Annotated in this window: 59 protein-coding genes and 1 pseudogene (2 of these 60 cut by a window edge); 53 read left to right on the top strand and 7 right to left on the bottom strand. The window is 40.7% G+C overall.

The features are described from left to right. A protein-coding gene (locus tag PT285_RS06875) for a hypothetical protein (protein ID WP_277149016.1) crosses the window boundary here: on the bottom strand, positions 1 to 1,062 show its 5' portion. It extends 408 nt beyond the left edge of the window; only the first 1,062 of its 1,470 coding nucleotides appear in the window; the start codon lies at positions 1,060 to 1,062; the stop codon falls past the left edge of the window. A 641-nt stretch (positions 1,063 to 1,703) separates the two neighbouring features. Here PT285_RS06875 and PT285_RS06870 point away from each other — a divergent pair. Next, complete coding sequence (locus PT285_RS06870) at positions 1,704 to 2,663, top strand: BspA family leucine-rich repeat surface protein (protein ID WP_277149014.1); 960 nt, start codon at positions 1,704 to 1,706, stop codon at positions 2,661 to 2,663. 212 nt (positions 2,664 to 2,875) lie between these two features. On the opposite strand, the gene PT285_RS06865 is transcribed toward PT285_RS06870, so the two are convergent. Further along, entirely contained in the window at positions 2,876 to 5,287 is a 2,412-nt protein-coding gene (locus PT285_RS06865) for a Xaa-Pro dipeptidyl-peptidase (protein WP_277149012.1), read from the bottom strand. Positions 5,288 to 5,542: 255 nt separating this feature from the next. On the opposite strand from PT285_RS06865, the gene PT285_RS06860 reads away from it, so the two are divergent. Then, positions 5,543 to 5,857: a hypothetical protein gene (locus tag PT285_RS06860; protein WP_277149010.1), complete on the top strand. Its 315-nt coding sequence runs from the start codon at positions 5,543 to 5,545 to the stop codon at positions 5,855 to 5,857. A 247-nt stretch (positions 5,858 to 6,104) separates the two neighbouring features. Here the strand turns inward: PT285_RS06860 and PT285_RS06855 are convergent, their stop codons facing one another. After that, positions 6,105 to 6,461, bottom strand: a complete 357-nt coding sequence (locus PT285_RS06855; RefSeq protein WP_277149008.1) for an arsenate reductase family protein — start codon at positions 6,459 to 6,461, stop codon at positions 6,105 to 6,107. A 159-nt stretch (positions 6,462 to 6,620) separates the two neighbouring features. Here PT285_RS06855 and manA point away from each other — a divergent pair, with 159 nt between their 5' ends. Genes manA through PT285_RS06835 form a run of 4 tightly spaced genes read left to right on the top strand, consistent with a single transcriptional unit; the run spans position 6,621 to position 10,199 of the window. Next, a complete protein-coding gene (gene manA / locus PT285_RS06850) occupies positions 6,621 to 7,583 on the top strand; it encodes a mannose-6-phosphate isomerase, class I (protein ID WP_277149006.1) in 963 nt (320 codons plus the stop codon). Between the two features lie 38 nt (positions 7,584 to 7,621). Continuing rightward, positions 7,622 to 8,014, top strand: a complete 393-nt coding sequence (locus PT285_RS06845) for an SdpI family protein (RefSeq protein WP_277149004.1) — start codon at positions 7,622 to 7,624, stop codon at positions 8,012 to 8,014. Further along, complete coding sequence (locus PT285_RS06840; protein WP_277149002.1) at positions 8,014 to 8,745, top strand: response regulator transcription factor; 732 nt, start codon at positions 8,014 to 8,016, stop codon at positions 8,743 to 8,745. The genes PT285_RS06845 and PT285_RS06840 overlap by 1 nt, the downstream gene beginning before the upstream one ends. After that, positions 8,742 to 10,199, top strand: coding sequence for a HAMP domain-containing sensor histidine kinase (locus PT285_RS06835; protein WP_277149000.1), 1,458 nt, complete (start codon positions 8,742 to 8,744; stop codon positions 10,197 to 10,199). The genes PT285_RS06840 and PT285_RS06835 overlap by 4 nt, the downstream gene beginning before the upstream one ends. Before the next feature lie 58 nt (positions 10,200 to 10,257). Here PT285_RS06835 and PT285_RS06830 read toward each other — a convergent pair whose 3' ends face one another. Continuing rightward, positions 10,258 to 11,151, bottom strand: coding sequence for a LysR family transcriptional regulator (locus PT285_RS06830; protein ID WP_277148998.1), 894 nt, complete (start codon positions 11,149 to 11,151; stop codon positions 10,258 to 10,260). A 165-nt stretch (positions 11,152 to 11,316) separates the two neighbouring features. Here PT285_RS06830 and PT285_RS06825 point away from each other — a divergent pair, with 165 nt between their 5' ends. From PT285_RS06825 to PT285_RS06740, 18 genes and pseudogenes are all read left to right on the top strand, one after another. Continuing rightward, positions 11,317 to 12,819, top strand: a complete 1,503-nt coding sequence (locus tag PT285_RS06825) for an FAD-dependent oxidoreductase (protein WP_277148996.1) — start codon at positions 11,317 to 11,319, stop codon at positions 12,817 to 12,819. Positions 12,820 to 13,033: 214 nt separating this feature from the next. After that, the gene (gene relB, locus PT285_RS06820; protein WP_277148994.1) at positions 13,034 to 13,258 is read left to right on the top strand and encodes a type II toxin-antitoxin system RelB family antitoxin; all 225 of its coding nucleotides are present in this window, start codon (positions 13,034 to 13,036) and stop codon (positions 13,256 to 13,258) included. Beyond that, positions 13,251 to 13,523, top strand: a complete 273-nt coding sequence (locus PT285_RS06815) for a type II toxin-antitoxin system RelE/ParE family toxin (protein ID WP_277150647.1) — start codon at positions 13,251 to 13,253, stop codon at positions 13,521 to 13,523. Before relB ends, PT285_RS06815 begins: the two co-directional genes overlap by 8 nt. A 92-nt stretch (positions 13,524 to 13,615) precedes the next feature. Further along, positions 13,616 to 13,939 carry an SLAP domain-containing protein gene (locus PT285_RS06810; protein WP_277148992.1) on the top strand — a complete coding sequence of 108 codons (324 nt, stop codon included), beginning with the start codon at positions 13,616 to 13,618 and terminating at the stop codon, positions 13,937 to 13,939. A 93-nt stretch (positions 13,940 to 14,032) separates the two neighbouring features. Beyond that, the gene (locus tag PT285_RS06805) at positions 14,033 to 14,413 is read left to right on the top strand and encodes a hypothetical protein (RefSeq protein ID WP_277148990.1); all 381 of its coding nucleotides are present in this window, start codon (positions 14,033 to 14,035) and stop codon (positions 14,411 to 14,413) included. A 273-nt stretch (positions 14,414 to 14,686) separates the two neighbouring features. Beyond that, positions 14,687 to 15,373 carry a ribonuclease III gene (gene rnc / locus PT285_RS06800; RefSeq protein WP_277148988.1) on the top strand — a complete coding sequence of 229 codons (687 nt, stop codon included), beginning with the start codon at positions 14,687 to 14,689 and terminating at the stop codon, positions 15,371 to 15,373. 11 nt (positions 15,374 to 15,384) lie between these two features. Beyond that, the gene (gene smc / locus PT285_RS06795) at positions 15,385 to 18,948 is read left to right on the top strand and encodes a chromosome segregation protein SMC (RefSeq protein WP_277148986.1); all 3,564 of its coding nucleotides are present in this window, start codon (positions 15,385 to 15,387) and stop codon (positions 18,946 to 18,948) included. A gap of 2 nt (positions 18,949 to 18,950) precedes the next feature. After that, positions 18,951 to 20,105 carry a signal recognition particle-docking protein FtsY gene (gene ftsY / locus PT285_RS06790; protein WP_277148984.1) on the top strand — a complete coding sequence of 385 codons (1,155 nt, stop codon included), beginning with the start codon at positions 18,951 to 18,953 and terminating at the stop codon, positions 20,103 to 20,105. A gap of 29 nt (positions 20,106 to 20,134) precedes the next feature. Then, a pseudogene (locus PT285_RS06785) lies at positions 20,135 to 20,221 on the top strand (C69 family dipeptidase); the annotation flags it as partial. A gap of 169 nt (positions 20,222 to 20,390) precedes the next feature. Continuing rightward, entirely contained in the window at positions 20,391 to 20,732 is a 342-nt protein-coding gene (gene ylxM, locus PT285_RS06780) for a YlxM family DNA-binding protein (protein WP_277148982.1), read from the top strand. Between the two features lie 5 nt (positions 20,733 to 20,737). Continuing rightward, the gene (gene ffh / locus PT285_RS06775; RefSeq protein WP_277148980.1) at positions 20,738 to 22,165 is read left to right on the top strand and encodes a signal recognition particle protein; all 1,428 of its coding nucleotides are present in this window, start codon (positions 20,738 to 20,740) and stop codon (positions 22,163 to 22,165) included. 81 nt (positions 22,166 to 22,246) lie between these two features. Continuing rightward, positions 22,247 to 22,519: a 30S ribosomal protein S16 gene (rpsP, locus tag PT285_RS06770; RefSeq protein WP_277148978.1), complete on the top strand. Its 273-nt coding sequence runs from the start codon at positions 22,247 to 22,249 to the stop codon at positions 22,517 to 22,519. A 75-nt stretch (positions 22,520 to 22,594) separates the two neighbouring features. Continuing rightward, on the top strand, positions 22,595 to 23,110 hold the full coding sequence (gene rimM, locus PT285_RS06765) for a ribosome maturation factor RimM (RefSeq protein ID WP_277148976.1): 516 nt from the start codon (positions 22,595 to 22,597) through the stop codon (positions 23,108 to 23,110). Beyond that, a complete protein-coding gene (trmD, locus tag PT285_RS06760; protein ID WP_277148974.1) occupies positions 23,100 to 23,819 on the top strand; it encodes a tRNA (guanosine(37)-N1)-methyltransferase TrmD in 720 nt (239 codons plus the stop codon). Before rimM ends, trmD begins: the two co-directional genes overlap by 11 nt. 116 nt (positions 23,820 to 23,935) lie before the next feature. Then, positions 23,936 to 24,283 (top strand): 50S ribosomal protein L19, encoded by a 348-nt coding sequence (gene rplS / locus PT285_RS06755; protein ID WP_277148972.1) that lies wholly within the window; start codon positions 23,936 to 23,938, stop codon positions 24,281 to 24,283. A 179-nt stretch (positions 24,284 to 24,462) separates the two neighbouring features. Then, positions 24,463 to 25,221 carry a nucleoside phosphorylase gene (locus PT285_RS06750; RefSeq protein ID WP_277148970.1) on the top strand — a complete coding sequence of 253 codons (759 nt, stop codon included), beginning with the start codon at positions 24,463 to 24,465 and terminating at the stop codon, positions 25,219 to 25,221. 38 nt (positions 25,222 to 25,259) lie between these two features. Beyond that, positions 25,260 to 26,024: a nucleoside phosphorylase gene (locus tag PT285_RS06745; RefSeq protein WP_277148968.1), complete on the top strand. Its 765-nt coding sequence runs from the start codon at positions 25,260 to 25,262 to the stop codon at positions 26,022 to 26,024. Positions 26,025 to 26,202: 178 nt separating this feature from the next. Beyond that, positions 26,203 to 26,853 carry a uracil-DNA glycosylase gene (locus tag PT285_RS06740; protein ID WP_277148966.1) on the top strand — a complete coding sequence of 217 codons (651 nt, stop codon included), beginning with the start codon at positions 26,203 to 26,205 and terminating at the stop codon, positions 26,851 to 26,853. A gap of 21 nt (positions 26,854 to 26,874) precedes the next feature. On the opposite strand, the gene lexA is transcribed toward PT285_RS06740, so the two are convergent. Next, on the bottom strand, positions 26,875 to 27,498 hold the full coding sequence (lexA, locus tag PT285_RS06735) for a transcriptional repressor LexA (protein WP_277148964.1): 624 nt from the start codon (positions 27,496 to 27,498) through the stop codon (positions 26,875 to 26,877). 147 nt (positions 27,499 to 27,645) lie between these two features. On the opposite strand from lexA, the gene PT285_RS06730 reads away from it, so the two are divergent. The 6 genes from PT285_RS06730 (at position 27,646) to PT285_RS06705 (ending at position 33,915) form a co-directional block, all read left to right on the top strand. Then, positions 27,646 to 27,894, top strand: a complete 249-nt coding sequence (locus PT285_RS06730; protein WP_277148962.1) for a DUF896 domain-containing protein — start codon at positions 27,646 to 27,648, stop codon at positions 27,892 to 27,894. Positions 27,895 to 27,963: 69 nt separating this feature from the next. Next, positions 27,964 to 28,179 carry a YneF family protein gene (locus tag PT285_RS06725; RefSeq protein ID WP_277148960.1) on the top strand — a complete coding sequence of 72 codons (216 nt, stop codon included), beginning with the start codon at positions 27,964 to 27,966 and terminating at the stop codon, positions 28,177 to 28,179. A gap of 78 nt (positions 28,180 to 28,257) precedes the next feature. After that, positions 28,258 to 30,024, top strand: a complete 1,767-nt coding sequence (locus PT285_RS06720; protein WP_277150645.1) for an ABC transporter ATP-binding protein — start codon at positions 28,258 to 28,260, stop codon at positions 30,022 to 30,024. Then, positions 30,017 to 31,807 (top strand): ABC transporter ATP-binding protein, encoded by a 1,791-nt coding sequence (locus tag PT285_RS06715; protein WP_277148958.1) that lies wholly within the window; start codon positions 30,017 to 30,019, stop codon positions 31,805 to 31,807. The genes PT285_RS06720 and PT285_RS06715 overlap by 8 nt, the downstream gene beginning before the upstream one ends. Positions 31,808 to 31,937: 130 nt before the next feature. Further along, complete coding sequence (locus tag PT285_RS06710; protein WP_277148956.1) at positions 31,938 to 33,341, top strand: FAD-binding oxidoreductase; 1,404 nt, start codon at positions 31,938 to 31,940, stop codon at positions 33,339 to 33,341. Positions 33,342 to 33,417: 76 nt separating this feature from the next. After that, the gene (locus PT285_RS06705; protein WP_277148954.1) at positions 33,418 to 33,915 is read left to right on the top strand and encodes an NUDIX hydrolase; all 498 of its coding nucleotides are present in this window, start codon (positions 33,418 to 33,420) and stop codon (positions 33,913 to 33,915) included. A gap of 29 nt (positions 33,916 to 33,944) precedes the next feature. Here the strand turns inward: PT285_RS06705 and PT285_RS06700 are convergent, their stop codons facing one another. After that, on the bottom strand, positions 33,945 to 35,123 hold the full coding sequence (locus PT285_RS06700; RefSeq protein ID WP_277148952.1) for a cyclopropane-fatty-acyl-phospholipid synthase family protein: 1,179 nt from the start codon (positions 35,121 to 35,123) through the stop codon (positions 33,945 to 33,947). Between the two features lie 108 nt (positions 35,124 to 35,231). Further along, positions 35,232 to 35,846 (bottom strand): 1-acyl-sn-glycerol-3-phosphate acyltransferase, encoded by a 615-nt coding sequence (locus PT285_RS06695; RefSeq protein ID WP_277148950.1) that lies wholly within the window; start codon positions 35,844 to 35,846, stop codon positions 35,232 to 35,234. A 58-nt stretch (positions 35,847 to 35,904) separates the two neighbouring features. Between PT285_RS06695 and PT285_RS06690 the strand changes: the two genes are divergently transcribed. The 23 genes from PT285_RS06690 to infB form a co-directional block, all read left to right on the top strand. Next, positions 35,905 to 36,936 (top strand): GIY-YIG nuclease family protein, encoded by a 1,032-nt coding sequence (locus PT285_RS06690; protein WP_277148948.1) that lies wholly within the window; start codon positions 35,905 to 35,907, stop codon positions 36,934 to 36,936. Between the two features lie 155 nt (positions 36,937 to 37,091). Next, entirely contained in the window at positions 37,092 to 37,883 is a 792-nt protein-coding gene (rpsB, locus tag PT285_RS06685; protein ID WP_277148946.1) for a 30S ribosomal protein S2, read from the top strand. A gap of 33 nt (positions 37,884 to 37,916) precedes the next feature. Beyond that, positions 37,917 to 38,792 (top strand): translation elongation factor Ts, encoded by an 876-nt coding sequence (tsf, locus tag PT285_RS06680; protein WP_277148944.1) that lies wholly within the window; start codon positions 37,917 to 37,919, stop codon positions 38,790 to 38,792. Positions 38,793 to 38,913: 121 nt separating this feature from the next. Continuing rightward, positions 38,914 to 39,639: a UMP kinase gene (pyrH, locus tag PT285_RS06675; protein ID WP_277148942.1), complete on the top strand. Its 726-nt coding sequence runs from the start codon at positions 38,914 to 38,916 to the stop codon at positions 39,637 to 39,639. Next, positions 39,639 to 40,196, top strand: coding sequence for a ribosome recycling factor (gene frr, locus PT285_RS06670; protein WP_277148940.1), 558 nt, complete (start codon positions 39,639 to 39,641; stop codon positions 40,194 to 40,196). Before pyrH ends, frr begins: the two co-directional genes overlap by 1 nt. Before the next feature lie 3 nt (positions 40,197 to 40,199). After that, positions 40,200 to 40,928, top strand: coding sequence for an isoprenyl transferase (locus PT285_RS06665; protein WP_277148939.1), 729 nt, complete (start codon positions 40,200 to 40,202; stop codon positions 40,926 to 40,928). A gap of 8 nt (positions 40,929 to 40,936) precedes the next feature. Next, positions 40,937 to 41,734, top strand: coding sequence for a phosphatidate cytidylyltransferase (locus PT285_RS06660; RefSeq protein WP_277148937.1), 798 nt, complete (start codon positions 40,937 to 40,939; stop codon positions 41,732 to 41,734). A 10-nt stretch (positions 41,735 to 41,744) separates the two neighbouring features. Then, positions 41,745 to 43,001 (top strand): RIP metalloprotease RseP, encoded by a 1,257-nt coding sequence (rseP, locus tag PT285_RS06655; protein ID WP_277148935.1) that lies wholly within the window; start codon positions 41,745 to 41,747, stop codon positions 42,999 to 43,001. 26 nt (positions 43,002 to 43,027) lie between these two features. Continuing rightward, the gene (locus PT285_RS06650; protein WP_277148933.1) at positions 43,028 to 44,728 is read left to right on the top strand and encodes a proline--tRNA ligase; all 1,701 of its coding nucleotides are present in this window, start codon (positions 43,028 to 43,030) and stop codon (positions 44,726 to 44,728) included. 5 nt (positions 44,729 to 44,733) lie between these two features. Further along, a complete protein-coding gene (locus PT285_RS06645; RefSeq protein WP_277148931.1) occupies positions 44,734 to 49,047 on the top strand; it encodes a PolC-type DNA polymerase III in 4,314 nt (1,437 codons plus the stop codon). 66 nt (positions 49,048 to 49,113) lie between these two features. Beyond that, positions 49,114 to 49,440, top strand: coding sequence for a hypothetical protein (locus PT285_RS06640; protein WP_277148929.1), 327 nt, complete (start codon positions 49,114 to 49,116; stop codon positions 49,438 to 49,440). A gap of 112 nt (positions 49,441 to 49,552) precedes the next feature. Next, complete coding sequence (locus PT285_RS06635) at positions 49,553 to 50,377, top strand: hypothetical protein (protein WP_277148927.1); 825 nt, start codon at positions 49,553 to 49,555, stop codon at positions 50,375 to 50,377. Between the two features lie 15 nt (positions 50,378 to 50,392). Beyond that, positions 50,393 to 51,160 (top strand): hypothetical protein, encoded by a 768-nt coding sequence (locus PT285_RS06630; protein WP_277148925.1) that lies wholly within the window; start codon positions 50,393 to 50,395, stop codon positions 51,158 to 51,160. Then, the gene (locus PT285_RS06625) at positions 51,153 to 51,515 is read left to right on the top strand and encodes a hypothetical protein (protein ID WP_277148923.1); all 363 of its coding nucleotides are present in this window, start codon (positions 51,153 to 51,155) and stop codon (positions 51,513 to 51,515) included. Before PT285_RS06630 ends, PT285_RS06625 begins: the two co-directional genes overlap by 8 nt. 75 nt (positions 51,516 to 51,590) lie before the next feature. Next, complete coding sequence (locus PT285_RS06620) at positions 51,591 to 51,845, top strand: hypothetical protein (protein WP_277148921.1); 255 nt, start codon at positions 51,591 to 51,593, stop codon at positions 51,843 to 51,845. Positions 51,846 to 51,889: 44 nt separating this feature from the next. Continuing rightward, the gene (locus tag PT285_RS06615) at positions 51,890 to 52,087 is read left to right on the top strand and encodes a hypothetical protein (RefSeq protein WP_277148919.1); all 198 of its coding nucleotides are present in this window, start codon (positions 51,890 to 51,892) and stop codon (positions 52,085 to 52,087) included. 129 nt (positions 52,088 to 52,216) lie between these two features. Next, on the top strand, positions 52,217 to 52,375 hold the full coding sequence (locus tag PT285_RS06610; protein ID WP_277148917.1) for a hypothetical protein: 159 nt from the start codon (positions 52,217 to 52,219) through the stop codon (positions 52,373 to 52,375). A gap of 11 nt (positions 52,376 to 52,386) precedes the next feature. After that, positions 52,387 to 52,890 carry a hypothetical protein gene (locus PT285_RS06605; protein WP_277148915.1) on the top strand — a complete coding sequence of 168 codons (504 nt, stop codon included), beginning with the start codon at positions 52,387 to 52,389 and terminating at the stop codon, positions 52,888 to 52,890. A gap of 143 nt (positions 52,891 to 53,033) precedes the next feature. Next, the gene (gene rimP / locus PT285_RS06600) at positions 53,034 to 53,510 is read left to right on the top strand and encodes a ribosome maturation factor RimP (RefSeq protein WP_277148913.1); all 477 of its coding nucleotides are present in this window, start codon (positions 53,034 to 53,036) and stop codon (positions 53,508 to 53,510) included. Positions 53,511 to 53,530: 20 nt separating this feature from the next. Further along, a complete protein-coding gene (gene nusA, locus PT285_RS06595; protein ID WP_277148911.1) occupies positions 53,531 to 54,760 on the top strand; it encodes a transcription termination factor NusA in 1,230 nt (409 codons plus the stop codon). Positions 54,761 to 54,774: 14 nt separating this feature from the next. After that, positions 54,775 to 55,071, top strand: coding sequence for an RNase P modulator RnpM (rnpM, locus tag PT285_RS06590; RefSeq protein WP_277148909.1), 297 nt, complete (start codon positions 54,775 to 54,777; stop codon positions 55,069 to 55,071). 2 nt (positions 55,072 to 55,073) lie between these two features. Then, a complete protein-coding gene (locus PT285_RS06585; protein ID WP_277148907.1) occupies positions 55,074 to 55,385 on the top strand; it encodes a ribosomal L7Ae/L30e/S12e/Gadd45 family protein in 312 nt (103 codons plus the stop codon). A 4-nt stretch (positions 55,386 to 55,389) separates the two neighbouring features. Further along, positions 55,390 to 57,671, top strand: partial view of a translation initiation factor IF-2 gene (gene infB, locus PT285_RS06580; protein WP_277148905.1) — the 5' portion only. The gene runs 400 nt beyond the window's last position; only the first 2,282 of its 2,682 coding nucleotides appear in the window; it begins with the start codon at positions 55,390 to 55,392; the stop codon falls past the right edge of the window.

The raw sequence follows: 57,671 nt of genomic DNA, 5'->3' as shown, positions 1-57,671 counted from the left end.
AATAACTTTCTTTTCCCGTTTTTGACGGGTGGGCCAATTGGTGATTCGATCAAACTTGATAAAATGTTTTGTGTTTCTACCGGTTGAATGATAATTTAAACCAACAACGAATTTCCAGTTATTATCAGGATTACTTATTCCATATTGATTTAAACCTGTTTGTTTAATTGAACTATTAAATGCAAACATACATAAACCATAAACAATAAGAAACCCACATAGCTTACTAATACTTTTTAGCTTAATTTTGGGTAATGCGATGAAGCGATAGATTAGCCAAAAGACTATTATTCCTAAGATAAACACTATCCCTAACGGTCGGAGATAATTAGCTATAGCTAAAGTGATACCACTAATTATCCAATTGAAAGGATGATCATCAATAATAAGAATAAGTGTCAACAAGAAAAAAATTAATCCTAAATATTGATTAGTTACTCGGTTATTCAATGCAAACCATTCGATATTGCTACCAAGCAAAAAAAGACTCCAACGACTAAGTACTACTTTATGGAATAGTTTTTGGGTTAAAGAGTAAGTCAAAAATAAAATAATTAATTGAAAACCGACATTTAATAATTGAATGATGCGGATATGACGGCCAAATAATTTAACTACCACTGTTACATAGGTTAAAAAACCTGTTTGATAGGCCCATTTGGCAAAATAATCAGTTCTGTGATGATAGATAGCTTTTCCTTTTACCATCTTTTTTGCAAAATGCCAAAAAGCCCAATAATCACTTTTCTGTTTAATTGGTGTGATGTATATCCAAGCAATAAAAATCACAGCAAAAAATGTAAGCAAGCTAATGATGATAATCCGATTCATGTGTTGGTTATCTGGAAGTTTCGCGAGAAGCCAAAAAATTCCAAAACTGATCACGATTCCTAATATAGCGCAAATAAAAATCAAACTAAGCATAACTAAACTAATATGGCTACTTTGTTTTCGATATATTTTAAGTCCAGATACTAGTATTCCACCAAGTATTAGTGTGGTAAATAGTAATAAGATAACTTGTAATATTTTGTTTGACCATTCGGGAATTTTGATATTCATGACTTTCTTTTCTTTAATCTGTCAGTTTTTAAAACCGGCACCTACTTAATAAAAACAAAAACTTTGCTAAAAACATAATTAGCGATAATTACAATTTAGCGATAATTACAATAAGGTTATCAATTAGCTTTACCCAAAAAGGATTAGCATGCAATATCCCAATACTAATTTATAAAGATACTAAGTCGATTACTAAACTAATAAGCCTGAAAAAACAAGAAAGATAAGGCTTCATGACCGGTATCTTTTCTTGTTTTGGTGTGGGGCTTGAAGATATATTATTTACTGGCTATATAAGCAAATGTTACTGATAAAATCAAAACAATAAAGTTTGCAAATTGATAATTAGTAAAGTTAGACCAGGTATAGAGTAAATTAAACATAATTAGATGTTGAGCATCCGAATATCAGGTATGAATCTACGGACCAGTATTTTTAATTAAATCATGTATTCTAATATTCAATCAATCCATGTGATTTAGATAACACTATGTAACATAATTATATTACTCCTTGATTAAAGAATAAAAAAGAATAAAATTAAAAATAGTACAGATAATTTTACAGGACTAACAATACTTATACTTCTATAAAAATGCTAATATTAGATACTTAGAGGCCTTAAGTACACGGAGGAAAATATGAATTTTAAATATTTTAAAAAAACACTATGCTTGATAGCAGCAATTGGCTTATCCGGTTTTTTGACCGTAAAGTATCCGGCAGCGGCTAGCGCCAGCAAAATAACTTTAAAGAGTACTGTTAAAACTAAAAATCTTGGTAAGAGTGGTCAGTGTAATTTGACTTTTGATAAAGCTAGCAAAACGTTACATGTTAAAGCCAGCACAACAGGAAATCATTTAGGTAAAAAAGCTTTTGCAAAGGCTAAGAAAAGAATTGGCAGCCATAGTTATATTAAGATAATCAGTATTGATTCGCCGATTGTTCTTCCTGAAAATTCAAAAAAACTTTTTAGTTATGAGAGAATGGAAAGCGATTTAAAGGAAATCAGGGGTTTAGATAAATTAGATACAAGTCACGTTACTAATATGTATGGAATGTTTGCAGATGATGAACGGTTAGGCAATAATAGTTTAGATCTGAGCACATGGGATACAAGTCACGTTACTAACATGGCAAAGATGTTTATGAATATTCCAGTAGAAAAAATTAACGTTAGTAGTTTTGATACCAGCCATGTGACAAATATGTATGCAATGTTTAGCGGTTGTTTAAATGTTCAAAATTTTGATCTTCATAATTTTAATACCAGCCAAGTCAAGAATATGAGCTTTATGTTTGAAGATAACGAAGCGCTAAACAGCTTGGACTTGAAAAGTTTTGATACCGGTCAAGTAACTAACATGAGCTTTATGTTTTGTGGTGATGAATTATTAGAAAACTTGGATCTGAGCAGTTTTAATACCAGCCAAGTAAAAAACATGTCGAATATGTTTGATGATGATATAAAATTGACTAATTTTAAATTGGGTCATAATTTTACTACGGATTGTGCTAAAAGGCACCAATCAAAGAAACAATTTTCTGGAATAAAAGACATGTTTAATGGGGTTCCTGGATATAAACATAAAAAATATTAAATTGTAATAGGTTGTTGCTAGTAGGGTAACTTTCTTTAGTAAAAATGTTAAAGTATGAAACTGGCTGTTAAGGAATTTTCTTGAAATAAAAAGATAGCTGCTGGCTAAGCAACTATCTTTTTTGTGAGATTTTATTAAAACAATTCGCTATGGGTACTGGTCACAGTTTCACTTATTTAATATTTTTCCCAAATTAAACACCAACTGGTGCTTTATTTTTCACTGAATTTAATTTCTGTTCCTGCTAAATCAATTGTGTAGTCTTCCTCTTCAAGCGGCCGCTTAGTCATACCTTGATCGGTTGAGTAAATGATTAAAGCCAATTTGCTGCCAACAGGCAATTTATAATAGGTAGGTTGCAATTTGAAGGTTAAATCATAAAATTTTCCGGCTTCAATGCTTGTTGGCTTACGCATGTCAGCGTAATTTTGCAGGTTCATGTGTGCCTTAGTAATCAACTTGGCCTTTGTTGGCTTGTCCGGGACGAATTCCTGCAAGGTGTCGGTGCCAAAACGGTAACCTAGTTCTTGACCATTTGGCATTAAAAACTTCGGTGTTGGGGTCAGGCGTTTGCGCTCGCCCAGTTCAACTAACGCAACCGAAATTTGTCCTTTTGCTAGGCTGCCGCTAACTCTGACTTTGATTTCCGGCCGGCCGATGATTGTGACGGGATGAATAAATTCGTCAGTAACAAAGCGCAGACTTCGTTTTGCCCATTTTTCTTCACCACTAATAAATTGATACTGCCAGTCATTTTCGGAGATTTTTTCTTTCTTGAAATCCTTACCGCCGACATCCGTGAATGTCAGTTTATTTTTACCGTTGCCGTCTTTTCTTAATTCGTGTTCATCAGTCGGGTAATAAGTTACCTTTTGTCCTAGCTCATCGCTCCAGTCTGACTCCTCATGCCAGATATCGGCTTCAAGATTATCCTGGACCATCACGGTTGGCCATTGCTGGTATGCATTGTTTTCAACCCCAAGGAGTTCATGGACGAACCAGAGATTCATCAGGTCGGTAAAATCAATTGAAACAAAATTGTTCATATTGTAGTGTGGGCCTTGGTGAAGGAAAAGATGGGGCTTAGTTGGCAGCGGCAAATTTTTCACAATCTGCCAAATTTTATAAACATTTTTGGGCTTAACATTCCAGTCGTTTAAACCGTGGACACTAATCCAAGAGCATTTGATCTTGTCGGTATGGTGGCGGTAATTGCGTGCTTCCCAAAAACCGGAGTATTGACCAGTCTTGCGATCTTCTTTTGCAGCCAAAACTTTTTGCATTGCATCGTATTTCGGCTTAATTTTAAGATAGTCACCAGAATTCCAAAGATTCGACTCACAGGTTTCCGCTAATTTATCCATGTCTTCACCTTGACACTCTCCGGGCGCAATCACCAACCCGTGTTCACGGTAATAGTCATACCAGGAAGAAATTGCCGCTTCCGAAACCACGGTTTTCAAACCGGCAACACCGGTTGTAGCAACGGCAATCTGCAGGGTACCAAGATAGGAGCGGCCGGTCATACCGATATTCCCGTTACACCATGATGCTTTTACTTCATGTGTTCTTGAGCGGTCGGTGTAGGCAATCCGGTCGCCGTGCAGCCATTCAATAATTTCTTTAGCGGATTCTGTTTCTTCCGGTGATCCGGTAATCCGCAGACCGTCAGAGCCGCGGGTGCCGATACCACCAGCAAAAACACTGGCAAAACCACGTGCAAGCAAATACTCATTAAGTGAATAGGATGACTTGTGCACCGCTTCTTCTGGCAAAAATTCTGCCCAATCTTCGTTTCCTGGCTTTTTGGCCTTGATCCGTTTGGCTGGCTCATATTGCGGATTAGTCCATTCGGTAGCATCCGTCAGGTTTTCGTCGACATTATAATTCTGTTTAACATTATCAATAATGCCGCCAAGGTAAGGGCTGGCGGTATATAATGCTGGTACTTTTAATTCTGGCTGTAAACTTTCAACTGGGCGAAAAATTGTCGCTTGTAGCAAATCGGCTTGGCCGTCACCATCGGTATCGAGATCACTTTCGACGTAGACCACTTCGCGTAAGACATTTTTGGTATCGAAGGTTGGTAAACTTTTACCATTAAGGAAGTGAAAATGGCCATAAGTTTTTTCACTTTGTCGTTGATAAAAGTAGCCTTCGCCAGCCATGACGTCAATTAAGAGCTGACCATTTTTAGCGCGAGTATTGAGCAGCCGGTAAAAAGCATGAATTAGCTGGTCTTTATCAGCAATTTCGTTTACCGTAGGCAAAGCTTGTTTCTTCATAAAGCTAAGTGGATCAGTCAAATCATAGTCGTAGTTAACATGGTAACCAAGCAGCTGCAATGCAACATTGTAAAATTGCGCAGGACTAATTTTTTCGGGTCTGTTTGCCAAAAAGTCTGCTAAAGTTTCTGTTTCCGAAACGGCAAACTCTTGTAATTTGACCTTACGGGCAAAGTCGGCTGTTGGGTTAACTTCGGCAATACAGTTGGCGGTTAATTCAGCAAATAATTCACTGAATGACTGCTCTTGATAATTTTCGGGTAAAAAGTCAATATTTAATAATTCTTTGATCTGTGTTGGCAAATCAGTTTCGACATAAGCATATTGGTTGTATTTCATGGGAACTCCTTTGTTTTTAATGTATTAATTATATTTTACTAGAGTAAGGTAGAAAACAAAATAATCAATATGTATTATTTTTGTGATTATGGGCGTTTTAGCTGATATTTATTAAATGCTTTACTCATCTTAATTTTTATCTGCAATAATTTTTTTGTATAAGCAGTTGCAGGTTGTACTATGATTTCGGAACAGTTATAATAAATGAATTATAAAAGATGAAGCAGTAAACTGTAAAAAATGGGGCTATCAATAATGGAAAAAGAGCATGAAACGACAATAAGAGAGTCTTTGTTAACGCCTAAGCTTTATAAAATAGTTGGTGTAATCTCCTTAGTCGAACTGGTTATAGCCTTCATTTTGCCATTTTTCAAACATATTTATTGGTGTTTCGGTTTACTAGCTTTTCAATTGCTTACCTTGGCAGATTTATTTACGACATTTTTTCAAAAACACCGCATTAACTTTTTAATTAGTTTGTTTTTAGGAAATGTATTAGCAATTATCGTCTGCATAGCATTATTTGTTTATATTCTTTTTGCTTCGGGAAATGTTGTTTTTGCAAAATAATATTCTTAAAATTGCCATGTTTCTTAAAGAACTTTATATCAAATAAAAAGTGACCGATAAAGTTTAATTTCTTTACCAGTCATTTTTAGTTAGTATTTTTAATCTTTAAAACTGAAGCTATCAATATTAGATTTTATAGTAAAGCCGCTGTTAAAAAACAGAATTTACAAAAATATCGCTAAAAAAATTTTTTCAACAACATCATAATTAGAGTAAGCATTTTTCTAAATTATTTTCGTTTAAAAATCTATAGCCAAGTTTTCTTGTAGATATCTTCGTTAAAGCCGCAAGTAAGTTTATCGCCGTCAACCATCAACGGTCGCTTAATCAGTTTGCCGTTTTTGGACATCATGTCGGCGGCTTCATCAATGGTCATGCTGTCAACCTTATCTTTAAGGTGTTCCTGCCGGTAAGGGATGCCGTGAGTATTAAAGAAATACTTTAGGCCGCGGTCTTTATGTGCCGTCATCCATTTAACTAAATCCTCTTTTTTGGGCGGGTCTTCGACCAAGTCCTGAAATTCATATTGAACATTGTGCTCATGCAGCCATTTTTCGGCACTTCTTGAAGTCGAGCAACGTTTATAACCGTAAAATTTGATCATCTTAATTACCTTTCTTTGGTTATTTTTACTTCATTATAAAGAAGTTCCTGCACCATGACTAATAATTGGTTCAGAATAACTGTTAAAGGCAAATAAAGTTATAGTATTTATTTCATTTTTGGGTAAGAAAGTTTAAACTTTATTTGAGGTGAATAATATATGGAACCAATTTTTTTAACGCCAGCTTTTAGACCCAAAATTTGGGGCGGCCGCAAACTGAAAACCATTTTTAACTACGATATTCCTGATGGCAAGGTCGGTGAAGCGTGGATTATTTCTGCTTATAAAAATGATGCTGCAACTGTCAGCCACGGTGAACTTAAAGGAAAAACGCTGCGCGAAGTTTACCAGGAGCACCCAGAACTTTTTGGCATGCCGAAAGAAAAAGAATTTCCGTTGCTGGTTAAATTCTTGGATGCCAACGACAGCCTGTCGGTTCAGGTGCACCCCGATGATGACTACGCACGAAAATATGAAAATGACAACGGAAAAACCGAAAGCTGGTATGTCCTGCAGGCCGATCCTGGTGCCTATCTAATTTATGGGCACACCGCTAAGACCAGGGAAGAACTGGCTGATATGATCCATCAGGGAAAGTGGGATGAGCTGCTGCGCAAAGTTCCTGTGAAAACCGGCGACTTTTTCTACGTTCCCGCGGGAACAATTCATGCTCTGACCAAGGGAATTTTGGTAATTGAAACGCAGCAGTCAAGTGATGTAACATATCGTCTGTATGATTATGACCGCGTTGACAGCAAAACCGGCAAAAAGCGTGAGCTGCACACAGAGAAGTCAATTGCTGTGACGACAGTTCCGCACGTTGATCCGCAGTTAAACATTACTACTGAGGCTGAGCAGGATGCGCAGATTAAAACTCTAGTTGCGCCGCCGGTTTCACCGCATTTTTACCTGTGGCAGATTGATCTTGACGGTAAATGGCAGACAGGACTTAAAGAGCATCCATACCTGTTAGTTTCAGTTATTGCGGGTTCGGGTCAACTGGTCACTGAAGCAGGCAGTTATGATCTAGAATTAGGAACTAATTTTATTATTCCAAATGAGATGAAGAATTTTACATTCACTGGTAAAATGAAAATTATTATGTCGGCTCCAGGTAATTAGTTTTACCCGGCAACAGATAAGAGGGAGAAGGCCCGAAGATGATTTTTTTGTTTTGCGGCAGTGTTATTGCATTTGTAGGTATCATGTGGCTAATCTTACCTGCGAAAAATCCTAACCGTCTTTACGGCTACTTGTCGTATTTGGCGCAAGTAAATCAGGCTAGTTTTGAATTTGCCCAAAAGCGGGCCAGTTTATATTTTATTCTGTCCGGCGGTGTGCAAATGATCTTGGGGGCCATGATTCATTTGCTAGAGTGGGATCGGTATTTCTTGCTGTGGCTGCTGACCTTTTACTTTTTTATTTTGTTTCCCATTATTTGGACGGAAAAAAGTTTAAAGAAATTTTTGCTGGCACGCCACCAGCTACCCAGCGATTATGTTGACCCTGATAAGGTGAAGCATGAGAAAACAAAGGGTTTCAAGGATTTATAATGAAATTGAAAATATTAATTGTTGAAGATGATAATTCAGTTGCCGAAATGATGCAAATGTTTTTTCAAAAAGAGGGCTGGGTATCGGAAATTGCAACCGATGGCATTCAGGCGGTTGATATGTTTAAGGCCAAGCCTTCCGCATATGATCTGATTACGCTGGATTTAAATCTTCCTAAGAAAGACGGCATTCAGGTTGCCAAGGAAATTAGAAAGATATCACCGGCCGTGCCCATCATCATGCTAACGGCCCGGGATAGTGAAGCCGATCAGGTTTTGGGTCTGGGTGTCGGTGCCGATGACTATGTCTCTAAGCCGTTTAGTCCGCTGGCTTTAATTGCGCGGATCAAGGCCTTACACCGCCGGATCATGATCGAAGAGGGACAGCATGAAACAGAAGATGCGCCTATTAATAAAGATTTTGATATCAAAACCGCGCATTTAAAAATTTCGAAGGCCCGGCGCGAGGTGCTGTTTGACGGCAAGACGGTCGCCGATTTAACGCCGAAGGAATTTGATTTGCTCTTTACGATGGCGCAAAAGCCCAAGCAGGTTTTTTCCCGTGATAAGTTGCTCGAGTTGGTCTGGGGTTACGAATTTTATGGCGAAGAACGAACCGTTGATGCTCATATAAAAAAATTGCGGCAGAAGCTTGAGCGGGTCGGGGCAAATGTGATCCAAACCGTTTGGGGCGTCGGCTATAAATTTGACGATACACAGGCTGAGAAATGAAATTGCTATACCAGCATTTGCTGAGTTTTTTGTTTTTAATAATTATTTCTGTTTCGATTATCGGCTATTCCGAAATTAATTACATTACGGAACAGGTATACGCACAAAATTATAAAAAAATGGAAGACTATGCCTCATCGGTGGGAAAAATTGCCCTTACTGAAGACAGAACTGGCGCGCTTGTGTTTAATTCGGCCTTTTTAGATCAGCTGCAGTTTGTTTTACATAGTGATGATTTGCATATTCGGATGTTTGACAGTCAAAATGAGCAAATTTATCCTAAAGCAGGTCCGGACCTCCGCCTATCCAAGCGGGTTTTTGACCTTGTGACCGGCGGCCGTGAAATCAGGATCAAAAATAATAATCAGGACGGCTCGTCCTTTGGACGCACGAAGGATGCTTATACAGGGGTACTAATTCCATGGACAAATGGTAAAAAAGTTCTCGGTGTCATTTGGGTCGGTTCTCGTGTAAAAAACGTTGAACAGTCGATTAACATGGCTAAGCGCAATTTGGTGAACGCACTGGTTATTACTTTAATTATCGGACTGTTATTGAGTTTTTTACTTTCTTATTATTCAACTAATAAAATCAAACGTTTGTCCCGTGCCACAAAAAAAGTCGCGGCAGGAGATTTTGATGTTAAAATTCAGTCCAATCAGGGCAAAGATGAAATTGACCAGTTGGCGGATAATTTTAACCAGATGGTCGTTGCCCTGAAAAAATCTGATACGGAAATTAAAACGCAGGAAAAAAGGCGCGACCAATTTATGGCCGATGCAGCCCATGAGATGCGGACGCCGCTAACGACAATTAACGGGATTTTGGAGGGACTGCAGTATGATGCTATTCCAGAGGAAGCTAAGCCCAAATCAATTGCGCTGATGCGGCGCGAAACCAAGCGTCTGATTCGGCTGGTCAATGAAAATCTTGATTATGAAAAGATCCGCAATAACCAGATCATGCTGGTGAAAACCGTCTTCAATGCTAATAACCTGCTAAAAGATATTAAACTGCAGCTGGAGCCTAATGCCAAAAAGGCCAATGATGAGTTGTGCTTTGACTTACCGGATGACTTGCCTATTTATGCAGATCGCGACCGTTTTACTCAAATTCTGGTTAACTTAATCCAAAACGCAATTCAGTTTACCCAAAATGGGGAAATCATTATCAAAGGCAAACGGGGCAAGCACTGCACAATCGTTTCCGTTACGGATAATGGGATCGGGATGAGTCAGGATCAGGTTAAGTATATTTTTGAACGCTTTTTCAAGGCGGATCCTTCTCGGGCACGGGGGACCGGTGAATCAGGTCTCGGATTAGCGATCGTTTCGTCGCTAGTTAAGCAGCATGGAGGCACAATCACGGTTGCTTCCACTCCAGGGAAAGGTTCAACTTTCACGGTAACGATTTTTGACCAAGGCCATGAGCAGTTTGTTGGCGGACAAGGCTAGCCTGTGAATAATTAAAAATGAAGTACTTCTTATATAAGGGTGCTTCATTTTTAATTATTTAGTGTAAAACATGCCCATTTACAGTTAACCATTTGGCAAAATTTTGGGCATTGGGTGAGAGAGCGGATTTTAATGATACAGCTCCGTAAGATAAGGAAACATCGTAATTTAGCGGTATAACTTTAAAGAAGGGATAATCTTCAAATTCAGTGAAGTCGGGCATCACAGCTATTCCTAACCCGGATTCAATCATGGTGTTGACCACGCCGAAATTTGATGCCGTAATTATTTCTGAATGCTTACACTCTGTTCTTAATAAGTTTTGCAGTTTTAATTGTTCAGGCGGGCACCAGCTGTTGGTAAACAAGATTATTCGCTGATGGTCTAAGTCTGCAAGATTTATCACCGTTTTTTGTACCAAACTATTAACAGAAGGCACGGCGACACTGAAGTGTCCCGTTAGCAGCGGAAAATAGCTGAACTCCGCGTAATTAACCACATCGTCTTGAGTGGTGAAAATAATATCGCAGGCTTGTTCCAGCAAGTTTTTCTTTAAACCATTGTGATCGTAATATTCTAAATAGATATTAGTATCTTTGTGCAGTGCGTGATAATTTCTTACTAGAGTCGGCAGCAGGTTGGATTCAAATGAGGTGCCTGTCATTCCAATGGTTAATGAACTTTTTTCTTTTTCATAATTTAGCCGACTTTCATAGATTGCCTTGTCCAGCAGCTTAATCCCTTGAACTGCTTGCTTGTAAAAGATTGTCCCGCTGGCGGTTAAGCTGACAGATTGTTTTGTCCGTTTGAATAGTTTGAGCCCTAATTCATTTTCTAGGGATCTGATTGCTTGTGAGACAGCCGGCTGTGAAATGCTCATCGAGCGTGCGGTTTTGGAAAAATTTAGTGTTTCTGCCAGGTTGATAAAAATTTTAATATGATCGAGATTCATTGCGTTCCTTTATAACGAGACCTTATTGTTGATTACATTTTGCTATTTAACCTCTATTATATCATGTGATATATTTATCAATGTAAGCGGTGAGAAATAAATAGCGCTATTTGAAGGCTGCTTCAATAATAAATATAAAATTAAAATTTATGAGAAGGTATTAGCATGGATAATGGAAAAATTAGCGAAGCGATTAATACAGAGGTTGTAGTTGTTGGTGCAGGTAATGCTGGGATGATGGCTGCTGCGGCCGCAGCAGAGTCTGGCGCCAAAGTCATGATAATTGAAAAAGAAGATTCAATTAACTTGATGCGGGTTGGTTTGGCCAGTGTTGGCAGCAATGCACAAAAAAGAGCCGGGGTGACTGTTAATAAATTTGATTTGGTTGAATACTTAGCCGCATTTGCCCAACACAATGTTGATGAAGGGCTAATCTATCATTGGGCTAATCATAGTGCTGAAGCCGTTAATTGGGTTGAAGATAACATTCTTAAGCCGCACGGTGCCCACCTTAAGGCAGAGCCTGATTCAATGGTAACCAGCAGTGCTTACGAGGGCTTTTCAACTGAAAATGACCCAACTTTTGACGACAAAACCTTCACATCATACGGCAATTGGTTTGTACAAAAAGTTGAGAAAATGGGCGTTAAGTTAGTCTTTAATACTGAACTGGTCGATCTGGTTAGCTCAAATAATAGAGTGACAGGTGTGATTGCTCAGGATAATAAAAAGGGTCAAAGAATTCAAATTAACGCCTCTAAAGGGGTAATTATTTGTTCCGGAGGGTATGCCGCTAATACCGATTTACTGCAAAAATGGAACCCGATGTCATTAAAGAAAAATGTCTATAATGATAGTCCCCGTAACACTGGTAGAGGAATAGCAGCCGCCTTAGAAATTGGTGCAATCAAAGATGAAGAACCGGCAGAATGTATCTTTGACCGAGGCCTTGTACCAGTTGGCAAGAAAACTGAGGAAATGTATGTGCAAACAGCAACCTATCAAGATTGGTTGTGGCTTGGCAGTCATCCGCTGTTAAAAGTCAACCTGCGCGGCAAGCGCTTTTCAAATGAATCAGTTCCTTACCAATACATTGTTAATGCCGCAAGTAAAGAGCCAGGCTATCTGTATGCAATGATTTGGGACGATAATTATGGTGAATATGCTAAGCAGTTCCATACTTTGGGCTGCGCCAGAGTTGGTTTTCCAGGATACATGGCTAGTGCCGAAAAATTGATGGAAGATACACAGCAATATGTTGACAAGGGCTTGGTTGTTAAGGCCGATACCATTGAAGAATTGGCTAAAAAGTTGCACTTGCCGGTAGAAAATCTGGTTAAGACGGTCAATAGGTACAATGACTTAGTTGTTGCCCATATTGACAAGGACTTTGGTAAGGAGCAATACCGCTTGACTGCTGTCGACAAGAAACCATTTTATGGCTGTATTTTAGGCGGCCGGGTTCTTGATACGCTTGATGGCTTAAGAATCAACAAGAAGATGGAAGTTCTAAATGAAGATTATGAACCAATTGAACATTTATACGCTGCTGGTAATGCTAGTGGTGGCTTCTTCTTTAACAGTTATCCAGATAGAGTTCCTGGTCTTGCTGCAAGTCATGCGCAAACCTTTGGCCGCTTAGCTGGTCAACAGGCTGCTGAAAATTAACCATTTGACAAAATAAATATAAAAGAATAAGTGCAGTGCACAAAAAGTACAATTTCTTAGTTATGCTTTCAATCCCATAATTAGGTCAGATTATTAAGCTTTAACTTAGGACTAGCTTCTGATATTTAATCGGAGGCTAGTCCTTTTAATTTTGAATACTTTTGTAGGTAAACGCGCTATAATTATTATATAGTGATTGGAGGAAAAATAGATTATGACTGTTACAACTATTAGATTTTCAGATGATGTGTATCAAAAAGTTAAAGAAATGGCCGATTTTGAAGGAGAGAGTGTTTCTACATATATGAGAAAGGCAATTACTGAAAAGGTAGAAGATCAACAAGATTATCAAGAAGCTATTAAAATGTTGAAAAAATCGACAGGAACGGTGTCAGCTGAAGAAGTTAGAAAAATGGTTTTTGGCAAAGCAAATGACTAAATTCAAGTGGGAATTTGATAAAGCAGGATTAAAAAAGTTTCGCAAGCTTGATCAGCAAGTTCAAAAAAGAATTGTTACTTGGCTTGATAGACATATTACTGATTCTGATAATCCTCGGTTATGGGGGAAAGCACTAGAAGGTAATTTACAAACACTTTGGCGCTATCGAGTGGGTAAATATCGAATTATTGCAGATATTCATGATGATAAGTTTGTAGTTTTGGTTATTAATGCTGATAAACGTAATGATGTCTATAAAAAGTAATATGTTTGGGGAATAAGAGATGAAAAAGAGAGTATTAATTAGTTTAGCTAGTGCAGCTTTATTAAGTATTAGAGTAGCTGAAGTTACCAGTAATGGGTAAGCATCACGAACCTGTACAAGTTATTAAAAAGGCTAAAATCTTTAAGATTAAGCTTAAAAAGAACTCCAAAGTTTTTACTAAGTATGGTAAAAGCAAAGGTAAAAAGCTCTTAAAGAAAGGTCATACGTATACTGTTTATGGTAAAAAGTATTATCGTCTTAGCAAGAGTCGCTATATCAAGGCTGTAAATGCTAAAAAGATAAATCTAGTTGATCCAACACCAGTTAATACTAATACTTCTTCAAATATTTCGAATGTAACAGCACCGCAATTTGTGACTTTAACTAAAAATACACCAGTTTATGATGCACTTTGACAAAAAATTCAAGACTATCGTGTTAGTAAAGGGCATGCGTCTTATAAATCTAATTCTGAATTAAATAATTTTGTGAATGGAGTTACGTTGACCATGGATGGACTATATCCTTATCAATGGGCGGTTAATTTTCAAAATTCTGCTAATTTAGAAAATTATTTATCAGAATTAACTGATAAAGGTATGAACGGAATGCGTGGAGTTGATAATCCAAGATTTTATGGTATAGATTATGATGAACCTAGCTTCAATTTGAAAGATAGAAATCCTCAACATGTAGCAAGTTCGATGTTTAATGCCTTAATTAAAGATCCTGATGTTGCTAAAAGGTTCGAAGGTCATAAAGATGATAAAGCATTCGGTGCCTTATCACTCAATTATGAGTTCGATGGAAGTTATTCTTGTGTTGGAATTATGTTCATTGAAGTATCAAGTACTAGTGATAATTGGGCAAACTTTTATAACGCAAATTAATTTAAAAAACATAATCTAAAGCCTCTAAGTTAGGAAAATTAATTTCGGGGTTTTATTGTATTCAAATTAATTAACCAAGATAAAATTGATATTTATAATTGATGTGGACCCAGTTGAAGGTTGTGCTTTTTTCTTGTGTAGGTAGCTGGCCAATTTATCGTTTGCGTGGGTATTGAGCACAAACTGTGTGGGAAACTGGTATACTTCTTTCTATGTAATTTATTTTAAATTAGAAAAACTGTTATAATCATTTAAGTATAAGGGGGAAGGTAAATGGTCAGCAGCAAATTTATTAAACAGCTTGACAGCAGGTACGGAATAAAATTTAACAATGAAAAGCTTTTGGAGGAGGCGTTTACACATTCGTCATATGCCAATGAACATCCGCGTGCCGGTATTCGTGATTATGAAAAATTAGAATTCTTGGGTGATGCTGTCCTCGAATTGGCAATCTCTGATTACCTTTACCGTCATTTTACACAATTAAACGAGGGTGAGTTGACCCGGATGCGATCAAATATTGTTGACACCGACGGCTTTTCCAAGTTTGCGGTTGAATGCGGTTTTCAGGCAGAAATCAATTTGGGCAATGGTGAGGAGAAATCTGGTGCAAGAGAGCGGAAAACCTTGCTTGAAGATGTCTTTGAAGCTTTTAACGGCGCGCTTTTTTTGGATCAAGGAATGGATAAGGTTGAACATTTTCTCGGGATAACTGTTTATCCGCTGATTGATCAAGGAAAATTCGATTCGTCGCGTGATTATAAAACTGATTTGCAGGAATTATTACAACAAAATGGCCCCGTTGATATTAAATATGCCGTTATCAGCGAATCACAGCTTCCCTCCAATTTTGTAGTTGAACTGCGGATTAATAATCAGCTTGTGTCTCAGGGCACAGGGCATAATAAAAAGGCGGCGGAACAGGATGCCGCCAAGGCCGCACTTGCTAATTTTGAATAGGAGGGATTCATGTGCCGCTAACTAAGTTAGAACTTGATGGCTTTAAATCATTTGCCGAAAAGACAACTATTCATTTTAATTCCGGGATTACAGGAATTGTGGGTCCCAATGGCAGCGGTAAAAGCAACATTACTGAAGCGATTCGCTGGGTGATGGGTGAATCCAGTGCCAAGTCTCTGCGTGGGTCCAATATGAAGGATGTTATCTTTGCGGGAAGTGAATTTAGAAAACCGGCAACGCATGCTGAAGTGACGCTGACATTTGCCAATAAAAACCATGAGTTAAATTTTGCTAGTGATGAAGTAACCGTTGGCAGAAGAATTTTGCAGTCAGGTGATAGTGAATATTTTATTAATAAGCAGAATGTCCGACTCAAAGATGTTCAGGCGCTTTTTTTGGATTCTGGAATTTCGCAGAATAGCTTAGCAATTATTTCTCAGGGCCGAGTTGACCAAATTTTAAACTCTAAACCAGAAGCACGTCGGGTTATTTTTGAAGAAGCGGCCGGGGTACTGCATTTCAAGAAGCAAAAAGAAGCGGCACAGGTTCAATTGGCTAAGACCAACGATAATTTAATTCGAATTAACGATTTGGTCAAAGAGTTGGAAAAAAGAATTGAACCGCTGCATGAACAGAGTTCGCTGGCGCAGGAATACCAATTTCAGAAGGCAGGACTTGACAAAAAGTTAAAGACTCTATTAGCGTTTGAAATTCAGGACTTAAATAAGCAGAAAAGTACCGTTCAAAAAAAAGCCGATCAGAATCAAATTTTGCTGTCTAAACTCGATCGTGAGGTGACTGAATCGCAAAGTGCGGTGAGCGCTAAGAAAAGCGAGTATCAGAACCTGACTGCTAAGCGTGAACAGCTTCAGCGCGATCTGCTTGAATTAACCGATAAGCAGGCGAAGTTAAATACCAAATTGCAGGTCACCGAGCAGTCGAAGCAGTATGACGAGGCAACCAAGAAGGAATATCAGGATGAGCTGCAGGTGTTGCAGGATCAGATCAAGGATGCGGAAAAAGCGATTGCGGTGATTAATACGGAAACGCAGGAATTACAGCAAAAGCAAAAAGCATTGAAAAAGACGCGGACAGAGCTAACCGCCCAACTTAAAGATGATCCGGAAACTTTGAATAAAAAATTGGAAGATCTGCGTAACGATTACATTGAAATCTTGCAGAAACAGACCTCCAATAATAACCAGCTTGTTTATTTAAATTCGGAATTAAAGCGGACAAATGATGACAGCAGTTACCGTGATAATGATGTCGTCAAGCAGTTAGAAACTGCATCCGCGGCTCTTGAAGACCTTCGCAAGAAGGGTCAAAGTCTCACTGCCAAGCGGACACAGCAAACTGAAGAAATGACAGCCTTGCAGCAAAAACAAAGCAATTTTCAGGCGGAAATAAATGAATTACGGCAGAAGGAGGGGATAACCCAAAATGCCCTGCAGCAAACATTAGCCCGGTATGAGGCTTTGGAAAATATTCAAAAAAGACATGAAGGGTATTATTATGGAGTTCGTAATGTCTTAAATAATTTGTCTCAGTATCCAGGAATTGTTGGGGCAATTGGTGAATTGATCTCCTTTCCGGCCGAATTAGAGGCGGCGATGACAACCGCGCTTGGCGGCGGGGTACAAGATTTGGTTGCTAAAACACGTACAAGTGCCCGGGATGCAATTAACCAGTTGAAGCGGAGCCATGCTGGTCGTGCCACATTTTTACCATTAGATGGACTGCGCAGTTACAATATCCCCAGTTCGACAGTGACGACTTTAAAAACTTTTACCGGTTTTATCGGGGTTGCCAGCAAGCTGGTAACTAGTACCGCAAAAATTGATATTACACCTGCAATTGAGTATTTACTGGGCAGCAGTATTATAGTTGATAACATCGATAATGCCTTGCAGATTTCGCGTAAGCTTGGCCGCTATCGGGTAATTACTCTAGACGGGGATGTAATCTCTCCCGGAGGTTCAATGACAGGTGGCGTGCGCAACCAAAAGAATAATTCGCCGCTGCAGACGGTTGCGGAAATAAATGAGCTCAAGCAAAAAGGAGCTGAATTAAAGAAGCAAGTTGCGGCTGAAAAGGAGAAATTGGATAAGCTGCTTAAGCAAAATGAAGTTAATGAGGCAGATCTAAGCAGCCTGAATAAGGAACTACAGGAAACCCAGCAGCAGCTGGGAGAGGCGGTTCTTTCTTTTCAGAATCAAGAAAAAGAAGTTAAGCGTTTGGAATCTGCCAGCAAGCTGTTTGAGTCACAAAAGCAAGAACGTGATAAACAGTTAGTTCAGCTGAAAAAAGAGATCACGAAAGCGACAGAAGAAAAAACAGCTTTTGTGCAGAAAATTGCAGAGCAAAAGGAAAAGATTGCGCAGGTTCAGGAACGAATCAATAATTTTACGTCGTTGAACGAAAAAGTGCAGAAGCAGGCAGCAGAGCTTGATCCGCAAATTGCTGTTTTTGCCAATAAACTAGAAAACAGTTCCCGGCAGAAGCAGGAGCAAGAGCAAAAACTCCAGGCTGGTCAAAAACAGGTGACGGAGCTTGAAAATAAATTAACCGCAATTGATGAAAATAGTGCGCTGTCGGAAAACCAAAAAACCGCAATGCAAGATGAAATTAAGCAGATGGCGGATAAAAAGAATTCTTTGCAGGAGCAGCTGACACAGCTTAGCAGCAAATTAGGTCGGTTCAACGCCCAAATCAACCAGCTGGATCAGGTTGCCAGCCGCAATTATGACCTGCGCAAGGATGCGGCAGACGAGCAAGAAAATTTATCGGTTGAGCTGGCAAAATTTACCGGTTCGATTGATCACCGCTTAAAGCGTCTGGGTTCCGATTACTCTCTTACTTATGAAGCTGCTCTGGCTCAGGCCGAAGGAGAAAATAATGCGGAAAAACGGGCTGAACTGCAAAAAAGTGTCAAACTGCACCGGATGTCGCTTGAAGATATTGGTCCGGTGAATTTGGATGCAATTAATGAATATGAAAATGTTAAAAAACGCTACGACTTTTTAAATGGCCAGCAGGATGATCTGCTTAAGGCGCGGGATAACCTTGAAAAATCAATGTCGGCCCTAGATAATGAAGTCAGTAACCGGTTTTCTAAAACCTTTAATTCGGTTGCGGCAAGTTTCACTGCGCTTTTTCCACTTGTTTTTGGCGGCGGGAATGCTAGGCTGGTGTTGACAGAGCCCGACCACATGCTGACAACGGGCGTTGAAATCGTTGCCCAACCGCCTGGCAAGAAGCTGCAGCGTTTGAGTCTATTATCTGGTGGTGAACGGGCGCTGACAGCAATTACCCTCTTGTTTGCCATGCTTAAGGTAAAACCGGTTCCGTTCTGCGTGCTGGATGAGGTTGAGGCGGCACTGGATGATGCCAATGTCAGCCGCTTTGCACAATTTTTAGAAAAGTACGATTTAAAGACGCAATTTATTGTGATTACCCATAGGCGAGGGACCATGGAGGAAGCAGATCAGCTCTACGGGGTTGTGATGCAGGAATCCGGCGTATCGCAGGTTCTATCGGTATCATTAAAAGAAATAAAAGATGAGGTGAAGTAAAGATGGGATTATTTGATAAAATAAAAAAATCACTCTTTGGTGACCAGGAAACAGAAAATAAGCCGGACGAAAAAAAGCAAGAAGAGACGGCTAAGGAAGAGAAAGCTCAAGAAACTGTAAAAGAAGACGAAACACAGGCGGCAGATACTGAAAAGCAGGAGGAACAGCCGTTATCTTTGAATGATGAAACTAATACCGATGCCATCGAGCCCAAAGAGGAAAAAACTACCGCTGATATTTATGAAAAAGGGCTTGAAAAAACAAATCAGGGTTTTGGGGCCAGGCTGAATCAATTTTTTGCCAAATTTAGAACAGTTGATGAAGATTTTTTTGATGATTTGGAAGAATTGCTGATTGAGTCCGATGTTGGGTTTGAAACTGCTGAAGAATTGACTGATGAATTGCGTGATGAAGCCAAGCTGAAGAATGCCAAGTCACGGGACGACCTGAAAAAAATCATCGTTGAAAAGATGGTCGAATTGTATGACAAGAATGGCAACGAAGAAGACGAGCACCTTATCTATCATGAAGAGAAGAAACCTAATGTTTATCTTTTTGTCGGTGTCAATGGTGCTGGTAAAACCACAACGATTGGCAAGTTGGCTCAGCGTTTTAAGAAGCAGGGCAAGTCGGTATTGTTAGCCGCCGCAGATACTTTCAGGGCCGGCGCGGTTGAACAGCTTGAAGAGTGGGGTAAACGCGTTGGGGTGCCTGTTGTTACGGGAAAGGACCGGGCCGATCCTGCCTCTGTTGTTTACGATGCCACCCAAAAGGCACTGGATGAACAAGTAGACTATCTCTTGGTTGATACTGCTGGCCGGCTGCAAAATAAGAAGAACTTGATGAACGAACTAGAAAAGATTGACCGCACAATTCAAAAATTAGCCCCGGATGAACCCACCGAGACCTTGCTCGTGCTGGATGGATCAACCGGTCAAAATGCCCTCATGCAGGCAAAGGATTTTGATAAAACGACCAAGTTAACCGGCTTGGTTTTAACAAAATTAGACGGTTCTTCTAAAGGCGGGGTTGTTTTGGCAATTCGCAATGAAATGAAGTTACCTGTTAAACTGGTGGGCTTGGGTGAAAAAGCCGAAGACCTAGCAGATTTTGATGCCGCTGATTATGCAGTTGGCCTTTTCCATGATTTGGCCTAATACTAATAAAAGAATGCAAAGGAGAAACTATGCAAAAAGATCGTGCCTGTACTACTGTTTTGGTAGGGAAAAAGGCGTCAATTGATGGCTCAACAATGATTGCCAGAGATGATGATCGAAGCAATTAACATGTCCAAGATGACCTTTAACATGGATACTAATCTTTAATAGAAAACAGCTAACCCTTTTAATAAAGAAAAGTTGGCTGTTTTTACTTTGCTTCGGGAGCGAATGCAATCGCCAGTAGTAAATTTTTTTGCTATACTTGTTCTGGGTGACAAGCTAATGGATGAACTCATTAAGAATGAACAACTTGGCGACCTGTATGCCTATTATGGGTCGCTGCTAACCAAGGGCCAGAGGTCTTATTTTGAAGATTATTATTATAATGACCTTTCATTAGGGGAAATTGCTCTTAATCATGGCGTTTCACGGCAGGCAGTTTATGATAACTTGCGGCGTTCCAGCAAGCTCTTGAAAAAATATGAAGCTAGACTCCACATGCAGAGGGATTATAACGAACTGGAAATGAGCCTAGAGCATGTTGCCGGTAAGCTTAAGCAGGGGGCTACAGAGCCTGCTTTGGTAAAGATAAATGAATTATTAGAGAAGTTGAAGGGAGAATAAGCCCAATGGCTTTTGAAAATTTAAGCGAACGAATTCAAAAGGCACTTAGAAATTTAACCGGTAAGGGGAAGATTTCTGAAGAAGATATTAATAATGCGAGCCGGGAAATCCGCTTGGCGCTGCTTGAAGCCGATGTTAACTTTAAGGTCGTCAAGGATTTTATCAAAACGATTAAGCAGGAAGCACTTGGAAAAGAAGTTCAGGAAAGCCTGAATCCTGGTCAGCAGGTTATTAAAATCGTCAATGATGAATTAACCAAGATGATGGGGGAAACGGCTGCTAGTTTAATTAAGTCAAAGCATATCCCAACAATCATTATGATGGTTGGGCTTCAGGGTACCGGTAAAACTACAACGGTTGGCAAACTTGCATATCATTTACAGGAAACCGAAAAGGCGCGACCACTGTTAATTGCCGGAGATATTTACCGGCCGGCAGCTGTTGACCAGTTGAAGCAAATTGGTGATCAGCTCAAGGTGCCTGTTTTTAGTGAAACCGGTGAAAAAGACGTAGCCAAGATTGTCAAGGACGGTTTGACGCAGGCAAAGCAGAATAAGAATGACTATGTCATCATCGATACGGCAGGACGGTTAGAAATCGATGAACCGTTGATGCAGGAATTGGAACGGGTAAAAGTGGTTGCTAACCCCGACAATATTTTGCTGGTTGTCGATGCAATGACCGGGCAGGCTGCAACGGATGTTGCCAAGGGCTTTGACGAGCGACTCGATATTACCGGAGTTATTTTGACCAAACTGGATGGTGATACGCGTGGTGGTGCGGCTCTATCAATCAGAGCTGTAACCGGTAAGCCAATTATTTATACTGGCCAAGGTGAAAAGCTAACTGATCTGGAAGACTTTCATCCAGATCGGATGGCTTCGAGAATCTTGGGTATGGGCGATATGCTCACTTTGATTGAAAAGGCTCAGTCTGACTATGATGCCGAAAAGGCTGCCAAGGTTGCTGAAAAGATGAAGGAAAATACCTTTGATTTCAATGACTTTGTGGACCAGCTGGAGCAAGTTGAGAAAATGGGGCCGCTTGACCAGGTAATGAAAATGATCCCGGGCATGGCCAACAACCCGCAGCTTAAGAATATTAATATTGATAAAAAAGAAATTTTACACATTAAGGCAATTGTGTCTTCAATGACCGAAAAGGAGCGTGAAGATCCAGAGCTGCTTAATCCGAGCCGCAGAAGGCGGATTGCTGCCGGTGCCGGCCGCCCGGTCGTTGAAGTCAACCGCATGATTAAGCAGTTTAAGCAGGCGCGTGACATGATGAATAAGGTCACTAAGGGCAACATGAAGGGACTGAGCAATCTCCCGGGAATGGATTCACCGATGGCCAAGATGGCAATGCGTCGCATGGGCAAAAAATTTAAGAAGAATAAGAAGAAACGAATGAAGATCAAGCATTATCGTGGTTAATTAACTGTTAAGTAAAAACACTTTACAGCTCTATCGAAGAGTGCTATAGTTAATACCGTTAAATATTAGGAGGAATTATTTATGTCAGTAAAAATTCGTATGCGTCGTATGGGTGCCAAGAGAAGACCTTTTTATCGGATCGTTGTTGCTGATTCAAGAATGCCACGTGATGGCCGTTTTATTGAAGAAGTTGGTTACTACAATCCAGTTGCTGAGCCAAAAGAGTTAAAGCTTGACGAAGACAAGATTTATGAATGGCTTAAGAAGGGTGCACAACCTTCAGACACTGTAAGATCACTTCTTTCAGGTGCCGGCTTAATGAAGAAGTTGCATGACGAAAAGTACAGCAAGTAATTTGCGTGTAACTTTAAGAGTTTGAAGTAAGTAGCTTCAAACTTTTTTATTACACAGATTTTTCAAGGAGAAAAAATGCAATTTTATGACGTTGCGCAAATTTTGACAACCCACGGTTTAACTGGTGAGGTTAAAGTAAAGATCATTACCGATTTTCCTGATGAGCGCTTTGCTTCAGGAACTAAGTTGGCATTAAAAGATGATCATGAATGCGAATTATCCGTTACCAGTAGCCGTCCGTTTAAACAATTTTGGCTGGTGCAATTTGAAGAAGTGACAAGCATTGAAGAAGCTGAAAAGCTTCGGGGCAAAACTTTGGTGGTTGCCGAAATTGACCAGCAAGAATTGCCGGCTGGGACATATTATTATCGCGATATTTTAGATTCTACTGTGTTGGATTTTGCAACCAATGAGGAGCTAGGAAAAGTTACCGATATTCAGTCGCTGGGACCGAATGATGTCTGGCAGATAACTGAAAAGTCTGGGCATGAATATTTAATTCCGTATATTACTGACGTTGTTAAGAAGATTGATGTTGCCAATAAACGAATTTATGTAACGCTGATGGAGGGCCTGCGCGATGAAAATTAATGTGTTAACCCTTTTTCCCGAGATGTTCACGCCTCTGCAGACCTCAATGCTAGGACGCGGGCTTGAAGATAACAAATGGCAGCTCAATCTTGTGAATTTTCGGGATTTTACCAGTGATGTTCACCACCATGTTGATGATACACCGTATGGCGGCGGTGCCGGAATGGTGCTGCAGATTCTGCCGATTAAAAAAGCACTAGACTCGCTTCCAAGCAAGGGCCGGGTAATTATTACGGCTCCGCAGGGTCATAAATTTAACCAAAATCTTGCCCAAAAGTGGTCAACAGAAGAAGAACTAACCTTTATCTGCGGCCATTATGAGGGTTTTGACCAGCGGGTTTACGATTTGGCCGACGAAGTTGTCTCAATCGGTGATTATGTTCTGACTGGCGGCGAGCTGCCGACGATGAGCATGATCGATGCGACGGTGCGTTTGCTTCCGGGAATCTTGGGCAATGCTGCTTCGCCGGTTGAAGAAAGCTTTTCGCATGGATTGCTTGAATATCCACAATATACGAGACCGGAAGATTTTAATGGAGAAAAGGTGCCCCCGGTGCTGATTTCCGGCAACCACCAAAAAATTGCTGACTGGCGGCACAAGGAAGCTTTGCGTGCAACCTATTTACAGCGACCAGATATGCTGGAAAATTATGAATTGAACGCTGAGGAACAAAAAATGCTTGCTGAAATTAAGGAAGAAGAGAACTAAACTTGCTCTACTAGATGTTATTTGCTAAAATAATAAATTGTAGTATTTGACTACAAAAGTAATAGAGGTGTTCCGCTGACAAGGTTTGTGTAAGAACATCGAAAAGGGAGAAAAAAATGGATCCATTAATTCAAGAATTAACTAAAGAACAGTTGCGTGACGATATTCCTGACTTTCGTGCAGGTGACACTGTTCGTGTTCACGTTCGCGTTGTTGAAGGTACCCACGAACGTATTCAGATGTTCGAGGGAATTGTAATTAAGCGTAAGGGTGCTGGTATTGGTGCAGCTTACACAGTTCGTAAGATTGCTTCTGGTGTCGGTGTTGAACGTACTTTTCCAGTTAACGATCCTCGGGTTGCTAAGGTTGAAGTATTGCGTCACGGTCGTGTACGTCGTGCTAAGCTTTACTACTTGCGTGATCGTCATGGCAAGTCAGCAAGAATTGCTGAGAAGCGCCGTTAATTACTTAATTAAGAGTTGTTGCTCAAGAGCAGCGGCTCTTTTTTTGCACAAAAATTAATTTAAGCATAAAAAACATGTGATAGTTTCTGTATCATTGCTGCTTACTTCTGGAAATTTTCTCTAAATCGTCTAGTTTAATATGATAAAATATTAAGCAATAATGTTTTGGGGGAATGATCATGGATAAGCCATTTTTGTTAGATTTTGATGCAAGCCCGAATGCCGTGCTTGAGCCGGACCATGAAGAATTACACTATCATTTTCCAGATAAACTGCTGTTTGCCTTTATTACGCCCGAAGCAATAGCTGCCTTTTTGAAAAAGTATCCCTACTGTGAAATTGGGGTCTTTGAATGCTTTGAAGGTAAAACCAAGGTTTATGAAGTTCAATTGGGACAAGAAAAGATTGCTTTTTGTCAAGCAAAAATCGGGGCAGCCGCAGCAACACAGTTGTTAGACTGGCTGATTTCCTATGGTGTCAAGCAGATTCTGGCAATTGGCTCGGCAGGTGCGATAACCGCAATTCCCGAAAATTACTTTCTGGTTCCCACCAAAGCTATCAGGGATGAAGGAACATCGTTTCATTACGCTTTACCAGCTGATTTTATTGATTTAAGGTCGAATTTTTTAACGAAAGTTGAACATTTGATGGCTGAAACGGGTTTTAAAGTCAAGGAAATCATGACCTGGACAACGGACGGCTTTTTTCGGGAAACTGCTAATAAAGTTAAAAAGTTTCGGAAACTGGGTGCCTCTTGCGTTGAAATGGAGTGCGCGGCGATGGCAGCTTGTACACAATTTCGGCAAGTAGAGTTTGCGCAAATTTTGTTTACAGCTGATTCGTTAAGCGACATCGAACAGCATGAAGATCGCGGCTGGGGGATGGGTGCGCACGAACAGGCACTGGAGTTAGCTGCAGCAATTTTAGATAAAATCTGATTGTTAAAGTTGATAAAATAAGGATTGAGGAAATTTTAATGGAGAAACCGTTTTTATTGGATTTTGACGCAAATCAGCATGCTGTCCTTGACCCGGGACATAAAAGTGCCAAATTGCATTACCATTTTCCTAAAAAACTATTGTTTGCCTTTATTACGACTGATGCGATTCAAAATTTTTTAAGGCAGTATCCGCATCAAGTTGTCGGTATATTCAAATGCTTTATGGGTGAAACAGAAATTTATGAAGTTGAGCTTGCACATGAGAAAATCACTTTTTGTCAAGCTTTAATGGGTGCGTCCTCCGCAGTACAGTTACTTGATTGGACTATTTCTTATGGTGTTCAACAAATTTTGGCAGTCGGTTCGGCAGGTGTATTAAGCAAAATCCCCGAAAATTATTTTTTGGTACCGACAAAGGCAATCAGGGATGAAGGTACATCATTTCATTATGCAGCGCCAGCCAATATTATTGATTTACAGTCGGATTATTTAACAAGTGTTGAAAAATTGATGGTTGAGAACAAATTAAAAGTCAAAGAAGTAATGACGTGGTCAACAGATGGTTTTTTCCGCGAAACTGCTAAAAAAGTTGCCCAGTTCAAAAAGCTGGGTGCCTCCTGTGTTGAAATGGAATGTGCGGCGCTTGCGGCGTGTGCTCAGTTTCGTCATGCCGACTTTGCGCAGATTTTGTTTACAGCAGATTCGTTAAGTACGACCTCTGGCCACGAAGATCGTGGCTGGGGTCGGGATGCACATGGACAGGCACTTGCGCTTGCAGCAGCTATAATGGATCAAATATAGATTACTTTGTGAAAAAACTAGTTGTGTAACCAACGTGAAACTTAACAAAATTCACAAGCCTGAATATAAAACACTGATGTTACAGCGATTAATTATAAATTTGTGATTAAATTTTGTGAAATCATCTTTCTGGTTACGTGTGGAAAAATATTACAGAAACGAATAAGTGTAAATTAAAATGAAATATCCGCGAGAATTAATCGCAAAAGTAAAGCAGCGTTCAGCAGGTTTTAAACTGGAGGGACTAAACGAAGGTGAAGGACCCAAGCATCCCCAACTGATGATCATTGGCGAAGCACCAGGAAGGGATGAGATTGTCTCCCACATTCCCTTTCACGGTGCTTCCGGCAAAGAACTGATGAAGTCACTGGCTTCAATTGGCTTAAGTCGTGAAGATATCTATATTACAAGTGTTGTCAGGAGCAGGCCATATTCCGTTAAAAATGTCTTTAGTAAAAAAGAAAATAAAGAAGTGGTGAAATATCCTAACCGTAAACCGACCAAAAAAGAAATTCTGGCACACGCACCGTTTGTTGATTATGAAATTAATTATGTTAAACCGAAAGTGATTGTGACTCTTGGCGGGACTTCTATAGAAAGGTTGCTTGGACCGGGCCATATTATTTCTAAAGAACACGGTAAAGTTTTCGAAAATACGCCAATTCTTCAACTGAATAAAGAAGAAAACGGCTATGTTTGGTCAAAAGAAAAATATACTGTCATCCTTGAATATCATCCGGCAGCAATTTTTTATAATCGCAAGATAACTGATGATGTTAAGCAGGATTGGTTGGCAATTAAGCCATATTTGAAGCAAAATAAAAACTAGAGCAGCGCTCTAGTCTTTTTCTTAATTGATATTGTTGCGGTATAAACCGACGACCTTGCCTAGAATGTGGACACTGGTCAAAATAATTGGTGCCATCGTATCATTTTCCGGCTGCAACCGGAAGTGGCCTTTTTCCTTATAGAACCGTTTAACCGTTGCTTCGTTTTCATCTGTCATTGCAACCACAATTTCTCCGTTACTTGCAGCAGATTGCTTCCTGACAATCACGTTATCACCGTTTAAAATGCCGGCGTTGACCATGCTTTCTCCATGAATTTTCAGCATAAACAAATCTCCCGCATCGTTAGCTAAATCTGGTGGAAGCGGGAAATAATCTTCGATATCTTCAACTGCAAGAATCGGTTCTCCTGCGGTGACTACACCGACGATGGGGATTTCCTTTGGTTTTATTCCCAAAGCATTCTTGCCTTCCTCCGTGATTTCGAGAGCTCGTGGTTTAGTTGCGTCTTTTAGAATTAACCCCTTACGTTCAAGCCGTGCCAAATGCCCGTGGACAGTTGACGTTGATGAAAGGTTAACGGCCGCACAAATCTCCCGGACTGTGGGCGGGAACCCGCGGTCTGCAACCGTTTCGTAAATGTATTGTAAGATTTCTAGTTGTTTTGAGTCATGATTAGTCGCCATTATTTTGCTCCGTTGCTGTTCACTGTAAATTAATTAACTTTAGTTTAACAAAAATATTGCTCTTTGGCAAACAAATGTTCTAATTGCCCAGACTTTTTTTATTTTTGCAAATAAGGTAGACTATGGTAAAAACGAAAGGAAATTGCGATGGATAGTGCTGAAGAAAAAAAGATGATTGCGCGGATTAATGAACTTTACCATAAGAAAGAAAAAGAGGGCTTAACTGAAGATGAAGCCGCTGAGCGCAAAGAATTACAGAAAAAGTTTATTCAAAATTTCCGGGCTGGCTTTAAGCAAGACGTCGAAGATATGGTAATCATCGGAAAAGATGGTAAGGAAATCACCTCCGAAAAGGCTAAAAAGGCGCAGAGAAGAAAAGGTTTACGAAAAGATTGATTTAGGCCTTTAAAATAAAATTAATTTTAGGTAATATATACTTATTGATTTATGGAGGAGTTTGTTTTTATGAATTTGGGTTTAGCAATTACATTAATTATTGTCGCATTGTTAGTGGGACTAGTTGGTGGATTTTATGGCGCAAGAGCTTATATGAAGAAGTATTTTAAGGATAATCCCCCAATCAATGAAGATATGATTGTTGCAATGATGTCACAAATGGGTCAGAAGCCTTCGGCTAAGAAGGTTAATCAGGTCATGAACATGATGAAACATCAGAAATAATTTTTTCTTTAATTGATTAGTGTAAAAGACAAAAGATTATTCTTTGTCTTTTTTATTTTTGAAAAGTAGAGGTGAATGATGGGCATTTTTGGTAAATTAAGTTGGTTTTTTAAGAAAGAGAAAAAACGCTACATTACAGGGATAGCTCTCTTAGCACTGACTTCGCTTGCGAATTTAGTTCCGCCGCGGGTTCTTGGCTTAATGGCTGACCAATTGAACACGGGACACATATCGTGGGCTGAGTACGGTGCGTTAATCTTGGCGATTTTAGCGGCCGCAGTTTTGTTATATGTATTGCGCTTTTTTTGGCGTAAGCAAATATGGGGCGGCGCCGCAGAATTAGAGCGGCAGCTGCGTTCGAAATTGTTTAGTCATTTTATGGTGATGGACCGCACCTTTTACCAGCGGCACCGGACTGGAGATTTGATGGCACACGCAACTAACGACGTTTCGGCCATTCAACAAGTTGCTGGAGAGGGGGTTTTGACCCTAGTTGATTCGCTTGCAATGGGCGTATCAACAATGGTGGCAATGATTGCTTTCGTCAATTGGCGCCTGACCTTGGTTGCACTTTTGCCGCTGCCGTTTTTGGCGTGGGGAGCCTGGAAGTTAGGCACACACCTGCATGATTCGTTTGATAAGTCGCAGGCAGCCTTTTCACGGCTGAACAATAAGACGCAAGAATCGGTTTCAGGAATTAAGGTAATTAAGACTTTTGGCCAGGGTAAAGAAGATACTGCCGCCTTTGACCAAATGGTTGACGACACAATTAAAATCAACAAAAGAGTATTCGTGTGGGATGCACTTTTTGATCCCTTAGGTACCATTATTATTGGTCTGACATATACAATAACAATTATTTATGGCGGCATATTGGTAACCAGTCATGTGTTAACAATTGGGCAGCTTGTTTCGTTTATTGCCTATATCGGCAACATGGTTTGGCCGATGTTTGCTATTGGTTATCTGTTTAACATTCTTGAACGGGGCAGTGCCAGCTATGACCGGGTGGAAAAACTGCTGGATGAAAAACCGCAAATCACTGACAGTCATGCTGATGAAAGCTTGACCGCTGATGATATTCGCGGGGACTTGGATTATCAGGTTAAGTCGTTTGCCTATCCCGATGAACAGGACATTATCGTTTTAAAGGATATTTCCTTTACTTTGAAAAGCGGGCAAACCCTCGGCCTGGTAGGAAAAGTTGGGTCCGGTAAAACCACAATTATTCAGCTGCTGCTGCGGGAATTTGACCAGTATGATGGTCAGATCACCTTGAATGGTCATGATATTCGTGAAATTCCGCTGAATGTTTTATTGCAGCAGATTTCTTACGTGCCGCAGGATAATTATTTATTTTCGACATCAATTCAGAAAAATATTGCCTTTTCTAAGGCGGATGCCGCGGAAACGCAAATTATTTCTGCTGCTAAAAAGAGCGACCTTCACAATGATATTTTACAGATGCCGGCTGGCTACCGGACTTTGGTTGGCGAAAATGGGGTGTCGCTGTCTGGGGGACAAAAACAGCGGATGTCGATAGCCCGTGCGCTGTTAAAGCAAAGTCAAATTTTAATTTTGGATGATGCCCTATCTGCGGTTGATGCCAGGACCGAAATGGCAATTTTGAAATCGCTGCGTGCAGAGCGTCAAGGTAAAACAACACTGATTGCTACGCACCGATTGACGTCCGTAATGAATGCGGATTTGATTTTGGTACTAAAAGATGGCCGGATTGTTGAGCGCGGCAACCATGAGGATTTGCTGGCTGATAATGGTTGGTATGCCGAGATGTGGCGCAGACAGGAACTAGAAGAGAAAGTGGGTGAACACACTAATGGATAATGAAAGCAGCAATGAATCTATCTGGTCGAAGGAAATACCGGTTAAGGAACAACTGAACATTTTTAAACGCTTGTTGCATTTTGTTTGGCGTTTTAAGAATGAAATGATTATTGCGGGCGTTGGTGCGCTAATTGTCAGCATCATTAATATGCTACTGCCGTTTGGCCTGCAGTATTTTTTAGATAAATACTTGGTTAAGCAAAGTGTGCCTGTGCAGATCATTATTTTTGCTGGTTGTTTATATGCTTTTGGGGCGTTAGTCAAAGGCATTTTACAGTTTACCTATGAGTATTTTTTCGCATTGGGTTCGGAAAAGTCGCTTGAGAGTGTCCGAAAAGCACTTTACAAAAAACTTCATACTTTAGGGATGCGCTACTTTGACCAGACACCTGCCGGTTCAATTGTTTCGCGGGTAACCAACGACACGATGACGCTGAGTAATTTCTTGGCAGTTTTGTCCAGTGTTGTGATGTCATTTTTCTCCATTGCTTCGGCGCTGACAGCGATGTTTTCCACGAATGTCGTTGCAGGTTTTCTGGTTTTAGCGTTTTTGCCACTTCTGTTGTTTATTATTTGGCAGTATTCCAAGCGCAGTTCGCGGTTGTACCGTAGTTACCGTGAGCGCCTGAGCCGGATTAATACCAACTTAAATGAATCAATTGAAGGAATTTCTTTGATTCAGCAATTTAAACAGGAAAAGCGGATGACTGGTATCTTTGAAAATGAAAATCGGGCCTTGATGGAGAACCGTTTTAGCATGATCAACCTTAATTCGACTTTGCTGTCACCATTAACGAGTTTGCTATACTCCTTAGCACTAGCGATTTCTTTGATGTATTTTGGATTTCCGCTGCGGGCAACTTTCGTTCCCGCAGGTGTCGTTTATGCTTTTTCACAGTATATCTCACAGTTTTTTAATCCAATCTCATCGATGATGGATCAGATGACGCTGTTTCAGGACGGGATTGTTGCTGGTAAAAGAATTTTTCGGATTTTGGACAATGAAAATTATGAGCCCAAGCAGGAAGAACAAGCTGGCTTGACGATTGCCAAGGGAAAAATTGAATTTAAACATGTCAGTTTTTCCTATGATGGCAAAAATGAGATTCTGCATGATATTTCTTTTACCGTTAATCCAGGCGAAACGCTGGGGATTGTCGGCCATACCGGCTCGGGCAAAAGTTCAATTATTAATGTCATGATGCGTTTTTATGAATTTTATCAGGGCGAAATTTTAATTGATGGTGTTGATATCAAAAAATATCCCAAAGAAGAATTACGCCATAAATTAGGCCTAGTTCTGCAGGATCCCTTTATGTTTTATGGCGATATTAGTTCTAATATCCGGTTATACAATAATGACATTACCGATGAGCAAATTAAGAGGGCTGCAGAAACTGTCCAAGCTGATAGTTTTATTGAAAAAATGCCCGGGAAGTATCACGCTAAGGTTGGCGAAGGAGGCAGTGAACTAAGTCAAGGTCAGCGACAGCTGATTTCGTTTGCCCGGACGATTGTTACTGATCCCAAAATTTTGGTTTTAGATGAGGCGACGGCCAACGTGGATACGGAAACTGAAACTCTAATTCAGCAGGGCCTAAAGAATTTACGTAAGGGACGAACGACTTTAGCAATTGCGCACCGGCTTTCAACAATTGTTGATGCGGATAACATTATTGTCCTTGACAACGGTCGTATAATTGAACAGGGCAACCACGAACAGCTGTTGGCACAAAAAGGTTATTATTACAATCTTTATATGCTGCAGAATACCCATAAATAAAGAAAGAAGAGCAGAACTATCAAGAACTGTTCTTTTTATTTTGCTATAAAAAATAACCTAGTTATGTTGACGGCGATTACATAATAGGCTAAATTAAATTACATAGTAAGTAAAAAAGGAGAGACATTTTATGGAGTATCATAAACTCAATCAAGAGGATTTAACCAATCTACGTTCTTTTATTTCTGAACCGGAGCGGTTTATTTCGCAGCCGATTGAACACTGGGATCATGACCAGTTTAAGACAGTGCGGGCAATGCCGGATTTAGTCATCCAGCCGGTTACAAATGAGGAAGTAGAGAAAGTTGTTAAATATGCTAATGATCATAAAATTCCACTGGTACCGCGGGGAAACTCTACGGGCTTAATGGGTGCCAACCTGACAGTTGAAGGAGGGATTTCCCTTGATATGGTCAAAATGAACAAGCTTTTGGAATATGATCCGGATAGTTTAACGATGACCGTACAGGCTGGGATGCGCTTAAAAGACATTGAAGAATATTTGGCCGACAAACCGTTTACTTATATGCCGGCACCGGCGATGCACTGGGCAACAATCGGTGGTAACGCTTCAACCAATGCTGGCGGCCTGAAGGCAATCAAGTACGGTGTAACAAGGGAACATATTCGTGAGCTAAAGGTTGTTTTAACTGACGGCAAACTTTATAAATTCGGCAGTAAGGCGGTCAAGTCTTCTTCTGGCTATTCTTTGCGCGATTTAATCGTTGGTTCCGAAGGAACGCTGGGAGTGATCACCGAAATTACGGTTCGCTTGTATCCACGGCCTAAGAAAGCTATTAACGCCATTATTCCTTATCCAACTCTTAACGATGCAATTAAGTCGGTACCGGCAATTTTGGCTTCCGGTGTTGTACCGACAACGGTTGAGTTTATGGGCCGCAAGGTGATTAATTTATGGGAAAAATATGCTGCTGATACTTTTCCAATCAAGTCGGGCGATGGTTTTATTATTTTGGGTCTTGATGCATTTACTGATGAAGAATTGCAGGAAGAATTGAAACAAGCACTGGCTGCGGTTAAACCATTTAAAGCAGAAAAGGCAGTTGTACTTGGAGTCGATGATCCCGAAGCAAAGAAAATTTGGGCTTGCCGGGAAGCACTGCTGCTGGCAATTCAAAAGTCAACACCAAAGATGGATGAGGTTGATGTCTGTGTGCCAATTAACCACATCCCAGTTGTCTTGGACCGAATTGAAGAATTGGAGCAGGAAGTTGGAATGCGGATTCCTAACTTTGGTCATGCGGGTGACGGCAACTTGCATATTTACCTCTGTTCTGACCAAATGGGTGACGAAGAATATGCCCAAAAGAGTGATCAGGTAATCAATGAGTTATACAAAACTGCTAAATCACTTGACGGCAATATGTCAGGTGAGCACGGTATAGGCTATGCCCGTGCTGATAAGTTTGAGGACTTTTACAGTAAAGATTATACTGAGCTTTTACGTAAGGTTAAAGCCCTGTTTGATCCAAACCATATCTTGAATCCAGGGAAGATTTTTACTTTGAAATAAAGAGTGTTGGTAAAATAAATAAGACACGGATTTTATAAATGGTCCGTGTCTTTTGTTGTAGTGTGAGGTAGGAAAAATGACAGAAAAATTTCATCGTGCTTTTGGCGTCTATGGGATCTTGACTACTCAAAAAGGTTTGGTCGTCATTAAGAAACATGGCGGCCCGTATACTAATCGTTTCGATTTGCCCGGTGGCAGCCTTGAAGATGGTGAAGAATTGGCTAAAGCAATTGTAAGAGAATTTAAAGAGGAAACGGGGTTGACAGCAACTTCTCTAACGCAGCTGGGAACGACTTCTTTTCGTTATCCGTGGGACTACAAACAGTGGCACTTCAATCAGCATATAGCTGTCTTTTATTTGGTAACAAAAACTTTAGGAACAATTGAGGAAACAGCAAGGCAATTCTCAGGTCAAGATTCCTTGGGAGCAGTTGAACTCTCACTAGCTGATTTAAATCTTTCTAATTCCTCTCCGTTAGTGTTAAAAGCTAAAGAATATCTTTTGACACAAAAGTTTTCTCTGCAGGACCAAACTTACCAAGAATGGAATGTCCTGCAAAAACCGATGTTTTAAACAAAAAAAGTGCGGCCAACCGCACTTTTTTACTTAGCAAGCATATATTTTCTTGTCATTGGCAGATCAGTTCCCGATGGGCCTTTAGTGATTAGGTATTGCACAACATCAATATTGCCTGATTCAAATGAGGCAGCACAAGCCTGTAAATAAAGGTCCCACATTCGGGTGAAGCGTTCGCCCATCATCTGCTGAATTTTATCTCGTTCATGGTTAAAGTTTTTATCCCAAATCTCCAATGTTCGCTGGTAATGCCGCCTTAACATTTCAAGGTCATCTACTTGCAAATTGTTGGCAATGATATGGTTGATATTTTCTTCAAGACCGGGAATGTAGCCGCCCGGGAAAATATACTTATTGAGCCAGGCATTGCTGGCACCGCCTTGCTGTCTGGTAATACCGTGAATTAATGCGGTACCGTCTTTTTTAAGGTATTTGGCAACATCGGCAAAATATTGTCCCAGGTTCTCCTTGCCGACGTGCTCAAACATGCCCACGGAAGTCACGTAATCCCACTGTTTATCACCTAATTCGCGGTAATCTTCTAATTTAACTTCCGCCACATCCTGCAGGTTTTGGTCAAAAATCTTTTTTTGGACTAACTTATATTGCTCTTCACTCAAGGTAACCCCCGTGACCTTGAGGCCATACTCTTTGGCTGCCGTTAGCATCAAGGTGCCCCAACCGCAGCCGATGTCAAGCAGGGTCTTGCCTTTTTGCGGATGCAGCTTATTGAGAATATGGTGAATTTTCGCAATCTGGGCTTGTTCAAGGTCATCGGGATTATCATCCGTAAAGTAGGCACAAGAATAAGTTAAGGTTGGGTCTAGCCATAACTTGTAAAAGTCGTTGCCGATATCATAATGGCTCTGCACGTCTTTTTCACTCTGCTCTTCGGTATGCTTTTGTGCTGGTAAAAATTTGCGGAATTTGCCTGCGCGCAAGAAACTGTCTGTACTTTCGTAAGCTCCCCAAATCAATTTTTGAATGCTGCCCTTGATTTCAATTTTCTTGTCCATGTAAGCCTCGCCTAGTGCCAGTGAAGCATTCTGGGTAATGCTGGAAATTGGAATTTTATCATTAAAAATTATTTCGATGTCCGGCTTACCGTTACCGTAAATCACGCTTTTACCGTCCCAGTATGTTACTTTTACGGGAAAAGGAAAAGATTTACTGAGCATTGATTTGTAAAATGTTTTTTCTAACAATTAATTTCCCTCCAAACTAATAAAGCTATTAAATTATTTTAACACCACTTGCGCATTTTAATAAAAAAATGGGTTAAGAAAAAACCGAACCAAATAGTCGGTTCGAGTTTATTCAGCAACGTAATGAAAGTTGGGATTATGTTCATAGTCAATTTTCGCCCAGGCATTTTTCATTTGCTGGTCGATTTTGGCCTCAGTTTCGTGGTTTAACTTTAATTTGTGGTCAACATAAATAGGATCGCCAAAGCAAACATCCATTACCTGCCGTTTTAATAATCCCTTAAAGGTGAGGGGCCCCTGGTAAACAACCGGGACGATGGGTTTGCCAGAAAGTTTGGCAATCAGGGCAGTTCCGCCTTTTAAATCGTCGGAATGTCTGGTTCCTGATGGGAAAATAATTAGTGACAATTTTCCCTGCTTCAACCCCTTTACCGGAATTTTTAACACGGAAGGGCCGGGATGCTTACGGTCAACTTCGAAAGCATGAGCGTGCTTTAAGATAAAACGTAAAATTGGGTTCTTAAACAGCTCAATTTTGGCCATAAACATAAATTCCGTTGGACTGGCGGCCAGGGCAAAAAGGATCGGTTCCCACCATGTCCGGTGCGGAGCTGCCATAATATAATTGCCCTTGGGCAGGCGCTCCTTGTGGTAAACATGCAGATGCCCGTTAAGCAGCCAGATGACAAAGCGCGCCACCGGCCTGATAAAGTGATAAAACATAATTGCCTCCTTTATTGTAAAATATTATAGCAAAGCTGAGTGAGAGGATAAAATTTTTATGGTAAAACTTGCGGAAAATGAACGCGTTGATTACATGTATAGCGATAATTTGAAAATAATTCAGGATAAAGATGCCTTTAGTTTTTCGCTTGATACATTGCTGTTAGCTGCTCAGGCAAAGGCGAAAATACACGAGCATGACAAGGTGGCAGATCTTTGCGCTGGTAATGCGGCTGCCAGTATTTACATGGCTTATTTTAATAATGCCAAATATGATGCCGTGGAAATTCAGGAAGAAGTGGCCTCACAGGCGCGACGTTCGGTTGCTTTGAATCAGATGGAGAACCGGATTACGATTTATCAAAAAAACGTTAAGGATGCGGGGCAATTTTTACAAAAGGATTCTTATGATGAGGTTGTGGTCAACCCGCCATATTTTAAAGTGCCTCAGGGACACGAAGTAAACCCTGACCGTAAAAAAGCAATTGCTAGGCATGAGTTGCTGATTAACCTAGAAAAAATTATTGAAGTAGCCAGCGGCTTGTTAAAGATGAAGGGCAAGCTGTTCATGGTCCACCGCCCGGAGCGGTTGGGTGAAATTGCCTATTATTGCCTTAAGCATGACTTGAGTATCAAAATGGTTCAGCCATACGTTTCGCACCGCGGTGATGACAGCAATCTGATTATTATTGAGGCGGTTAAACACACGGCGGGGGACGGCTTGGTTTTGCGTGATGCGATTGTTGTCCATGACGCAGATGGTGAATATCTGCCAGCAATTCAAGAAGTTATCCGTGAAAGCCCAAAAGCTAAAAAGATACATGATGAGGGTGCAAAATATTATTTTTATGTCCTTTTGTGTCAAGACGGCAGCTTTTATGGTGGGTTTACGACAGATCTTAAACACCGGTTAAAGATGCACAACAGCGGTAAGGGTGCAAAATATACTAAAACCAGGCGGCCGGTTAAAATGATTTACCACGAGGAGTTCACAAACAAGAATTTGGCCTTGAAACGTGAATACTGGTTCAAACACCATTCACGCGAATGGAAAGAAGATTTTTTAAAAGCACAGGGGATTAGTTTTTAACCTTGCATCTTACGCTTAAATCTAGTATTATTTTTAGGTATGCATAAGTAGCATATATGTAAAACACATCAAGGGCGATCAATGTTATGGTGCCAATATAAGGTCGAACATTGAAATGACCGCTTGAGCGGATTAAAACCATAGGAGGATTTAATATGTCAGTTGTTACAATGAAGCAATTGCTTGAAGCCGGTGTCCATTTTGGTCACCAAACTAGAAGATGGGACCCAAAGATGGCTCCTTACATTTTTACGCAAAGAAACGGAATTTACATTATTGATCTGCAAAAGACAATTAAAATGTTGGATGACGCTTACGCTTTTGTTAGAGCCGTTGCACAAGATGGTGGAGTTATCTTATTTGTTGGTACCAAGAAACAAGCTCAAGACTCAATTGCTGAAGAAGCAACTCGTGCTGGTCAATACTACGTTAACCAACGCTGGTTAGGTGGTACTTTGACTAACTGGAAGACAATCCAAAGCCGAGTACAAAGATTAAAAGATTTAAAGAAGATGGCAGAAGACGGTACTTTCGATGTATTGCCTAAGAAGGAAGCCTCACTTTTGACTAAAGAAAAGGACAAGCTGGAAAAGTTCTTAGGCGGTATTGAAGATATGCCAAGAATTCCTGATGTCTTGTTTGTTGTTGACCCTAAGAAAGAAAAGATTGCGGTTCACGAAGCAAATATTCTGGGAATCCCGGTTGTAGCCATGGTTGATACCAACACTGACCCAGACCCAGTTGACGTTGTTATCCCGGCAAATGATGATGCTATTCGTGCTATCCGCCTGATTGCTGGTGCGATGGCTGATGCTGTAATCGAAGGCAAACAAGGTCAAGACGACAAGGAAAGCGTTGAAGTTGAAATGTCAGATGGCACTGTAGAAGATATTGAAGACGTTTCTGCTGCAGCTGACGATCAAGAAAAAGAAGCTGACGAAGACTAGTTTTTACTATTGTTCTAATGGAGGGACACATTAATGGTACAAATTACTGCTAAGCAAGTTAAAGAGTTACGTGATCGTACTGGTGCTGGCATGATGGATTCCAAAAAAGCTTTGGTTAAGGCTGAAGGAAACATCGAAAAAGCAATTGATATTTTGCGTGAGAACGGTGTGGCTAAGGCTGCTAAGAAGAGCGGCCGGATTGCTGCCGAAGGTTTAGCTGAATATGCAATTGACGGTAATGCCGCTGCGATTGTTGAAATCAATTCAGAAACGGACTTTGTTTCATCAAACGACAAGTTTATCAAATTAGTTGACGATGTGACTAAAGCAATTCTTGCTGCTAAGCCGGCAAATGTTGAAGAAGCATTGAAGGCACCAATGGGCACTTCAACCATTGGCGAGGAGATCACCAACTTAACTGCCGTTATCGGTGAAAAAATCACTTTAAGAAGATTTAATATTATTACCAAGTCTGACGATGAAGTCTTTGGTGCATACAAGCATAACGGCGGTGCTATTATTGCCTTGGTTACCTTAAAGGGCGGCAATGAAGAAGCAGCCAAGAATATTGCGATGCATGTTGCTGCAATTAATCCGGAATACTTAAATAAAGATTCTGTACCGAAGGCTGATTTTGACAGGCAAAAGGAAGTCTTCACTAAGGAAACTGAAAATGAAGGCAAGCCAGCAAAGATTATTCCGAAGATCGTTGAAGGTCGGGTAAACAAATACTTAAGTGAAATTTGTTTGGTTGACCAACCTTACGTTAAGGATTCTGACATGTCTGTCGCCGAATACGCTAAGTCAGAAGGCGGCGAAGTTGTTGCTTATACCCGCTATGAGGTTGGTGAAGGTATTGAAAAGAAGCAGGAAGATTTTGCTGCTGAAGTGAAAGAACAAATGAAATAATTTGCTGAAGCAAAAAAGAGGAGTGCATTCTCCTCTTTTTTATTGTCTTCTTAATAATTAACTGGCGGACACCAAGTCTGTTATATGTTAGAATAATTAGAGCAATTAGTAGGAGGTCGCAATGACTCAGGTTAAATATAAACGCATTATTTTAAAAATATCGGGTGAGGCACTGGCCGGTGACAATGGCAGTGGCATTAACCCCACGGTGATCGGTCATTTGGCGGAAGAAATTAAATCGGTGCACGAGTTGGGCGTGCAGATTGGTATTGTCTGCGGCGGCGGCAACATGTGGCGCGGTGAAACAGGCGAAAAGCTGGGTATGGAACGCTCGCAGGCTGACTATATGGGAATGCTTGCTACCATTATGAACGGTCTTGCACTGCAAGATGGGCTTGAGCATGTCGGTGTGCCGACAAGATTGCAGACGTCAATTGAAATGCGGCAGATTGCCGAGCCTTATATCAGAAGAAAGGCAATTCGTCACCTGGAAAAGGGCCGTGTAGTCATCATGGGCGGCGGCACGGGCAATCCGTATTTTTCAACGGATACGACTGCTGCTTTACGGGCAGCGGAGATCGGTGCAGACGTAATTTTGATGGCTAAAAATGGCGTTGATGGCGTTTATACCGCCGATCCGAAGATTGATCCGCACGCAAAGAAGTATACCGAATTGACCCAGCTTGACATCATTGCCAAGAACCTAAAGGTGATGGACCGAACGGCTAGTTCTTTGTCGATGGACACAAATATTCCGCTGATTGTTTTTAATGTCAACACTGAAGGCAATATTAAAAAAGTAGTAATGGGCGAAAATATTGGAACAGTTATTGAAGGAGGGAAATAATGGATAACGAGACAATAAAAAATACCAAGACAAATATGGAAAAATCGATTGAAGTTTACCAAAAAAATCTGGGTTCAATCCGTGCTGGTGTAGCAAATGCTGCAATTCTTGAAGGAGTTAAGGTGGACTATTACGGTGCACCGACGCCGCTGACGCAAATGTCGAGTGTGACAATTCCCGAACCACGGGTCCTGCTGATTACACCGTATGACCAAAATAGTCTTGATGAAATTGAGCATGCTCTTTTGGCATCTAATCTGGGACTAACCCCGGCAAATGACGGCAAGGTAATCAGATTGGTAATTCCGCAATTAACTGGGGAAAGAAGACAGGAGATTGCTAAGGAAGTTAACAAGTCAGCCGAAGAAGCCAAAATTGCTGTCAGAAATGTTCGCCGGGATGCAATGAACAGTCTCAAAAAGCAAGAAAAAGATGACGAAATTACGGAAGACGAGCAGCGCAATTTAGAAAAACAGGTCCAAAAAGCCACTGATAATGCAACGAAAAAAATCGATGAGCTTGCCGACACTAAGCGCAAAGAGATCACACAAGGCTAATTTATGGGAAAAAACCAATTAAATCATTTAGCGATTATCATGGACGGCAATGGGCGCTGGGCAAAAGCGCGCAAGCAGCCCCGTGTCGCCGGTCATTATGCCGGAATGAATAATGTTGAAACGATTGCGCTGGCTGCCGATAAACTTGGCGTAAAAGTATTGAGCCTTTATGCTTTTTCAACGGAAAATTGGGCACGCCCCAAAGAAGAAGTGGCATATTTAATGAATCTACCGGTACGTTTTTTTGACAAATTTATGCCAAGTTTAATGAAAAATAATGTTAAAGTAAACATTATGGGTTATTTAAATGATCTGCCCAAGAAAACCTATGATGTGGTTCAGCGGGCCATGCGGGAGACCGCAGATAATACCGGTTTGGTGCTGAATTTTGCATTTAACTATGGTGCGCGCAAGGAAATCACGTCGGCCATGAAAGAACTTGGCGGGATGATTGAAAGCGGCAGCATAACGAGCCAGGAAATCACTGAAGAAATGATTTCTGACCGCTTGATGACGGCTAATTTTGGGCAATACCGTGATCCCGATCTGTTGATTCGGACATCGGGTGAACAGCGGCTGTCGAATTTTCTTCTTTGGCAACTGGCTTATTCCGAGCTGGCATTTAGTGAAAAATATTGGCCGGATTTCAATGAAAAAGATTTGCAAGGCTTTGTAGGAAATTTTGCTAAGCGACACCGGCGGTTTGGCAAAGTTGATGAATCAGATAGTTAGGTAATGGTATGAAACAACGTGTTATTACGGCAGTGGTTGCCTTAATTTTATTTATTCCGATTGTAATTGCAGGCGGACTCTGGATGGACTGGCTGACAGTAGCTTTTGCTGCTGTGGGTATCAGTGAAATCTTTTTGATGAAAAAACAAATCTTGGTTTCATTAAATTTTGTTTTAGCATTGCTTGCAACGATTACGTGGGCGGTTCCCGATAGTTTCTTCAAGGGGATGCCATGGCACTGGACCAAGTTTGGTGTTTATTTTGCATTAATCATGCTAATGCTGACTTGGACGGTTTTGTCTAAAAATAAAACGACCTTTGACGATGTTGGTGTTTATACCTTGGGTTCACTTTATATTGGCACCGGTTTTCACTACATGGCCGCCATTAGAAATGGCGCTAATGGCTTGGCCCTTCTTTGCTACGTGTTTGTAGTTGTGTGGCTGACCGATACCGGTGCTTACATGATTGGTCGTAAGATCGGCAAACATAAGCTGTGGCCGGTAATTAGTCCCAACAAAACCTGGGAAGGTTCAATTGGTGGAACGGTGTTAGCGGTGATTTGTGCGGCGGTCTATGTTTACTTTGTCAAAGTTGGCTATCCTCAAGTCCAAATGATTATCGCTGCCTTTTTCCTGTCAATTGTTGGTCAAATGGGCGATTTAGTTGAGTCTGCTTATAAACGCTTTTATAATGTCAAGGATTCCGGCAAAATTTTGCCGGGACACGGCGGTATTTTAGATCGTTTTGACAGCATGTTGTTTGTATTGCCGGTTGTTGCGGCATTACTGGGAATAATACACTAGGAGAAGTTTAGTGAAGGGAATCCTAATCTTTTTAGTTGTCTTTGGTATACTGGTTTTTGTCCATGAATTTGGGCATTTTATTGTGGCAAAAAAATCGGGAATCCTTGTTCGCGAATTTTCCATTGGTATGGGGCCTAAGCTGTTACAAATTAGGCGCAATCCGACTACTTATACAATTCGCTGGCTGCCATTAGGCGGCTATGTTCGTTTGGCAAGCGGTGACGAAGAAAGTCAAATCGATCCGGGAACGACAGTGATTCTGCAGCTAAACCAGCAAAATGAAGTTGTCCGAATTGATGCGTCAGAATCCGAAATGCCGATTGAAGGCATTCCTGTTCAAGTCATTGCTGCTGATTTGGTCGATTCATTAACGATTACCGGCTACGAAAATGGTGATGAAACTAAGAAAATTACGTATCGGGTTAATCATGATGCAACAATTATCGGTAAAGATAAGACAGAATTAATTATTGCGCCGCGGGACACACAGTTTCAAAATGCCAATATTTGGCAGAAATTGGCAACCAATCTTGCAGGTCCGCTGATGAATATTATTTTAGGCTTTGTCGTGTTCTTGCTGTGGACCTATACTGTTCCGGGTCCGGCGACGACAACCATTGCCAAGGTAGAGCCCGGTTCGCCGGCACAAACAGCCCAGATTAAACCGGGCGACCGGCTGGTTGCAATAAATGGGCACAAGACAGACAGCTTTCTTGCTGTGTCAACGCAAATTGATCAAAGTAAGGGTAAAATTCTGAAAATCAAGGTTGAACAAGACAAACAACAGCGAACGCTTAGTGTTAAGCCTCAGGCAAAGATGGCCGGTGAAGAGATTGTCTACCAAATTGGAATTCAGGCGAAAACCGATGAAAGTGTTGCCGGTAAGTTTAAGCGCGGCTGGGATACTGCCGTTTCAACCACTGGAATGATTTTTTCTGCTGTTGGCGGTTTATTTAGGCACTTTAGCCTGAATAAGCTGTCTGGACCGGTTGGAATTTATTCGGAAACTTCGCAGGTGTCACAGATGGGCTTTTCCTATATCCTAGCCTTTTTAGCGATGATCTCGATTAATTTGGGAATTGTCAATCTAATTCCGATCCCGGGATTAGACGGTGGAAAGCTGCTGCTCAACTTGATCCAGTTAGTCAGAGGAAAGCCAATTTCACAAAATCATGAAGCCATTGTTGAACTGGTTGGCTTCGGTCTGTTGTTGATTTTAATTATTGCTGTAACCGGTAATGATATTTACCGCTACTTTATTAAATAAATTTTATGTTCGTGGGAGAAAATTAAATGCGTCAATCTAAATTTTTTATGCCAACTCTGAAAGAAGCGCCAGCAGATGCTGTAGCCGAGAGCCATAAGTTAATGCTGCGGGGCGGCTATATTCGCCAAGTTACCGCTGGTGTTTATGCATACTTACCTTTGGGCTACCGCGTTTTGCGCAAGGCAGAAAAAATCATGGAAGAAGAAATGGAAAAAATTGATGTTCCAGAAGTTTCCATGCCGCACTTTTTGCCAGCGTCTTTGTGGGAAGACTCGGGACGCTTGCAAAAGTATGGTCCGGAAATGTTTCGTTTGAAAGACCGGCACGGACGTGAAAGCTTGCTTGGCCCAACGCATGAAGAAACTTTTACGGAAATTGTTGCTAAGAACTTAAAGAGCTACAAGCAGATGCCAATTGCGCTTTACCAGATCCAAACCAAGTTTCGGGATGAAAATCGGCCACGGTTTGGTTTGCTCCGGGGCCGGGAATTCATTATGCTTGATGCCTATAGCTTTGCTGCTACAAAAGAGCAGCTAGACAAGCAGTTTGATGATGAAAAGCAGGCTTTTGAGAATATTTATCGCCGCTGTGGTCTTGTTGTCAATCCAGTTATTGCCGATTCCGGTACGATGGGTGGTAAAAACTCGACGGAATTTCAGGCGCCGGCAGCAATCGGTGAAGATACAATTGCAACCAATGAAACGGGAACATATTCGGCTAATTTGGAAATGGCAGAAAGTATTGATACATTTAAAGCAAAAGCTGAAGAGCCGAAAGAGCTTGTTAAGGTGGCGACACCAGGGCAAAAAACGATTGCTGAATTAGCCAAATTTTTAGAAATTCCTGAAACGAGAATCGTTAAGAGTGTTCTTTATATTGTAAATGAAACTGAACATGTTTTAGTTTTGCTGCGCGGAGACAAGCAGGTAAACGAAGTTAAATTGACGCATTTACTGGATGCTGATAGTTTGCGGCCGGCAACTGATGATGAGTTAGTTGCGATTACCGGTGCAGAAAAGGGCGGTGTTGGTCCAGTTAAAGCTAATTGGGCTGATAAGATTATCGCTGATAATACGGTTAAGGGTCTTGATAATTTTGTAGTTGGCGCCAACGAAACAGGCTACCAACTGAAAAACGTCAACCTTAACCGGGATTTTCAGGTTGATCAGTTTGGTGATATTCGGGTTGCCAATGAAGGCGAACCGGATCCGGTTGATCATTTGCCATTAAAATTTACGACCTCGATTGAAGTTGGGCATATTTTTAAGCTGGGTACATATTATACTAAGACGATGGGTGCGAGCTTTTTAGATGAAAATGGCAAGGCACAGCCAGTGATCATGGGTTCATATGGTATTGGCGTCACGCGGATGATGTCAGCCATTGTTGAGCAGCATCTGACTAAGTTTGGGATTGCGTGGCCAAAGGAAATTGCTCCGTTTGCGATTCACATTGTACAGATGAAGATGAAGGACGAAGCGCAAACTAAGCTGGCCCAGCAGCTTGAGCAGCAATTAAGCAAAAATTACGATGTCTTATACGACGACCGTAATGAACGTGCCGGTGTTAAGTTTGCCGATGCTGATTTAGTTGGTGCGCCAATTAGAATTACAATCGGCAAAAAGGCAGCGGACAGAGTTGTTGAAGTTAAACGGCCAAGCGATGCCAAGGCAAATGAAATAGCGGTTGACCAATTGAATGATTTTGTGACTAAAGAGTTAGGATAATTTTTGTGGCTGATAAGAACGAACTTTTTTTAAAGCTATTAAAGCAGGTAAAATTTCCCCAAGAATTTGCCGATAATGAACTTTTGCAAAAAGGTGAAATCGAAAACGTGGATGTGTACGCTAAAGAACATAGGTGGGATATCCATGTTTTTTTTGCTACACCGTTAAAATTTGCAACTTATGATGCTTTGTGCAAGGCAATCACAGCAACCTTCTCGGCCTTTGTAACGGTGCAGTTGTTTATTCGGACTAGAGATGGTTCAGACGAAACTTTGCCCGAGTATTGGCACTATGCCGTCGAGAATTCACAAATTTTGCAGCCAATGGCCCGCGAATTCATTGCTAACCACCAGCCGCAAAAAGAAGATAATCGTTGGGTAATTCCCGTCGACAATTCAATTGTTGATAGTTTGGTTGAGCAACAGATGTTGGACCAGCTTGCTGAGGAAATGCGTTCTTTTGGCTTTTTTAACTTGAAGTTTATCACGGAGGTTAATGAGCAAAATACCGATAATAATTTGGAGAGTTTACAGCAGCTGCAGCAGGAACATGAACAAAATATGCAGGAAGTATATGAAGCAGCTCCGGAAAAACCGAAGGAAAAGGTGCAAACTTATCCTACAAGAAAGACCAGTTACGGCAACCGCAAGCTTGATCAAAGTTTACCAATTACGCAAATTAAAGATATTGAAGACGGCAGCCGAAATATTGTTATTGAGGGCAATATCTTTAACATTGAAAGCCGTGAATTAAAAACTGGTTCAATTATTTTTACCGGTGAAATTACCGATTACACTGATTCAATCGGCTTTAAGAAGTTTGTTTCGGATAAGGAACAAGCCAAAAGCATGTCGGCGATTAAACCCGGTACCTGGGCTAAAATGCAAGGAACAGCGGCAGATGACCAGTGGCAACACGAAGTTGTCTTTAACATTTCCAGTTTTGAGATTGTTGAACATGTGGGCCGTGAAGAAAAATATCAGGGCGAGCAAAAACGGGTTGAGTTGCATCTGCATACTAACATGAGTCAGCTTGACGCTACGAATACCGCCACCGATTTTGTCATGGCTGCTAAAAAATTCGGGCAAAAAGCAATTGCGATTACCGATCATGGGGACGTTCAGGCCTTTCCTGAAGCTTATAATGCGGGTAAAAAGGCTGGGGTCAAAATTGTATACGGGGTTGAAGCCAATATGATTGATGATCATGCGCTGCTTGTACTAAATCCTGCACCAATGACTTATGAAGACCGTGAATTTGTTATTTTTGACGTTGAAACAACGGGTTTATCATCAGTTTATGACACGATTATTGAAATCGGCGCTGTTAAAATGAAAAACGGTGAGGTAATTGAGCGCTTTGACAAATTCATTAATCCGCACCACCCGTTGAGCGAGCAGACAATTAATTTAACCTCGATCACCGATGAAATGGTCGGTGCGGCTGATGATGAAGCGGTTGTGATCAAGCAATTCAAAGATTTTTATGGTACCGATCCTTTATGTGGCCATAACGTTCAGTTTGATGTTGGTTTTGTCAACGCAGCATTGAGACGTGCGGACTTGGATGAAATCAAGCAACCGGTTGTCGATACCTTGGAAGTGTCGCGTCTTCTTCATCCGGAACAAGCGCGGCATACATTGGATTCGCTGGTTAAAAAATATAATGTAGTCTTAGAACACCACCACCGGGCCAATCAAGATGCTGAAGCAACGGGTTACCTGATGTTTAAAATGCTGGATGCTTTTAAGAAGAAGTTCGGTGAAGATGATCTGGGTAAACTGAATGATTATGCTAAGGGGGGACAGGTGTATAAGCGGGCACGTCCGTCGCACATGACGATCTTGGCTCAGAATCAAGCGGGACTGAAAAACATGTACCGTTTGGTCTCAATTGCCAGCACGAAAGACTTTTACCGGATTCCGCGGACACCTAAGTCTGACTTAGCTGAAAATCATGCCGGCCTTCTTTATGGTTCTGGTTGCGGCGAAGGTGATGTTTTTGTTGCCATGATGCAGAAGGGCTATGACGAAGCCCGAAAAAAAGCCAAGTTTTATGACTATTTAGAAGTGCAACCGCCAGCCGCTTATTCCCAGCTAATTGCAGATAATTTAATTGCGGATGAGGCCGAACTTGAGGAAATTTTGGCTAATATTTATAAGTTAGGCAAAGAACTGAATAAGCCGGTTGTGGCAACGGGGGATGTTCACTATCTTGACCCGCATGATGCAATTTACCGGACAATTTTGATTTCGGCGCAGCGCAGTAACCCCGATCGCAATAAGGAGCAACCGGATCTGCATTTTTACACAACACAGGAAATGCTTGAAGCCTTTGACTTTTTGGGTAAGGATGTTGCTCAAGAAATTGTGATTGATAATCCGCGTGCAATTGCGGATTCAGTGGAAGAAATCGCCCCGATTAAGGATGGTTTATATCCACCGCATATTAAGAATGCCGATGAGGAAATGAAGCGACTAACTTATGATAAGGCATACGAATTATACGGTAAGCCACTGCCTAAAATAGTTGCTGATCGGATTGAAATGGAATTAAATTCGATTATTTCTAATGGTTATGCGGTTATTTATCTGATTTCGCAGCGGCTTGTTGCCAAGTCTAATAAGGACGGCTACCTGGTTGGTTCGCGGGGATCTGTTGGCTCGAGTTTAGTTGCAACAATGTCAGGAATTACCGAAGTTAACCCCCTTGCACCGCATTATCGCTGCCCGCAATGTAAGTATTCCGAATTTTTTGAAAATGGTGAATATGGATCGGGGTTTGATCTGCCAGACAAGAAATGTCCAGAGTGCGGGACGGAATTAGTTAAGGACGGGCAAGATATTCCGTTTGCTACGTTCCTAGGCTTTCATGGTGACAAGGTCCCTGATATTGATCTGAACTTTTCGGGGGACTATCAGCCGGTTGCCCATAACTTTATCCGGGTAATGTTTGGTCCGGACAATTCTTACCGGGCTGGCACAATTGCCACGGTTGCCGATAAGACCGCCTATGGCTATGCTAAGCACTTTGATGAGGAGCGTGAACTGAAGTTGCGGGGTGCAGAGCTTGACCGGCTGGCAGCGGGCGTCAGTGGTGTTAAGCGGACAACAGGACAGCACCCAGCGGGGATAGTCGTTGTTCCTGATGATATGGATATCTACGATTTTACCCCAGTGCAGTATCCGGCTGATGATGTCAATGCGGCGTGGCTGACGACCCACTTTGACTTTCATTCCATTCACGATAATATCTTGAAATTTGATATCCTGGGTCATGATGACCCAACGATGATCAGGATGCTGCAAGATTTGTCGGGGATTGATCCGTTGACAATTCCGCCGGATGATCCGGGAGTAATGTCGCTGTTTTCTAGTCCGAAGATTTTGGGTGTGACGCCGGAACAGATTCAGTCGAAAACGGGGACCTTGGGTGTACCGGAATTTGGGACAAGATTTGTCCGGGGGATGCTTGAAGAAACTAAGCCGACCACTTTTAGTGAATTACTGCAGATTTCCGGTTTGTCCCACGGTACCGATGTTTGGCTGGGTAATGCTGAGGATCTGGTTAATAACAAAACCTGCAGGTTAAAGGATGTTATCGGTTGTCGTGACAACATCATGATGGACTTGATTCACTGGGGCGTTAAACCGGAGGTTGCCTTTTCTACGATGGAATCAGTGCGGCACGGTAAAGGCATCAGTGATGAAGACATGGCTGTTTTGAAGGATAATGATAAAATTCCTGACTGGTATATCCCGTCATGTTTGAAAATTAAATACATGTTTCCGAAAGCTCATGCCACCGCTTATATTTTGATGGCTTTGCGCATTGCTTGGTTTAAGGTTTATTATCCAGAAATTTATTACACCGCATACTTTTCTGTTCGGGCCGATTTATTTGATTTAGTTGCGATGAGCCACGGTAAAAACACGGTGAAGGCAGCTATGAAAAAGATCCAGGATGAAGGCAATGATGCTTCCGCTAAGGATAAAAGCTTGCTGACAGTCTTGGAGATTGCCAACGAATGTCTGGAGCGGGGAATCAAGATCAAGATGGTCGATATTAACCAATCGGAAGCGACTAATTTCAAGATTTTAGATAAGCACACAATTTTAGCGCCGTTTAATGCTGTTCCCGGCTTGGGCAACAATGCCGCTAAGCAGATTGTGGCAGCAAGGGCGGAACAAGAATTTTTATCCAAAGAAGACCTGTCCAAACGCGGCAAGGTTTCGCAAACGATCATGGAATATTTGGAAAGTAATGGTGTTTTGGAAGAGATGCCCGACCAAAACCAGTTATCACTCTTTGACCTCTAATTAAAGGCAGTATTAGAATTTACCACTTAAAGTAATTATTGAAAATTGGTGAGAAAATTGACTTCGATGAAAAATGATAAAGTGATGGTAACAATCCGTGTTAATGCAAGATTGGCTGAGTTATATAAGGCAATTTTGGTTTTACAAAGTATAACTGTCACTGCCGATCTAACTACACATATGCAGAAGCAAACACAAAATTATCAGTTGCTGAATAGTAATGTAACAGTTGATAATATGCAGTATTCCAAGTTGAATATCAAAGTTGACCGAGATGTTTATGCCAAATATAAGGCAAAGATGATTTTGAATCATACAACGCCAACAGCCGATGTCATTCGTTATTTGCGGTTTGTCATTGAGAAGAATCAAGCTTTACTTAACCAAAATTAACCATGAGGTTTTTCCTCATGGTTTTTTATTTCTCTCAAATTTTCACTTGCAAATAAAAAGCAGAGGTGATAACATATAAATCGTAAGGTAATAAGTCTTTAAGGATAAAAATATGGAAAAGCTTAAATTATTAGAATGGAATATTAATGGTCGCTCTATAGTAAACAATTATTCGCTGCCCTCGTTTATTCATAGTGCAATTGCAAAGGCAAATCCAGATGTTATCGTGTTAACCGAATTTGTTAAGGTTCCTAGTGCGATTAATCTGATTAAACGTCTCAGCGAGCACTATGCTGTGTTTCTTGATAAAAAAGTTCAGAAGGGCAATCAAATTTTGCTTGCTTTGAAGAAAAATTCTGCTTTAAATTGGCGTGGTACGAAACATTTTTCATTATCTAGCAGCGAAGAAGATTTACCTAATTTCTTAGGTGTAGAAACTAAGTGGCAGCGCAAAAAGCTTATAATTTGTGGAGCACGAATCAGGATTGGTGGACAAGAACCAGAGCTTGACGGTAAATCTAGATTTGCTGAATTCAAAACTTTGTTTGACAATATTGCGAAAAAAGATACAGTTATTGTTGGCGGGGATTTTAACAATTATTACAAACGTGAGAATCTCGGTGATTATCAAAATGGTGCTAAATATTATAACTATCAAAAAATTGTGGCTTATGCAGATGAAAAAGGCTTTACTATCAGCAAGCCAGCAGGATATTCTTGGGGAGCTTCAAAAAAGTCAACTAATGGCTATGTTTCTGATGATCACTTTTTTATTAAAGGATTGCAGTTTGCTGATCAGCAAGTTTATGATTGGAATTTTAGAATCCTTAATTCGGAAACAAAGGCAGAATATTATAATGAAGATGGCAGTTTAAAAGAGTGTAGCGAAACCCAATTACCTGATCATGCGATGCTGCTTTCTAAGATTAAGCTGTAGTGACTGGAGAATAAAATGAAAAATTATTTACTTGATAATTATCGTATTAACGAGATCCCCTTTGGTAAGTGGCCTGATCCTGATGGAGGAAGGGGGACAGAAATTTATGATGATTTAAGTTGGGCGCTTTCTAGATGTAACAAGCAGCAAAAGTTTATCAAGGTGCTTGCAGATTCAAGGTTTATTTGTAGCACAGATTATCTTGGCCCTTCAAGACATTATGCCCTTAAAGCAGGTCTTAGTGAAAAAGAAATAATTGCTTATCTAAAAGTAACTAGAACAATAGGTGGTCATACAATCTGGCCTAAAAGCATGGTAACTGAAAGTCGGCTGTATACTATTAATCAGGCTCGCGGAGGAAGAGGTGGTCTTAGTGATAGAATTGATTCTACCTTGTTTTGCTTAAAAGAATGGTTCAATGATTCTAATTCAGTTACCAGAAAAGGTTTGAAAAAATCCTTTACTAATTATCAAGTCTGGTTTGATAATTTTATAGATTTTGCTGATTTTATTTCATTTTTTAAGTTGGAAATGTTTTTAGACAAGGATGAAATAATTGACTTAGTTAAATCAGATTTGTCGGTCAATAAGATTGTCCCTTTGATTAGTGAAGACTATATGGTTCCGCATGATAAGGCAGGATATCAACAGTTTGTCAATAATGTGAATGCATTGATCAAAATGCGAACGCTAATTTTTAGTCATTATTATAAAGGAGAAAAAAATGCTAGCGATAATTACCCCCAAAAGTTTAAAACAAAAGCCTGGATGTTTGATGACTAGTGAAGCAACAGCTATTTATACGGCTATTACAGATCAAGTTGGTCAAGCTGGAGAGCAAGAAGTTGAAGATTACCTAGCTAGTCTTGTTGAGCAAGCAATTGTTTATGCTGAGATGCGTGCTAATTGGGCGCTTGCCAGTAATGATGACCGCGTAAAAAACGATGCGTACAGAACACATGTTCATGATAGTGTCATTTATTATGTGACAATTATTAGTCGCAGCTTAGAGCAGGCTGGCATAAAAACTACTTGGTTTCAACAACTAGTTCCTTCAGGCAATACTAATGTTGACCGTAAGCGAATCGGCGATTTTGCCTGTTACATCTGTTACCTGTATGCCGTAAGTGCAAGATGATAATTCTTAATTGAGAAAGTGGATGCTTTTTCAAATTATATATTTTTATTTATTATTAAAAAGGATGAATATATTATGAATATGGAAGAATATGCGGATAAGATAAAAGCAACTTTAAATGATTTTGAATTTAACGTCTTTGTAACAAATAATGAAGGAAATAAGCTTTATAAAGATGTTAAAGATGTAAATGGATCTTCTGCTTTATTTGGAATTTTAGGATCAGATGAAATAATAGTAGAAACAAATGGATTTATTTTAGGAGATTCATATAGTATTAAAATTGATGATAATACTGTAATAAATAATATAAAAGTCTCTGACTATTGATCTGAACCCCGAAGTTAAGACAAATTAATTTCGGAGTTTTTACTATGGCTAAATTATCTAAACAGGACAAAGTTAATATTTATAATTTGTGGAAAAATTATCATGCTGGACCAAAAGAATTAAGCAAAAAATATGGCGTTAATAAAAATGCTGTCACTTACTTAGTTGCTTTAATTAATAAGCATGGCCTAAATATCTTAGAACGGTCACATACTAGTTATTCGCTAGAATTTAAAGAGTAAGCTATTAAGCGGGTTATTATTAGCCATGAACCTACTTATCACGTTTCCCTTGATTTAACTGAGGCACAAATAAAATAAGGTGACGACAAAGATTTTAAATTTGTTTATAATCATATTCACTCTGCACCAATGCAATTTTACTTGGCTAACCGGCTAGGAATTGACACTGCAGAAACCGAAACGGCCATTAAACAGCAAAAATTGCCGATGATGAGCGAAACTAAAAAATTTCGTGATGATTATTTGCCTTATGCTAAAATTGAAGGGAAAATGAAAGAAATTAATTAGGGTAAAATATTATGAAAATTAATAGAAAAATAATTATTTTAGTAGTAACCAGTATTACAGCATTAAGTCCAATCGTAAGCTTTGGAGAAACTTCTGCTGTTGCTGCAATAGCCATCAAACACACACAATCTAAATGGTCTAAGAATCATAAGAAGGCTGATAAATATTTTAAGCAGACACTTAGAAAAGGGGAAAAACTTTCTAAGCAAGATACAATTAAACTCTATGAAAAGGCATTAAAGTATTTTGCGACACACAAAGAAAAATATGTTGGCAAGTACAATGATTATTTAAATTCGGGAATTGACCGCTTAAATAAGGAAATTATTACGCAAAGAGATTATGACATAGCAATTAATTATCCCGCCGGCACGACTGTGCGTGATGAATATGGAAATGAGATAGTTGTTACTAAGCATTCAAAAGATGAATTAAGTTTTATTGTGACTACTCCTGAAGGAGAAAGCGAGGCACATACATATAATTTCACACCAGTTGCACCAGCTAATAACTAGGGAACATTAATTTTTGTTGGCGTTTCTTTGTTGAATCTAATTGCGATTATTGCTAAAATATGCTAATATTATCTACAAGTTCGGATAAGTAAATTCGAGTGAGCAGTCTTTTTGCTCACTCTTTTTATTACGGAGGGAAATTTTTGGCGAAAATTACAGGTCTTGTTTTACCCCAGATTAAAGCAATCACTGCTGGGCGTGATGACGAATTGGTTGCGATTGAATATGTTAAGGAAAAGGGCAAAAACTATTTGCGCATATATGTGGATCGGCAGCCTAACGGGATTGATATGGATGAAATTGCTAGTTTGAGTGAGCTAATTTCAGAGAAGCTGGACACTTTAGATCCAGATCCGCTTCCTGATCCATATATCTTGGAAGTTTCTTCTCCAGGGATTGAACGGCCAATCAAAACCGAAAGTGATTGGCAGAAAGCCCTTGATAATTATATTCATGTCGGACTTTATCAAAAGATTGATGGCAAGAAAATGTATGAGGGAACATTAAAATCATACAATGATGACCAAATCGAACTGGAAATAAAGATAAAAACTAAGCGCAAGAAAATTATTATTCCACACAAATTGATTGCAAATATTCGCTTTGCAGTCGAGTTTTAGAAAGGATGATTAACAAAATCATGTCTAACGAAATGCTAGAAGCGTTTGCTACACTAGAGAAAACCAAGGGGATCAAGCAGGATGTCATTGTTGACGCAATTAAGGCTGCTTTGATTGCTGCATATAAAAAGAATTACAACCAGGCTCAAAATGTTGAAGTTGATTTTGATGAAAACACTGGCAAGTTCAAAGTAATGGCTGTTAAGACTGTTGTCGATGAAGTTCATGATGACCGGATGGAAGTGAGCTTGAAGGATGCGTTAACAATTAACCGTGCGTATGAAATCGGTGATGAGATTCGCTTTGAAGTTACGCCAAAGAATTTTGGCCGGCTATCAGCACAAACGGCTAAGCAGGTAATCATGCAGCGTCTGCGTGAGGCGGAACGCAATCATATTATTGATGAATATTCGCAGTATGAAGATGAATTGATTACAGGAACGGTTGAAAGGCGTGATAATCGTTTCGTTTATGTTAAAATTGATAATGTTGAAGCGGTAATGCCGCACCGTGACCAAATGCCTAACGAAACCTATAATCCCCAGGATCAGATTCGTGTGTTGGTAACGCATGTTGGTTCCGATTCAAAAGGAGCACAAATCACCGTTTCACGGACAGCGCCGAATATGGTCAAGCGTTTGTTTGAGCAGGAAGTTCCGGAAATTTATGATGGGACCGTGGAAATCGTGTCAATTGCGCGTGAGGCAGGCGATCGAACCAAAATTGCTGTTCGGTCGACCGATCCCAACATTGATCCGGTGGGAACCTGTGTCGGTCAGCGTGGTGCTCGTGTACAAAACGTTGTCAACGAATTGGGCGGTGAAAACATTGATATTGTTCAGTATGAAGAAGATCCGTCTGATTTCATTGCCAATGCTTTGAATCCTGCTGAGGTAATTGCGGTGCAGTTTGGCAACGATGATGACGAAAAGAGCGCCCTAGTTATTGTGCCTGACTATCAATTATCGTTAGCAATAGGTAAGAAAGGGCAAAATGTCCGCTTAGCAGCGCGTTTAACCGGCTATAAGATTGACATTCGGCCCGAATCGGAAGTGGAATTTGTTGATGAAGACAAATCCGCTACTGATAAAACGGATACCGAAACGGTTGAGGATGCGGAAGATACTGATATCAGCGTTGCTGAAGATGCAGCAGAGGATCAGCTTGATAGCGAAGCTGATGAAAAAGAAACGGCTGAATCTGAAGAAGCCAGTGCTGATGACATTGTAGAAGATGATTCCGAAGAATAAGGTTGGTGATTTTTTTGAAAAAAAGAAAAATTCCAATGCGGAAGGATTTATTGACCGATACAATGCAGCCCAAAAAAGAATTAGTACGGGTTGTGATTGACAAGGAGAAGCAGATTGCAATTGATCCTACCGGGAAAAAGGCTGGTCGTGGTGCCTATGTTTCATTAGATCCTGACAAGATTAAAGAAGCAAAAGAGAAGAAAGTTTTGGAACGCAGCTTGGGTGCAAAAATTCCAGAAAGTTTCTATGATGATTTGTATGGCTATGTCGACCACCAAAAGGCACGGAAAGAATTATTTGGTGATAAATAAGTTTGCAAAATAGACAAAAAGCATTAAATTTGCTGGGTTTGGCACAGCGAGCAGGAAAGCTGATTTCCGGTAGCGAACTCGTGCTTGCTGGACTTAAGAATAGACAAGTAAAAGCAGTGATTTTGGCTAGTGATGCCCACCAGGACACACTTGATAAAATTAGCAAAAGCGCATATAACTGCAAAATTGAAGTTATTAACGCGTTTAGCTCTGAGGAAATATCCCATGCAGTTGGTAAAAAACGCAAGGTGTTAGGGCTGACGGATAGCGGTTTTTACCATGCACTGGTCAAAAAGATTAATGAAGGAGCGTGATCGGATGACTAAAACAAGAATTTATACAATAGCAAAAGAATTAGGCATCGACAATAAAGTTGTGGTCGAAAAGGCAAAGAAGCTGGGCTTTGATGTTACAAACCACATGTCCTCGCTGGATGAAGCACAAGTAAATCAACTAAAAGGCAGTTTTCAAACCTCCGCTCCAGCCAAGAAAGAAGAAAAGACAAGTAAGGAAAGTACCGGCAAGAAAGACAGCAAGATTAAGATTTCTGTTACCTCAATTCGCAAGAACGAGAAGGTTCGCGAAACAAATAATAAGCAAGGAAATAATCGCCGCCGCAACAACCGCCAGCGCAATGACCGTCGTAATCGCAACCAAAATCGGCAGCAAGAGGGAAAGCGGCGGTCTGAGCGTCAAGAAGTGAAGAAGCCGGCAGCACGTGATTTGCTTAACCAACTGAAACAGAAGCAGCGAGTTGAGGAAACTGAACTGAATCAGCAGGCTACTCGTGCGAAAAAGGAATATCACAATCAGCTGAATAATTCTGGAAAGAGCAAAACGGAACCTACCGAAGCGAAAAAAGCTACTACTAATGCCAGCACGAAAACGGAAAAAGCATCGGAAAAGGTGATTGGCCCAAAGATTTTAAAGCCGTCACCAGCACGGATGAAGCAGAATCAGTCTACACCGCGCCGTAATAATGCTCATACAAATATCAATAAAACGGTTGAAGCTCCGGAACCAGTTAAGGATAAGGAAAATCGCCGCGGCAATGGTCATGATCGCAGCCATAATTTTGGCAAGCCAGGACGCAAGGGCCAAAATCAATTTTCTAATAATGGTAATAATACCAACCATTCGGACCGGAAGGAAAGGCGAAAGCGTAAAAATAAGCGGCGTCAGGCTGAACAGCAGCCTAAGAAACAGCTTACACAGCGCAAAGAGCGGCCGTTACCAGAAACATTGGTCTATGAAGAGGGCATGAACGCTCAAGATCTGGGTAAAATTTTGCACCGTGAACCAGCAGAATTAGTTAAGAAGCTTTTTATGCTGGGAATTATGACCAATCAGAATCAATCCTTGGATAAGGACACAATTGAGCTGCTGGCCGCTGAATATGGAATTAATGCTGAAGAAAAGGTTCATGAGGATATTTCCGATATTGACAATCTCTACGACAAGCAAATGCAAGCCTCAAAGAAGTCAAAGAATCAGATTAAACGGCCGCCGGTAGTTACTATCATGGGCCACGTTGACCATGGTAAAACCACTTTGCTTGACCGTTTGCGTCATACCCACGTTTCTGCTCATGAAGCCGGAGGCATCACGCAGAAAATCGGTGCTTACCAGGTAAGAGTTGATAATCATCTAATTACTTTTCTTGATACTCCTGGACATGCCGCCTTCTCAAACATGCGTGAACGTGGCGCCGAAATAACCGATATTGTTGTTTTGGTCGTTGCTGCTGATGACGGTGTAATGCCGCAGACAATTGAGGCAATCGATCACGCTAAGAGTGCCCAGGTACCAATTATTGTGGCAATCAATAAGATTGATGCCCCAGGTGCCAATCCTAAGCACGTTACCGAGGAATTGATGAAGTATAATTTGATTCCTGAGGATTATGGCGGCGACACAATTTTTGTTAATATTTCTGCCAAAACCGGTGAAAATGTTGATGACTTATTGCAAATGATCCTTCTGCAGGCCGATGTAATGGAGCTGCAGGCCGATCCGAAACAACCGGCAATTGGTACGGTAATCGAGGCCCGGTTATCCCGCGGGCGTGGTCCGGTTACGGACCTGCTTGTTCAGCAAGGAACTCTGCATACGGGTGATCCGGTGGTTGTCGGTAACCGCTATGGCCGGGTCCGGGTAATGACCAATGATCGCGGCCGTCAAGTGGAAAAGGCCACACCATCGATGCCGGTAGAAATTACTGGTTTGAATGATGTGCCTGAGTCGGCCGACAAGCTGGTTGTCTTTGAAGATGAAAAGACGGCCAGAAGTGTTGGTGAACAAAGAGCGCAGAATGCCTTGCAAAAATCGCGTGAAAATGTGCAGCACGTTACCTTGGATAACCTGTTTGACACAATGAAACGTGAAAATATGAAGGAAGTCGGCATTGTTCTTAAGGCTGATGTCCAAGGCTCCGTTGAAGCGTTGCAGCAGTCCCTAGAAAAGATTGAAGTTGAGGGTGTTCGAGTCAACATTATTCATGCCGGTGTCGGTGCGATTAACGAATCCGATGTGACCCTTGCAGGAGCTTCTAACGCCTTTATCATCGGCTTCAATGTTCGGCCGACGGTGACTGCAAAGTC

It is taken from the genome of Lactobacillus sp. ESL0791, from assembly GCF_029433255.1.
Taxonomy (GTDB): Bacteria; Bacillota; Bacilli; order Lactobacillales; family Lactobacillaceae; genus Lactobacillus.
Note: the sequence above shows the minus strand (reverse complement) of the source record. Positions and strands in the feature narration are given on the sequence as shown.

Bases quoted from the DNA above. Each gene is read 5' to 3' on its own strand.
- PT285_RS06615 (WP_277148919.1), top strand. From the start codon at position 51,890: ATGGCTAAATTATCTAAACAGGACAAAGTTAATATTTATAATTTGTGG.
- PT285_RS06810 (WP_277148992.1), top strand. From the start codon at position 13,616: ATGGGTAAGCATCACGAACCTGTACAAGTTATTAAAAAGGCTAAAATC.
- PT285_RS06730 (WP_277148962.1), top strand. From the start codon at position 27,646: ATGGATAGTGCTGAAGAAAAAAAGATGATTGCGCGGATTAATGAACTT.
- PT285_RS06860 (WP_277149010.1), top strand. From the start codon at position 5,543: ATGGAAAAAGAGCATGAAACGACAATAAGAGAGTCTTTGTTAACGCCT.
- PT285_RS06830 (WP_277148998.1), bottom strand. From the start codon at position 11,151: ATGAATCTCGATCATATTAAAATTTTTATCAACCTGGCAGAAACACTA.
- tsf (WP_277148944.1), top strand. From the start codon at position 37,917: ATGGTACAAATTACTGCTAAGCAAGTTAAAGAGTTACGTGATCGTACT.
- ffh (WP_277148980.1), top strand. From the start codon at position 20,738: ATGGCTTTTGAAAATTTAAGCGAACGAATTCAAAAGGCACTTAGAAAT.
- rplS (WP_277148972.1), top strand. From the start codon at position 23,936: ATGGATCCATTAATTCAAGAATTAACTAAAGAACAGTTGCGTGACGAT.
- PT285_RS06660 (WP_277148937.1), top strand. From the start codon at position 40,937: ATGAAACAACGTGTTATTACGGCAGTGGTTGCCTTAATTTTATTTATT.
- PT285_RS06665 (WP_277148939.1), top strand. From the start codon at position 40,200: ATGGGAAAAAACCAATTAAATCATTTAGCGATTATCATGGACGGCAAT.
- PT285_RS06610 (WP_277148917.1), top strand. From the start codon at position 52,217: ATGCAATTTTACTTGGCTAACCGGCTAGGAATTGACACTGCAGAAACC.
- rnc (WP_277148988.1), top strand. From the start codon at position 14,687: ATGGTCAGCAGCAAATTTATTAAACAGCTTGACAGCAGGTACGGAATA.
- PT285_RS06750 (WP_277148970.1), top strand. From the start codon at position 24,463: ATGGATAAGCCATTTTTGTTAGATTTTGATGCAAGCCCGAATGCCGTG.
- PT285_RS06805 (WP_277148990.1), top strand. From the start codon at position 14,033: ATGGATGGACTATATCCTTATCAATGGGCGGTTAATTTTCAAAATTCT.
- PT285_RS06705 (WP_277148954.1), top strand. From the start codon at position 33,418: ATGACAGAAAAATTTCATCGTGCTTTTGGCGTCTATGGGATCTTGACT.
- relB (WP_277148994.1), top strand. From the start codon at position 13,034: ATGACTGTTACAACTATTAGATTTTCAGATGATGTGTATCAAAAAGTT.
- ylxM (WP_277148982.1), top strand. From the start codon at position 20,391: ATGGATGAACTCATTAAGAATGAACAACTTGGCGACCTGTATGCCTAT.
- rimM (WP_277148976.1), top strand. From the start codon at position 22,595: ATGCAATTTTATGACGTTGCGCAAATTTTGACAACCCACGGTTTAACT.
- PT285_RS06605 (WP_277148915.1), top strand. From the start codon at position 52,387: ATGAAAATTAATAGAAAAATAATTATTTTAGTAGTAACCAGTATTACA.
- PT285_RS06720 (WP_277150645.1), top strand. From the start codon at position 28,258: ATGGGCATTTTTGGTAAATTAAGTTGGTTTTTTAAGAAAGAGAAAAAA.
- PT285_RS06870 (WP_277149014.1), top strand. From the start codon at position 1,704: ATGAATTTTAAATATTTTAAAAAAACACTATGCTTGATAGCAGCAATT.
- PT285_RS06640 (WP_277148929.1), top strand. From the start codon at position 49,114: ATGAAAAATGATAAAGTGATGGTAACAATCCGTGTTAATGCAAGATTG.
- pyrH (WP_277148942.1), top strand. From the start codon at position 38,914: ATGACTCAGGTTAAATATAAACGCATTATTTTAAAAATATCGGGTGAG.
- PT285_RS06740 (WP_277148966.1), top strand. From the start codon at position 26,203: ATGAAATATCCGCGAGAATTAATCGCAAAAGTAAAGCAGCGTTCAGCA.
- nusA (WP_277148911.1), top strand. From the start codon at position 53,531: ATGTCTAACGAAATGCTAGAAGCGTTTGCTACACTAGAGAAAACCAAG.
- PT285_RS06725 (WP_277148960.1), top strand. From the start codon at position 27,964: ATGAATTTGGGTTTAGCAATTACATTAATTATTGTCGCATTGTTAGTG.
- PT285_RS06710 (WP_277148956.1), top strand. From the start codon at position 31,938: ATGGAGTATCATAAACTCAATCAAGAGGATTTAACCAATCTACGTTCT.
- PT285_RS06620 (WP_277148921.1), top strand. From the start codon at position 51,591: ATGAATATGGAAGAATATGCGGATAAGATAAAAGCAACTTTAAATGAT.
- rpsP (WP_277148978.1), top strand. From the start codon at position 22,247: ATGTCAGTAAAAATTCGTATGCGTCGTATGGGTGCCAAGAGAAGACCT.
- manA (WP_277149006.1), top strand. From the start codon at position 6,621: ATGGAACCAATTTTTTTAACGCCAGCTTTTAGACCCAAAATTTGGGGC.
- PT285_RS06825 (WP_277148996.1), top strand. From the start codon at position 11,317: ATGGATAATGGAAAAATTAGCGAAGCGATTAATACAGAGGTTGTAGTT.
- PT285_RS06635 (WP_277148927.1), top strand. From the start codon at position 49,553: ATGGAAAAGCTTAAATTATTAGAATGGAATATTAATGGTCGCTCTATA.
- frr (WP_277148940.1), top strand. From the start codon at position 39,639: ATGGATAACGAGACAATAAAAAATACCAAGACAAATATGGAAAAATCG.
- PT285_RS06745 (WP_277148968.1), top strand. From the start codon at position 25,260: ATGGAGAAACCGTTTTTATTGGATTTTGACGCAAATCAGCATGCTGTC.
- PT285_RS06630 (WP_277148925.1), top strand. From the start codon at position 50,393: ATGAAAAATTATTTACTTGATAATTATCGTATTAACGAGATCCCCTTT.
- rpsB (WP_277148946.1), top strand. From the start codon at position 37,092: ATGTCAGTTGTTACAATGAAGCAATTGCTTGAAGCCGGTGTCCATTTT.
- PT285_RS06690 (WP_277148948.1), top strand. From the start codon at position 35,905: ATGGTAAAACTTGCGGAAAATGAACGCGTTGATTACATGTATAGCGAT.
- ftsY (WP_277148984.1), top strand. From the start codon at position 18,951: ATGGGATTATTTGATAAAATAAAAAAATCACTCTTTGGTGACCAGGAA.
- PT285_RS06835 (WP_277149000.1), top strand. From the start codon at position 8,742: ATGAAATTGCTATACCAGCATTTGCTGAGTTTTTTGTTTTTAATAATT.
- PT285_RS06695 (WP_277148950.1), bottom strand. From the start codon at position 35,846: ATGTTTTATCACTTTATCAGGCCGGTGGCGCGCTTTGTCATCTGGCTG.
- PT285_RS06625 (WP_277148923.1), top strand. From the start codon at position 51,153: ATGACTAGTGAAGCAACAGCTATTTATACGGCTATTACAGATCAAGTT.
- PT285_RS06815 (WP_277150647.1), top strand. From the start codon at position 13,251: ATGACTAAATTCAAGTGGGAATTTGATAAAGCAGGATTAAAAAAGTTT.
- PT285_RS06865 (WP_277149012.1), bottom strand. From the start codon at position 5,287: ATGAAATACAACCAATATGCTTATGTCGAAACTGATTTGCCAACACAG.
- lexA (WP_277148964.1), bottom strand. From the start codon at position 27,498: ATGGCGACTAATCATGACTCAAAACAACTAGAAATCTTACAATACATT.
- PT285_RS06650 (WP_277148933.1), top strand. From the start codon at position 43,028: ATGCGTCAATCTAAATTTTTTATGCCAACTCTGAAAGAAGCGCCAGCA.
- PT285_RS06855 (WP_277149008.1), bottom strand. From the start codon at position 6,461: ATGATCAAATTTTACGGTTATAAACGTTGCTCGACTTCAAGAAGTGCC.
- PT285_RS06840 (WP_277149002.1), top strand. From the start codon at position 8,014: ATGAAATTGAAAATATTAATTGTTGAAGATGATAATTCAGTTGCCGAA.
- PT285_RS06715 (WP_277148958.1), top strand. From the start codon at position 30,017: ATGGATAATGAAAGCAGCAATGAATCTATCTGGTCGAAGGAAATACCG.
- PT285_RS06845 (WP_277149004.1), top strand. From the start codon at position 7,622: ATGATTTTTTTGTTTTGCGGCAGTGTTATTGCATTTGTAGGTATCATG.
- trmD (WP_277148974.1), top strand. From the start codon at position 23,100: ATGAAAATTAATGTGTTAACCCTTTTTCCCGAGATGTTCACGCCTCTG.